This window comes from Candidatus Eisenbacteria bacterium (genome assembly GCA_030017955.1).
In the GTDB taxonomy this organism is placed as follows: Bacteria; Eisenbacteria; RBG-16-71-46; order JASEGR01; family JASEGR01; genus JASEGR01.
Window position 1 is genome coordinate 1 of the sequence record JASEGR010000011.1, and the last position, 48,667, is coordinate 48,667.

Annotated in this window: 43 protein-coding genes; 39 read left to right on the forward strand and 4 right to left on the reverse strand. The window is 53.6% G+C overall.

Annotation, left to right across the window (positions count from 1 at the left end; genetic code table 11):
- Nucleotides 1-48: 48 nt before the first annotated feature.
- Nucleotides 49-2,238 carry a glycine--tRNA ligase subunit beta gene (gene glyS / locus QME66_02660; protein MDI6807869.1) on the forward strand — a complete coding sequence of 730 codons (2,190 nt, stop codon included), beginning with the start codon at nucleotides 49-51 and terminating at the stop codon, nucleotides 2,236-2,238.
- Between the two features lie 123 nt (nucleotides 2,239-2,361).
- On the opposite strand, the gene QME66_02665 is transcribed toward glyS, so the two are convergent.
- Complete coding sequence (locus tag QME66_02665; GenBank protein MDI6807870.1) at nucleotides 2,362-3,165, reverse strand: hypothetical protein; 804 nt, start codon at nucleotides 3,163-3,165, stop codon at nucleotides 2,362-2,364.
- A gap of 489 nt (nucleotides 3,166-3,654) precedes the next feature.
- Here QME66_02665 and tgt point away from each other — a divergent pair, with 489 nt between their 5' ends.
- From tgt to QME66_02780, 23 genes are all read left to right on the forward strand, one after another.
- The gene (gene tgt / locus QME66_02670) at nucleotides 3,655-4,842 is read left to right on the forward strand and encodes a tRNA guanosine(34) transglycosylase Tgt (GenBank protein MDI6807871.1); all 1,188 of its coding nucleotides are present in this window, start codon (nucleotides 3,655-3,657) and stop codon (nucleotides 4,840-4,842) included.
- 52 nt (nucleotides 4,843-4,894) lie between these two features.
- Nucleotides 4,895-5,233: a preprotein translocase subunit YajC gene (yajC, locus tag QME66_02675; GenBank protein ID MDI6807872.1), complete on the forward strand. Its 339-nt coding sequence runs from the start codon at nucleotides 4,895-4,897 to the stop codon at nucleotides 5,231-5,233.
- Between the two features lie 154 nt (nucleotides 5,234-5,387).
- Entirely contained in the window at nucleotides 5,388-5,927 is a 540-nt protein-coding gene (def, locus tag QME66_02680; GenBank protein ID MDI6807873.1) for a peptide deformylase, read from the forward strand.
- Between the two features lie 111 nt (nucleotides 5,928-6,038).
- Nucleotides 6,039-6,974, forward strand: coding sequence for a methionyl-tRNA formyltransferase (fmt, locus tag QME66_02685; protein MDI6807874.1), 936 nt, complete (start codon nucleotides 6,039-6,041; stop codon nucleotides 6,972-6,974).
- Between the two features lie 10 nt (nucleotides 6,975-6,984).
- Complete coding sequence (locus QME66_02690) at nucleotides 6,985-7,626, forward strand: DUF116 domain-containing protein (GenBank protein MDI6807875.1); 642 nt, start codon at nucleotides 6,985-6,987, stop codon at nucleotides 7,624-7,626.
- A 15-nt stretch (nucleotides 7,627-7,641) separates the two neighbouring features.
- A complete protein-coding gene (gene rsmB, locus QME66_02695) occupies nucleotides 7,642-8,964 on the forward strand; it encodes a 16S rRNA (cytosine(967)-C(5))-methyltransferase RsmB (protein ID MDI6807876.1) in 1,323 nt (440 codons plus the stop codon).
- A gap of 143 nt (nucleotides 8,965-9,107) precedes the next feature.
- Nucleotides 9,108-9,851, forward strand: coding sequence for a PASTA domain-containing protein (locus QME66_02700; GenBank protein ID MDI6807877.1), 744 nt, complete (start codon nucleotides 9,108-9,110; stop codon nucleotides 9,849-9,851).
- A gap of 4 nt (nucleotides 9,852-9,855) precedes the next feature.
- Nucleotides 9,856-10,545, forward strand: a complete 690-nt coding sequence (rpe, locus tag QME66_02705; GenBank protein MDI6807878.1) for a ribulose-phosphate 3-epimerase — start codon at nucleotides 9,856-9,858, stop codon at nucleotides 10,543-10,545.
- Complete coding sequence (locus QME66_02710; GenBank protein ID MDI6807879.1) at nucleotides 10,542-11,330, forward strand: BtpA/SgcQ family protein; 789 nt, start codon at nucleotides 10,542-10,544, stop codon at nucleotides 11,328-11,330. The genes rpe and QME66_02710 overlap by 4 nt, the downstream gene beginning before the upstream one ends.
- 297 nt (nucleotides 11,331-11,627) lie before the next feature.
- Nucleotides 11,628-12,947: a signal recognition particle protein gene (gene ffh, locus QME66_02715; GenBank protein MDI6807880.1), complete on the forward strand. Its 1,320-nt coding sequence runs from the start codon at nucleotides 11,628-11,630 to the stop codon at nucleotides 12,945-12,947.
- 124 nt (nucleotides 12,948-13,071) lie between these two features.
- On the forward strand, nucleotides 13,072-13,332 hold the full coding sequence (gene rpsP / locus QME66_02720; GenBank protein MDI6807881.1) for a 30S ribosomal protein S16: 261 nt from the start codon (nucleotides 13,072-13,074) through the stop codon (nucleotides 13,330-13,332).
- Nucleotides 13,333-13,407: 75 nt separating this feature from the next.
- A complete protein-coding gene (locus tag QME66_02725; protein MDI6807882.1) occupies nucleotides 13,408-13,641 on the forward strand; it encodes a KH domain-containing protein in 234 nt (77 codons plus the stop codon).
- 27 nt (nucleotides 13,642-13,668) lie between these two features.
- Nucleotides 13,669-14,178 (forward strand): ribosome maturation factor RimM, encoded by a 510-nt coding sequence (rimM, locus tag QME66_02730; GenBank protein MDI6807883.1) that lies wholly within the window; start codon nucleotides 13,669-13,671, stop codon nucleotides 14,176-14,178.
- Nucleotides 14,175-14,918 carry a tRNA (guanosine(37)-N1)-methyltransferase TrmD gene (gene trmD, locus QME66_02735; protein ID MDI6807884.1) on the forward strand — a complete coding sequence of 248 codons (744 nt, stop codon included), beginning with the start codon at nucleotides 14,175-14,177 and terminating at the stop codon, nucleotides 14,916-14,918. The genes rimM and trmD overlap by 4 nt, the downstream gene beginning before the upstream one ends.
- A gap of 210 nt (nucleotides 14,919-15,128) precedes the next feature.
- Nucleotides 15,129-15,515, forward strand: a complete 387-nt coding sequence (gene rplS, locus QME66_02740; GenBank protein ID MDI6807885.1) for a 50S ribosomal protein L19 — start codon at nucleotides 15,129-15,131, stop codon at nucleotides 15,513-15,515.
- Complete coding sequence (locus QME66_02745) at nucleotides 15,496-16,167, forward strand: ribonuclease HII (GenBank protein MDI6807886.1); 672 nt, start codon at nucleotides 15,496-15,498, stop codon at nucleotides 16,165-16,167. The genes rplS and QME66_02745 overlap by 20 nt, the downstream gene beginning before the upstream one ends.
- Nucleotides 16,168-16,212: 45 nt before the next feature.
- A complete protein-coding gene (locus tag QME66_02750) occupies nucleotides 16,213-16,584 on the forward strand; it encodes a YraN family protein (protein MDI6807887.1) in 372 nt (123 codons plus the stop codon).
- A gap of 141 nt (nucleotides 16,585-16,725) precedes the next feature.
- Nucleotides 16,726-17,553: a sulfide-dependent adenosine diphosphate thiazole synthase gene (locus QME66_02755; GenBank protein MDI6807888.1), complete on the forward strand. Its 828-nt coding sequence runs from the start codon at nucleotides 16,726-16,728 to the stop codon at nucleotides 17,551-17,553.
- A 67-nt stretch (nucleotides 17,554-17,620) separates the two neighbouring features.
- Complete coding sequence (locus QME66_02760; GenBank protein MDI6807889.1) at nucleotides 17,621-18,427, forward strand: hypothetical protein; 807 nt, start codon at nucleotides 17,621-17,623, stop codon at nucleotides 18,425-18,427.
- Between the two features lie 464 nt (nucleotides 18,428-18,891).
- Nucleotides 18,892-20,094 (forward strand): formylglycine-generating enzyme family protein, encoded by a 1,203-nt coding sequence (locus QME66_02765; GenBank protein ID MDI6807890.1) that lies wholly within the window; start codon nucleotides 18,892-18,894, stop codon nucleotides 20,092-20,094.
- A 96-nt stretch (nucleotides 20,095-20,190) separates the two neighbouring features.
- Nucleotides 20,191-20,550 carry a diversity-generating retroelement protein Avd gene (gene avd, locus QME66_02770; GenBank protein ID MDI6807891.1) on the forward strand — a complete coding sequence of 120 codons (360 nt, stop codon included), beginning with the start codon at nucleotides 20,191-20,193 and terminating at the stop codon, nucleotides 20,548-20,550.
- 12 nt (nucleotides 20,551-20,562) lie between these two features.
- The gene (locus QME66_02775) at nucleotides 20,563-21,162 is read left to right on the forward strand and encodes a reverse transcriptase domain-containing protein (GenBank protein ID MDI6807892.1); all 600 of its coding nucleotides are present in this window, start codon (nucleotides 20,563-20,565) and stop codon (nucleotides 21,160-21,162) included.
- Between the two features lie 254 nt (nucleotides 21,163-21,416).
- A complete protein-coding gene (locus QME66_02780; GenBank protein ID MDI6807893.1) occupies nucleotides 21,417-26,354 on the forward strand; it encodes a CARDB domain-containing protein in 4,938 nt (1,645 codons plus the stop codon).
- 26 nt (nucleotides 26,355-26,380) lie between these two features.
- Here QME66_02780 and QME66_02785 read toward each other — a convergent pair whose 3' ends face one another.
- From QME66_02785 to QME66_02795, 3 genes are all read right to left on the reverse strand, one after another.
- Nucleotides 26,381-26,824: a hypothetical protein gene (locus QME66_02785; protein MDI6807894.1), complete on the reverse strand. Its 444-nt coding sequence runs from the start codon at nucleotides 26,822-26,824 to the stop codon at nucleotides 26,381-26,383.
- A complete protein-coding gene (locus QME66_02790) occupies nucleotides 26,811-27,389 on the reverse strand; it encodes a nucleotidyltransferase domain-containing protein (GenBank protein ID MDI6807895.1) in 579 nt (192 codons plus the stop codon). Before QME66_02790 ends, QME66_02785 begins: the two co-directional genes overlap by 14 nt.
- A gap of 375 nt (nucleotides 27,390-27,764) precedes the next feature.
- Complete coding sequence (locus QME66_02795; GenBank protein MDI6807896.1) at nucleotides 27,765-27,989, reverse strand: DUF433 domain-containing protein; 225 nt, start codon at nucleotides 27,987-27,989, stop codon at nucleotides 27,765-27,767.
- A gap of 222 nt (nucleotides 27,990-28,211) precedes the next feature.
- Between QME66_02795 and QME66_02800 the strand changes: the two genes are divergently transcribed.
- The 15 genes from QME66_02800 (at nucleotide 28,212) to QME66_02870 (ending at nucleotide 48,536) form a co-directional block, all read left to right on the forward strand.
- On the forward strand, nucleotides 28,212-29,672 hold the full coding sequence (locus QME66_02800) for an alpha/beta fold hydrolase (protein MDI6807897.1): 1,461 nt from the start codon (nucleotides 28,212-28,214) through the stop codon (nucleotides 29,670-29,672).
- A gap of 24 nt (nucleotides 29,673-29,696) precedes the next feature.
- Nucleotides 29,697-30,221, forward strand: a complete 525-nt coding sequence (gene cobO, locus QME66_02805; GenBank protein ID MDI6807898.1) for a cob(I)yrinic acid a,c-diamide adenosyltransferase — start codon at nucleotides 29,697-29,699, stop codon at nucleotides 30,219-30,221.
- A 123-nt stretch (nucleotides 30,222-30,344) separates the two neighbouring features.
- Nucleotides 30,345-31,310 carry a methylmalonyl Co-A mutase-associated GTPase MeaB gene (meaB, locus tag QME66_02810; GenBank protein MDI6807899.1) on the forward strand — a complete coding sequence of 322 codons (966 nt, stop codon included), beginning with the start codon at nucleotides 30,345-30,347 and terminating at the stop codon, nucleotides 31,308-31,310.
- Nucleotides 31,311-31,432: 122 nt separating this feature from the next.
- Nucleotides 31,433-31,837 carry a cobalamin B12-binding domain-containing protein gene (locus tag QME66_02815; GenBank protein ID MDI6807900.1) on the forward strand — a complete coding sequence of 135 codons (405 nt, stop codon included), beginning with the start codon at nucleotides 31,433-31,435 and terminating at the stop codon, nucleotides 31,835-31,837.
- Nucleotides 31,838-31,864: 27 nt separating this feature from the next.
- Entirely contained in the window at nucleotides 31,865-32,524 is a 660-nt protein-coding gene (locus QME66_02820; protein ID MDI6807901.1) for a hypothetical protein, read from the forward strand.
- Nucleotides 32,525-32,852: 328 nt separating this feature from the next.
- Complete coding sequence (locus QME66_02825; protein MDI6807902.1) at nucleotides 32,853-34,346, forward strand: hypothetical protein; 1,494 nt, start codon at nucleotides 32,853-32,855, stop codon at nucleotides 34,344-34,346.
- Nucleotides 34,347-34,430: 84 nt separating this feature from the next.
- Nucleotides 34,431-39,548, forward strand: coding sequence for a carboxypeptidase regulatory-like domain-containing protein (locus QME66_02830; protein ID MDI6807903.1), 5,118 nt, complete (start codon nucleotides 34,431-34,433; stop codon nucleotides 39,546-39,548).
- A 194-nt stretch (nucleotides 39,549-39,742) separates the two neighbouring features.
- The gene (locus tag QME66_02835) at nucleotides 39,743-40,669 is read left to right on the forward strand and encodes a hypothetical protein (GenBank protein MDI6807904.1); all 927 of its coding nucleotides are present in this window, start codon (nucleotides 39,743-39,745) and stop codon (nucleotides 40,667-40,669) included.
- Nucleotides 40,670-40,688: 19 nt separating this feature from the next.
- The gene (locus QME66_02840; GenBank protein MDI6807905.1) at nucleotides 40,689-41,807 is read left to right on the forward strand and encodes a DUF362 domain-containing protein; all 1,119 of its coding nucleotides are present in this window, start codon (nucleotides 40,689-40,691) and stop codon (nucleotides 41,805-41,807) included.
- Nucleotides 41,808-42,040: 233 nt separating this feature from the next.
- Nucleotides 42,041-43,636, forward strand: coding sequence for a lipid II flippase MurJ (locus tag QME66_02845; GenBank protein MDI6807906.1), 1,596 nt, complete (start codon nucleotides 42,041-42,043; stop codon nucleotides 43,634-43,636).
- The gene (locus QME66_02850) at nucleotides 43,633-44,781 is read left to right on the forward strand and encodes a glycosyltransferase family 4 protein (protein MDI6807907.1); all 1,149 of its coding nucleotides are present in this window, start codon (nucleotides 43,633-43,635) and stop codon (nucleotides 44,779-44,781) included. Before QME66_02845 ends, QME66_02850 begins: the two co-directional genes overlap by 4 nt.
- A 10-nt stretch (nucleotides 44,782-44,791) precedes the next feature.
- Complete coding sequence (locus QME66_02855) at nucleotides 44,792-45,847, forward strand: glycosyltransferase (protein MDI6807908.1); 1,056 nt, start codon at nucleotides 44,792-44,794, stop codon at nucleotides 45,845-45,847.
- Complete coding sequence (locus QME66_02860) at nucleotides 45,844-46,803, forward strand: GDP-mannose 4,6-dehydratase (protein MDI6807909.1); 960 nt, start codon at nucleotides 45,844-45,846, stop codon at nucleotides 46,801-46,803. Before QME66_02855 ends, QME66_02860 begins: the two co-directional genes overlap by 4 nt.
- Nucleotides 46,804-46,901: 98 nt before the next feature.
- Nucleotides 46,902-47,864, forward strand: a complete 963-nt coding sequence (locus QME66_02865) for a GDP-mannose 4,6-dehydratase (protein MDI6807910.1) — start codon at nucleotides 46,902-46,904, stop codon at nucleotides 47,862-47,864.
- 93 nt (nucleotides 47,865-47,957) lie between these two features.
- Nucleotides 47,958-48,536, forward strand: a complete 579-nt coding sequence (locus QME66_02870) for a rubrerythrin family protein (GenBank protein MDI6807911.1) — start codon at nucleotides 47,958-47,960, stop codon at nucleotides 48,534-48,536.
- Nucleotides 48,537-48,667 lie beyond the last annotated feature (131 nt).

Below are 48,667 nucleotides of genomic sequence, written 5' to 3' on the forward strand. Positions count from 1 at the left end.
CTCTCCCCGTTGGGGAGAGGGTAGGGTGAGGGGGACTAGAGGAAGAACATGGCGAAGACTCTTGTAATTGAAGTAGGAACCGAAGAGATCCCATCTTCATACATACTCCCAGCTCTTGTCCAGCTTGAGCATCTGGTGAAAGATACGCTCAACTCCAATAGGATTGGGTTTGCGAAGCTACGGACGTTCGGAACACCCAGAAGGCTGGTCATCTACTCCGAGGGTGTGGAAGAGATGCAGAAGGACTCTTCTTTGACTGTCTCGGGCCCACCCAGGAGTGGTGCTTATGACCGCGAAGGGAATCCGACCAAAGCTGCCATAGGTTTTGCAAAGAGCCAGGGAGTCCCGGTTGAGAGTCTGACAATCCGGAAAACTGAGAAAGGTGAATACATTTTCGCTGAAGTGCTCGCAAAAGGGAAGCCGACAAAAGAGATTCTTGCTTCTATCGTGCCGGGACTCTTCACATCGCTTTCGTTTCCGAAGCTGATGCGATGGAAGGGGAAATTTCTTTTCCCGAGACCGATAAGGTGGACCCTGGCGCTTCTTGGAAATGAGGTTGTTGAGTTCGAGCTTGCCGGCGTGAAATCAGGAAGGCTCACTACCGGGCACAGGTTCTTGAGTCCACAGTGGACCGAAGTCGGTGATGCAAGTGATTATTTTACCACTCTCAGGGAGAAGTACGTAGTCCTCGACCAAGAAGAAAGAAAGCGCATCTTAGAAGAAGAGATTGCAGTCTGCGCGCAGAATGCAGGCGGAATTCCTATTTGGGATGATGAGCTTGAAGGAATCGTTTCTTTTCTAGTCGAATATCCGAAAACCGTGCTCGGGTCTTTTGAACCTTCATTTCTCAAACTTCCGCGGGAAGTCGTTGTGACTGCGATGAGAGAACATCAGAGATATTTCGCAGTCGAGGATCGAGCCCGCAAACTCCTCCCATTCTTCGTGGCGGTTACGAATGGTGCCAACAACGAAGAGGTGAAAGAGGGAAACGAACGAGTCTTGAAAGCGCGACTGGATGATGCGCGTTTCTACTGGGAAAAAGACACTCGGGAAAAGATGGAAAAGAGAGTGTCACTTCTCAAGAACGTTGTCTGGCAGGAAGGACTTGGGAGTTTCTATGAAAAGGCTCAGAGACTTGTAAAACTCTGCGGCCGTCTTGCGGCCCTCTGGGAACCCAAGGCCGGTGAGAACGCGGAAAGGGCGGCTTTGCTCAGCAAGGTCGACCTCATCAGCGAGATGGTCCGCGACGGAAAGGAGTTTACTTCTCTCGAAGGCGTGATCGGGGGAAGGTATGCCGAATTCTGGGGTGAGAAGCCCCCGGTCTGTCAGGCCATAGCAGAGCAATACCTGCCGCGCGGGCTTGGGGACAAAGTGCCGGAATCAATCGAAGGGACGATGCTGAGCGTGGCTGACAAGAGCGATACAATAACGGGTTCCTTCATACTAGGAAAGATCCCGACCGGCTCGGAAGATCCTTATGGCCTGAGAAGAAATGCAAGCTCGATCCTCAGGATTCTCCTGGAGAAGGGACTTTCTCTGTCTCTTGGAAATTTCTTTGGGTTTTCCATCGAAGCCTATGATGCAAGAATAGCCAAAGGGAAAAAAGATGACGTGTTTTCAAGTCTCCGGGATTTCTTCAGGCAGAGGATGGAAAGCCTTTTGAAGGAGGAGGCGTTCTCATACGACATTGTTGATGCCGTACTTTCCGCTTCATTTGATGATCCGAGGGATGTGTGGGAAAGAAGCGCAGTTCTGCGGGAATTCAGGAAAGATGAACGGTTTGAAGGTCTGGTGGTCGTGAACAAGAGACTCAGCAATATTCTCAAGGGGACTGAATCTTCGAGAAAGCGACCCCCTCTTCCCGGCCGGGAGAAGAAGCATCTGCTGTCTCCTCTCCCCCCTGGGGAGAGGACTAAGGTGAGGGGGATTGCTCCACCCAAACGTTCGTTATTCTCCGAAGACGCCGAAATTAAACTCCTTGATGCAGCGGTCGCGACACAAAAGTCTGTGTCCGATGCTCTTGGTGCACGGGACTACAGAGTGCTTTTCCTCAGTCTTCTCATGCTTGAGAAACCGATTCACGAATTCTTTGAGAACGTAATGGTGATGGTCGAAGACAAGAAAAAGAAGAATGCAAGAATCGAGCTCCTCACATTCGTCCGCTCTCTCTTCCTTTCCGCATGGGATTTGTCAAAGATTGTGCTTGAAGGGGAGGTTTCTAACCCCCGCTCCGTGTGATCTGCTGAAAACCAAGAAGGGGCTCTATTCAAGCCCCCTCTGGCAACTGACTCTCCAGTCTCCCGAGCGTGATTCTGACGAATCTCTTGTCTCAGTCGCCCTGTTTTTCGGACAAGGACTGGTCTATCTGAACATGCTCTTCAGTTTCCCCCATGTGACAGGCACTGCAGGCGTCGGAAGTTCTGTTGCTATGAAGAAGTTGTCTGCTCTAGCGGGTCCACCCGCCGATTGACCATACAGGCAGAACTTCATCCCGTTATAGTCCGGGTCGATCGTGGCTGTTGTAGTTGCCCACAGACGGATACCATTGTTGTAGAACTCAACCTTCTGGTCCGGGCGTATGACTATTTTCGCAGTATTCCATGCGTTATTCGTATAGGCGCCGGTTTTGGGGGGCAACCCCTGGTTGTGCTCAGTCTCATCAGAATAGATCGCACCCGAAATGTACCTCTGGTTGGCAGAGCCTTTTTGGTAGCACATCAGCACAGAAAACTCCAGTGGATGAACCATGCACCCCCACGGACTCGTTGGGCTCGTTGGGTCGTCCACCCTCAAGAGGCCAAAATAGATCTCCGTGTACTGATAGCCAGTGCTAACGAGATAGACATCAGCCTGGATCGTCAATCCGCCCGAAACGTAGTCGAAGCCGTAAGTGGCAAAGATGACGCCCGCAGCTTTCCCACTTCCAGCTCCACCGGGGTCCAGACAGCAGCCCGGAGTATAGGTATGTGAGCAGTCAATCACCGGCCAGGCACCCGAGCCGCATTGAGAATAGACGTTCCAGCGCGCGTTCGGAAGCGTCCCACCCGCTTCCCAATTTTCCTCCATAAACACGGTCCCCTGCACACTGCTGGCTACAATAAGAGTTGCCGCGACGAGCAGAACGTAAAACACTGCTGCCGGTCCAAACACGTTGGCCTTTCTCATGGCACTTTCCTCCCTCCATGCCTTTTCTGGATTACGAGGGTTCACTGGAACTGCGACAGCATTGCTGCAGCATTTTTTAGCGGGTGTCTGGAAGCCACCACCTCCTTCCAGTTGATCTGCACGCGCTTCCCCGCCAGTTGGGCTTAGGCGCAGTCGGCATTGGGGGGCCTACTGGCTCCCTTGGACGGGGAAACACCGTCGAAAGTTTGAATCATGAAACCTAACCGAAATTTAGCGAATGTTTTTCAAGGAGTCAATAGGCATTTTACTACTCTTGGATTCCAAAACCGGGAATTGGCTTGAGGGAAACCAATTTCAACCGCTTACATTGGCTGTGGCATTCCTCTGTCGGGCAAAAACCCTTGACACTATGGATGCCTTCCCCAAAGCTATCGGAAAGGAGAAGAGATGCTTGAGGCTCCTAAGCAGCAAAAGATGTCCCGTCCATCGTTTTCCCTTCCGAAGATGCCAAGGAGTTGACGCAAGTTAGTGGGGAGACGACTCTACAAGGTAGAAGCTGAGTGCCCTCAGTCGAAAGCCAGATCGGGGGTGATCGAAACAACTCACGGCCCGGTCAAGACTCCTGTCTTCATGCCGGTCGGGACCCAGGCATCTGTCAAGACTCTCTCGCCGAGAGATCTTGAAGAGTGTGGGGCAGAGATCGTGCTTGCCAATACTTACCATCTGTACTTAAGGCCGGGCACAGAGGTGGTGAGGGATTTGGGCGGGCTTCACGATTTCATGAGTTGGAAAAGAGCCATACTCACTGATAGCGGCGGCTTTCAGGTCTTCAGTCTATCCGACCTGAGGACTGTGCGAAAAGAAGGTGTGGTGTTCAGATCTCATATTGACGGGAGCGAGCATTTCATCTCGCCGGAAAAGGCAATCGAGGCGCAGCTTGACCTCGGAGCAGACATAATAATGGCCTTTGACGAATGCCTTCCATATCCGTCGGATTATCCGACTGCAAAAAGGGGAACGCTTCTCACGATTGACTGGGCAAAGAGGTCGCTGGATACGTGGAAGAAGCATTCTCCCCCTCACCCTACCCTCTCCCCGGAGGGAGAGGGGAATTGTGGTGGAAACCTGGTCCAGCTTTTTGGGATTGTGCAGGGAAGCACTTACAGAGATTTGCGGAAAATGTGTGCCGAAGAGCTTGTGAAGCTTGATTTTGATGGATATGCGATCGGCGGTCTAGCGGTGGGTGAACCAAAAGCGCTTATGTGGGAAATGGTTGAGCTTACCGAGGAGATTCTCCCCAAAGATAAGCCCAGGTATCTCATGGGGGTAGGGTTCCCTGAAGACCTTGTCGAGGCGGTGAGGAGGGGTGTCGATATGTTCGATTGTGTGATGCCGACAAGGAATGCCAGGAACGGAACGGTGTTTACCTCTAGAGGGAAGCTGGTCGTAAAGAATGCCCCCTATCTCAGGGACACCCGGCCGCTGGATGAGGATTGCGACTGCTATACGTGCAAGAATTTCTCTCGCGCATACCTGCGCCACCTTTTTCAGACCGGTGAGATGCTGGGGCCGAGACTTGCTACGCTTCACAGTCTCCACTTTTTCCTCAGTACTATGCGGCAGATGAGGGAGAGTATTGCCGGGGGACGTTTCCCGGCATGGTCGAAGGAGTTCCTTGATAAATACAGTGAGTTGGGGGAGAATGCAGGGAGTTGAGGACTCTGGCAGAGGGACCGACAGCCTTTAAACCTTCAAAGAAAGGGGCGTTATGATCACAGATGCATTTGCGATGGCCGGAGGAGGAGCAGGAGGAGGAGGGGGGCAAGGGGCTGCGAATCCAATTGTTTCATTTCTTCCGTTCTTGCTCATTATTCTCATATTCTACTTCCTTCTAATCAGACCCCAGATGAAGAAACAAAAGGAGCACCAGAAGATGGTCGGGTCAATAAAGAGGGGAGACAGAGTGATTACGTCGGGAGGAATTCACGGCACCGTGACAAACGTAAAAGACGATGTCTTCGTTGTAAAGATATCGAAAGAAACAGAGGTTGAGGTTTCGAAGAGCGCGGTTGCCGGCGTGAAAGAGAGAGGGGCAGGCGTGTCGTGAGGCCCTCACCTCAGTCCTCTCCCGTGAACGGGAGAGGAAGACTTAAGGAAGAGGTTCTTGCTAGCCTCGCCTCAGTCCTATCCCGCAGGCGGGAGAGGAATACTAAGGTGGAGATTGTCGCTAGCCTCACCTCAATCCCATCAGAGGTCAATGAATGGCTAAGTTCGGGATAAGAACATTCGGAGACCCGGTTCTGAGGAAAAGAGCGAAGGAGATACCTCAGATCAACGATGCCATAAGGCAGCTTGCAGAGGATATGTTTGAAACTCTTGAGGAAGCTGAAGGAGTAGGGTTGGCGGCGCCTCAGATAGGGATTTCGCTCAGGCTCATAGTCCTAAGTGTTCCTGAGGGTGAGCTGAGACGGAAGATGGCTTTTGTCAACCCCGAGAAGGTACGCGAAGAGGGAGAAACCACCTGCGATGAAGGTTGTCTCAGTATTCCGGGGGTGACCGAGCAGATGAAGAGGGCCGAGGAAGTCGAGATCAGAGCGAAAGATCTGGAAGGCAAGGTGGTCACTGTAAAGGCGAACGGGATTCTCTCGAGGACACTTCAGCATGAGGTCGACCATCTCGACGGCGTACTCTTCGTTGACAGGTTGAGCATCGTCAGAAGGCAGCTCCTCAGGAAGCAGCTTGAAGAGCTTGTGGCCAGGACGAAGGAGGCGATGTCGCCGGATGGTGAAGAGGAACTTTAGCGAGGCGGATCCCCCTCACCCGGCCTCTCCCCCAAGGGGAGAGGTGATCCATTTTGACATCAATTCACGGCTGGAAGGGGAAGATGACTCTCCCGGCAAGGCGATGGGAACATGCGATTAGTATTCCTTGGCACGCCTGAATTCTCTATTCCAAGTCTTCGCGAACTTATCCACAAGGGCCATGAGATAGCCGCCGTCATCACCCAACCAGACAGGCCCAAGGGAAGAGGGCAGAAAGTGACCAGCTCGCCTGTTGCGATGATGTCACAGGAGCTGGGGCTTCGAGTCCTCAAACCCATCGATGTAAACAGCGCTGAATCTATTGATACTCTTTCTGCGCTCAGCCCAGATCTAATAGTTGTTGTTGCCTATGGCCTCATACTTGGGACAACCCTTCTCGGGCTTCCCCGTCTCGGATGCATAAATCTCCATGCGTCTTACCTCCCGAAGTACAGAGGTGTTGCCCCTGCAAATCGGGCAATAATGAACGGAGAGACCTGGACGGGGACTACCACGATATTTATGGATGAGGGAATAGATACAGGCGACATCATCCTCCAACGAAAGACCGAGATTAGTCCGGAGGAGACTGCCGGTGAGCTTCTTCAGAGACTTGCCAAGGAAGGGGCTTCCCTTCTTGCAGAAACCGTTTTGCTTGTAGGTGATGGCAAGGCGCCGCGAGTAAAACAGGATTCCTCGCTGGCAAGCTACGCCAGGAAGCTCAAGAAATCAGATGGCGAGATAAAGTGGGACAAGGATGCAATTCAGGTCTTTAACCTGATCAGGGGAGTTACGCCATGGCCGGGTGCTTTCACTTTTCTCAGGGAATCTCTGTTGAAGATTCTGAAGGCACAGATGGTTGACTTTCCCTCGACCGGGAGAGTGCCCGGTGAGATTCTCCAAATAGGACAGGAGGGGATTCTTGTAAGGGCAGGCACGGGGGCTCTGAGTCTCCTCACACTTCAACCTGAAGGGAAGAGGCCGATGCGGTTTGATGAATTTGCGAGGGGGAGGAAACTTCAGCCGGGAGAAGTATTCAAGTCGTGAGGGTCCTCGGGTGATTGGACAAGCGATCCAGAAAAACGATCCCGGCACGAGAAAGGAAAACGGCTCTGGTGCTGGAGGGAGAAGTCAAGTTCTCGCCGGACTTGCGATAATTTCCCTCCCAACGATAGCTTTCTTTTTCCCATTGATTAAGTTGGTGGGGCGGGTTTTCCAGATTCCGAACGAGAAGCTTGAGAAGTCCTTCATTGAGCTCCATAACAGGATTGAAAGGCAGCGGATAAGAACTCACCGGCCATCTGAGCTTCTTCTGCTTCTGCCGAGATGCCTTCAAGATCTTGAATGCCCGGAAAGGGTCGTGCTCGACTACAAAAACTGCAAGGCCTGCGGTAATTGTGAAATAGGCGGCATAGTGAAGATGTGCGAGTCAAAAGGAGTGAGGCTCTCGATTGCAACCGGGGGCGAATTTGCAAGAAAGCTCGTGATGGAAACTCACCCTCACGCCATTGTCGCAGTTGGATGCGAAAGAGAGCTTGTAAATGGAATCTTGGAGACTGCTTCAACCCCCTCGTATGCGGTCATAAACGAAAGACCAGAGGGGCCCTGCAGGAACACGAAGGTTGACATGAAGCTGCTCGAAGAAGCCGTATCCCTTTTCTTGGATGAGCAGTGCGCCGGTTCTCGCCCGGCATCCTAGAGTGCTCCTCGACCAATGACTGCACGGGAAACTGCCCTCAAGATACTCTTCTCAGTTGAAACCAGGAAGTCCTTTAGTGACATTCTTCTTTCGAAAACGCTGGAAAGAAGCGGGTTTGAAAAAAGAGAGAAAGATTTCGTCACTAATATTGTCCGTGGGACCCTAATCTGGAAGGGAAAGATAGACTACTTCTTGAACGAGATCAGGAAGGAAGGCATTGACGGACTTCCCGGGTGGATAAGGACGATTCTGCGAATGGGAACCTATGAAATTCTCTTTCTGGATGGGGTGCCCGCAAGGGCCACAGTTGACGAGGCAGTGAAACTTGCAAAGAAATTCGGGCATCCCGGCACCGCTGGGCTCGTAAACGCGGTCTTAAGGAAGGTTGCCGCCGGAAAAGATGACATCCGTCTTCCGGAAAAGGAGAAATCACCAACGAAATACCTTGCTATATGCTATTCTCACCCCGAATGGATTGTCGAAAGATGGCTCAAGAGATTCGGATTCGATGAGACCGAGGGACTTCTCAAAGCGAATAACGAGAGAACTGGTTTATCAATACGGGTGAATCGTGTAAAATCCGGAGTTGATGAAATCAGGAGCACGCTTCTGGGCCGCGGGGTGATTGTCGAAGAGGCGAAGTACTCGAGATCGAATCTCACTGTGTCCGGATCATTTTCACCGGTTGAGTGTCCTGAGTTCCAGGGGGGTCTTTTCACTATTCAGGATGAGAGCGAATCTCTGGTTGCTTTCCTCCTGGATCCGCATGAGAATGAGGTGATCGTTGACCTGTGTGCTGCGCCGGGCGGCAAGTGCACACATATCGCCGAGAATGCTAACGACAAGTGTATCATTGCGGCAGTAGAGCTTTATCCGCACAGGGTCAAGAAACTTGTTTCAAATGTCAGACGGCTTGGCCTTAGTTCTGTGAGGCCAGTTGTAGCGGATGGGAGGGCCCCTGGCATAAGGAGCGCCGATAGGGTGCTGGTGGATGCGCCGTGCTCAGGGCTGGGGGTGCTTGGCAAGAGACCGGATGCGCGATGGAGAAAGAAGGAATCTTCGATCGCAAAGATGTCCGAGCTTCAACTTGAACTTCTTTTCTCCGCCTCATCGATCGTAAGGAAAGGCGGGGTGCTCGTCTATAGCGTCTGCAGCTTTGAGCCTGAAGAGACTTCGTCTATTATTGAGAGATTCATCCGCGAGAAAAAAGAGTTTTCCCTCGAGAGCGGCGAGGGTTTTCTCCCTGGCGAGGTGCTTGATGAGAGAGGGATCATGAAGACATTTCCGCACCTGCATGGAACGGACGGCGCTTTCGCCGCGAGGTTCGTGAGGAACTAGTTGAGAAATGTGGAACGCATGGACGTTAGAAAGAGCTCCCCTCACCTTGATCCTCTCCCCATTGGGGAGAGGAAGACTAAGGTCTGCGTTTCATCACAGCCTCTCCCCTCGGGGGAGAGGTTGGTGAGGGGGTCGGGGGCAGTATGACCAGGAAGAAGAAGAGGACGAGCGTGAGATCTTTTCTTCCCTGGCTTATTGGCACTGCCAGCGCTGCATTCCTTGTCGGAGTCATACTTTTCAACTTCATAGTCATGCCTGCTTTTGTGCACAAGGGTAAAGAAGTTACCGTTCCTGACCTCGTGGGACACAGCCTTCAGGAAGCAGAGAACGCTCTCTTTGAACGAGGCCTGGCTCTCGGCAAACAGACGACGGCTCACAGTCCCAGCGTGCCGAAAGGATTCGTGATTTCCCAGAATCCGCAGTCCAAAACACTGGTGAAGCGGGGCAGGAAAGTCAACGTAGTTGCGAGTCTTGGCGAGCAATGGGCGAGCGTGCCGGAGCTTTCCAACGAGAATCTGAGGCGGGCAGAGATTCTGATCCGCAAAGCGGGCTTGAAGATGGGAAGCATATCCTACACGCACTCGGACAGCATCGCGAAGGACCTGATTGTCGCTTCCGAACCCGCTGCAGGACGGACTGTTCCCCTCGACAGCGAGGTGAATCTTCTTCTGAGCATGGGGCCGTACCAGGCAGCAACATCAGTGCCTGATCTCAGGGGCCTTCCTGTCTCTGAGGCCGAAAGCAAGGCGAATGGTCTTGGGTTTGTTGTCGTTGTGAAATCACCGGCAGGCAAATCAAGCGGAAAAAGCAAGGTTTACGATCAGAGGCCCAGGCCTGGATTCGAGGCCTCGGCCGGGGACACTGTGGAATTGATTGTCGGAAAGTAGGCATATGATAAGGATCGCGCCCTCTTTGCTGTCTTGTGACTTCAGCAGGCTCAAGGAAGAGATAGAGAAGGTTGAGAGTGGAGGAGCCGACCTTCTTCACATTGATGTCATGGACGGGCATTTTGTGGAGAACATGACATTTGGGCCGATCATTGTTGAGGCAATAAGGAAACTTACGGAGCTGGAGCTTGATGTTCACCTGATGATAGAGAATCCGGAAAAGTACATCGAGCGGTTCATGCGCGCCGGATCCGATTACCTTACGATTCACGAGGAGACTGCTGACAATGCGCTGGAGCTTCTTTCGAGCATAAAGAAACTTGGTGGAAAACCGGGGCTTGCTCTAAATCCCGACACGAAACTCGATGCAATCAGGCAACTCTATCCCTCCTGTGATCTTGTTCTCCTCATGACAGTATATCCCGGATTTGGCGGGCAGGGTTTCATATCCGACGTTCTGCCAAAGATAGAGGCCGTGCGCAAGGCGAAGAGAGAGGGCGGCTTCAAATTCGAGATAGAGGTTGATGGTGGGATCAACGAGCACACAGCCGCTCTCGCTTCCAGGGCGGGCGCTGAGATTCTGGTTGCAGGAAACGCGATATTCAAATCCCCTGATCCCGCAGCGTCTGTGAGAAAGATAATGGCCGCAGGGGAAAAAGGGCTTGTCGCTCCCCGAGGTGATTCGCAGGCATGAAAGTATTCGGAAAAGAGAAGCCCCTCATCGGGATGGTTCATCTTCTTCCACTTCCCGGAAGCCCTCGCTCGAAGACTTCCGTGGATGAGGTGGCCCGAAGAGCGATGCTTGATTCAAAGGCTCTCATCAAGGCTGATTTTGATGGACTCCTCATTGAAAATTTCGGAGATGCTCCGTTTTTTCCCGATCAGGTTGAGCCAATGACCATCTCTTCCATGACGCTTGTAGGCGAGCGGCTCAGGGAGACTTTCCCCAGGGTGCCGATAGGGATAAATGTTCTGCGGAATGACTGTCTTTCCTCGCTTTCAATCGCGCACGCAATCGGTGCACAATTCATAAGAGTAAACCTCCTGTGCGGTGTTGCCGTGACAGACCAGGGAATGATCGAGGGAAAGACACATCTTCTCATGCGACTCAAGAAAGCCCTTGGTGCTCAAGTCATGGTTTTTGCAGACGTGTTCGTGAAGCACGCCAGATTTCTAGGAGTCGATGAAATCGGCCAGGTTGGCCGCGAGACAGTTGAAAGAGGCCTTGCTGACGGCCTCATAGTGACCGGACCTGAAACGGGACAGGAAGCAGATCTTTCGGATGTGAGACTACTCAGGACTCTTCTTCCGGGAATCCCGCTCATAGTGGGCAGCGGTCTCAATCCCCGAAATGCAAGGAAAGCTGCGCTTGCCTCAGACGGCGCAATAGTAGGGACCTACATTAAGAAAAACGCGCTCGTCGGGAACCCAGTTGACCCCGTGAGAGCAAGGAAGATTGTCCTCGCCTGGAGAAAGTGAATTCGAGACACAACACTTAATTCTTTCCGGTGAATTATGTGATATGTCCGCTGATTCTCACCGTTCTTCTCAGAAAAACGGTGCCTCTCTTATTATCGCCCAACTGCCAGGCACACGGCGCATCTGGCCTCAAACCTCTCCCTTTTTGGTTGCATTGGATTCTGCCCTTTGGTAACATAGTCAGGCCGTTTTCTTGGGGATTCTGTTCTAACCTCCCGCCTAGTATGGTAACGGTTCCCGGTCTTTCAGCTTCCCAGGTTCTCGTCCGGAGGAAGAAGCCTTAAGGAGGCTAATTTTATGTTTGAGGAACTGACAGGAAAGCTCGAGAAGATATTCTCAAAGCTGAGAAACAGGGGGAAGCTCACCCCCGAGAACATAAGGGAGAGCATCCGCGAAATAAGACGTGCGCTCCTTGAAGCAGACGTGAACTATAAGGTTGCCAAGGAGTTATGCACAAGGGTTGAGGAAAAGGCAATCGGTCAGGAAGTCCTCAAGAGCCTCACGCCAGGGCAGGTTGTAGTCAAGATTGTTCACGATGAGCTTACATCGATTCTTGGGGGGAGCCATGCATCCCTTGGTCTTTCGCAGCGCCTTCCGACAACCGTAATGGCAGTTGGTCTTCAGGGTTCCGGAAAAACGACTTTTGTTGCAAAGCTCGGGCTTAAGCTAAAGAAGAAAGGAAAGAGAGTCTTGCTTCTTCCGACCGATACAAGAAGGCCGGCGGCGATTGAGCAGCTCAAGGTGCTTGGTGAGAGTGCATCTCTGGATGTCTTCTTGCCGCGGGAATCAGAGACTCCACTTGAGATATGGCAGAGAGGGATTGCGGATGCCAGGCAGAGGGGCTTCGACTTCTTATTGGTGGATACGGGCGGAAGACTTCACATAGATGATGAGCTCATGGAAGAGCTCAGCGCAATGAGACGACTTCTTTTCCCCCATGAGATACTGCTTGTTCTCGATGGAATGACGGGTCAGGATGCCCTCACCGTGAGCGAGACATTTCTTTCAAAACTGGGCTTCGACGGGATCGTCCTCACGAAAATGGACGGTGATTCACGCGGTGGAGCGGCTCTCTCTGCACGATATGTAACGGGAAAGCCAATTAAGTTCCTGAGTGTTGGCGAAAAGCTGGATTCACTTGATGAATTCTATCCCGAAAGGATGGCCTCGCGAATCCTGGGAATGGGGGATGTTGTTTCGCTCGTGGAGAAGGTGACAAAGGATGTCGAAGAGGAAAAAGCAAGAGAGCTCGAGGAGAAACTCAGGAAGCATAAGTTTGATCTTGAGGATTTCCTTTTTCAACTCAAAGAAGTGAAGAAGATGGGTCCCCTGGATGAATTGTTGAAGCTCATCCCGGGGGTCGCCGGAAAAATGCAGGGGATCAAGTTTGACGAGAAGGCACTCTCACGGGTTGAGGCGATCGTGAGCTCTATGACACCGCGGGAGAGAAAGCACCCGGAGATTATAGACGGCTCAAGGAGAAAAAGAATATCCGGTGGGAGTGGGACAACTGTTCAGGATGTGAACAGGCTCCTCAAGCAATTCGAAGACATGAAGAAGATGATCTTGAGAATGGGGAAAGTCGGGAAGTTTGGAAAAATCCCATTTCCCCTGTGACAAGAGGACGGACGCGGGTCCGCCTGACCTGGATTCTTTTCGCGAAACACGGCACCTGTTCCAAGTGAATTAGGTTATGGGTGTCCCCGAAATGGGAATCTGACCTGAGAGGAGGGAAGATCTTTTGAGCGTCGTACTGAGATTAAAGAGAGCAGGAGCAAAGAGGAAACCATGCTACAGACTCGTTGCGGCAGATTCGAGGATGCCGAGGGACGGAAGGTTTTTGGAATCGCTCGGATATTACAACCCACTGACGGACCCGGCCACAATCAAACTGGATCTCGACAAGGTCAAGAAGTGGCTCGACAAGGGAGCGCTTCCTTCGCCGACTGCAAAGTCTCTGCTTAAGAAGGCAGGATTCGGACGGCCTAGCGCGCAGGCATAGACGCTGCGACAAGTTCTGAGTCTTCTGAACGATCTGAAACTCGGGTTTCTCTTTGAGACCGGGTTGGAGAAATTGATGAAGGGACTCATTGAGTTCATTGCCAAGTCTCTTGTTGATAGGCCGGATGAGGTAGCCGTAACCGAAGTCCCGGGCGAGAGGGCCACGGTCTATGAACTGCGGGTCGCTCCTGACGACCTCGGCAAGATAATTGGCAAGAATGGACGTACGGCAAGATCAATGAGAATAGCCCTGAGTGCGGCCTCGACAAAGGCCGGTGGAAAGAGGGCTGTCCTCGAAATCAAGTCGTGATAGAAAGAAATTCACCAAGATTGCCGGATGGAAGCACAATACATATCGATAGGACGAATTGCGAAATCATTTGGGGTGAATGGCGAGGTAGTTGTTGATTCCCTGAGCGATTCCGAGACAAGGTTCGAATCTCTGAAAGACGTATATCTTCTCGCGCATGGCACGAGAACGAAGCTCTCCGTTGAGAATGTAAGACCGTTTGGCAAAAGGTTCATAGTGAGATTCAGGGATATCGCGGACAGGGACAGGGCTGAGAAACTTCCGGGGAGCTACATTCAGATCGAAAAGAAGGACGTTGCCCCTCTTCCCGACGGCAGGCACTACATCTTTGAGCTCATCGGGCTTGACGTGCTGACTGAAGACGGTGTGAACCTCGGAAAGGTGCAAGGGATCATTCCAACCGGCGAGAACGACGTTTACGAAGTTCACGGTCCTGGAGGCGAGATTCTCATCCCTGCGACAAAGGAAGTAGTGAAACACATAGATATTCCCGGTGCGAAAATTGTTGTGAAGCTTATCCCGGGGCTTCTGGATTGAAGTTCTTTGTTCTGACTGTATTTCCGAAGATTCTTGCGCCTTTTTTCGATGAAGGCGTCATGAGAATAGCGCGCGAAAACGGCGCTGCAGAGTTTGATGTGATAGATATAAGGAATTTCACTGAGGACAACTACAGGAGCGTTGACGACTATCCGTACGGCGGCGGCCCGGGGATGGTCATGAAGGCAGAGCCCATCCTGAAAGCTTTCTCCTCAATTGCAGGGAAAGACAGGAAGGTTGCCAGAACAATCGTTCTCTCTCCGCAAGGTAGAAGGTTTGACCAGACTCTTGCGGGCGAGCTTTCGAAGGAGACCGCTCTCATTTTAATATGTGGAAGATACAAGGGAATTGATGAAAGAGTGATGAGCCTTATCCCGTGCGAAGAGATTTCGATTGGTGATTTCGTGCTTTCCGGCGGAGAGATTCCGGCTCTTGCGCTCATTGAGTCAATTGTCAGGCTTCTTCACGGTGTGGCCGGAAACTTCGAGTCCGTTTCCTCCGACTCCTTCATATCCGGATTTCTCGATGCCCCACAGTACACAAGGCCGGATGAAGTCAAAGGGTTGAGGGTCCCCGATGTTCTTCTTTCCGGAGACCATGAGAAGATAAGAAGATGGTTGAAGAAGGAATCTCTGAGAAAGACCAAGGATAGAAGGCCTGACTTGCTGAAAGAGGAATTCTTGAGCAAGGAGGAAAAGGCGCTCCTCAGAGAACTCGAAATCGAAAAGGCAGACGGATAATATTGAAACAAGGCGCTGATGAAAGTTCCCTCTCCCCTCAGGGGAGGTTATGGCGAACAGAAGTTGCCTCTCCCCTTGCGGAAGAGCGCACGGTGAATGAAAATTACCTCTCCTCTCAGGGGAGGTTATGGTGAACAGAAGTGACCTCTCCCCTCAGGGGAGAGGGTAGGGTGAGGGGTCAATGTCTTGGGAAGAAAGGAGGGATGACTTGTGACAGGATTCATTGATGCGGTGGAGTCGACTCAGATGAAGCAAACCACGACTGATGCCAAACCCGGTGACACAGTCCGGGTTCAGGTCAAGGTGGTCGAAGCGGAGAAGGAAAGGCTTCAGATATTCGAGGGGACTGTGATCTCACGAAGGGGGACGGGGATTAGAGAGACCATGACCGTCCGCAAGGTAAGCGGAGGTGTGGGCGTTGAGAGGACTTTTCCTATTCACTCGCCTGGAGTATCAGGCATAGAAGTCGTGAAGAGAGGAAAAGTAAGACGGGCAAAACTCTTCTACCTCAGAGGTAAGAAAGGCAAGCATGCGCGAATAACCGAGAAAACCCTTGAGAGAGGCGAGGGTCCATCCGTTGAAGAGAAAAAGGATTGAACGGGCGAGATTCGCGGAACTCCTGCGATTTGAGAAAAGACTCAGTGGGAAGTTTTGGAGAGAAGCTGCCGGAGTAGATGAGGCTGGAAGAGGACCTCTTGCTGGGCCTGTTGTCGCAGCTTCGGTTGTGCTGGGAAAAGACTTCTACCTGCCCGGGCTTGACGATTCGAAAAGGTTGAGTGAGAAAACGCGCGAGAGATGTTTTGATGAGATAATAAGACAGGCCGTTTCGGTGTCATGGGCCGTGATTGATAATGGTGTCATTGACAGAGTAAACATTCTGAGAGCGACCTGGATGGCAATGGAGGAAGCGCTTCTTGGTCTCAGCATCGTTCCTTCGCTTGCTCTCATTGACGGAAGGGAAGTCCCCGGACTCCGGTTCAAACAGAAGGCAGTGATCCAGGGCGACCGGAAAAGTGTATCGATCGCCGCAGCTTCGGTTGTTGCGAAGGTTGTCCGGGATAGACTAATGACCCGGTATCACGAGAAGTTCCCTCTGTATGGATTCGACAGAAACAAAGGTTATGGCACAAAGGAACACGTGTCTGCACTCGGGATTCATGGACCGTGCGAGATACACAGGATGAGCTTTGCTCCCGTCAGACACGCTGAGGTTGTTCTCCCTCTCCCCCTGGGGAGAGGGTCGGGGTGAGGGGGAGTCCAGTGAGTTTTCTGTAGCTGTTGGGAGGTGGTGGGGATGATGGAAAAGATGGAGAAGGGGAGATGCGCTGAAGAAATTGCAGCGCTTTTTCTTTTGTTGAAGGGTTATTCGATTCTGGCAAGGAACGTGAGGCCAGGGGGTGTAGAAATTGATATTGTGGCGCTGGATGCCACGACGCTTGCGTTTGTTGAAGTCAAATTCAGGGAGACCTCCTACTTTGGAAGCCCTGCCAACGCGGTTGACTGGAAAAAGAGAAAGAGGCTTCTAAAGGCAGGGCTCGCCTTTCTGAAAGAGAGAAAGGTCGAGGCGGAGAACCTGAGGTTTGATGTCGTATCGGTAGTTCTCGAAGATGAAGGGCTTGCCCTCGAGCACATAAGTAACGCCTTCGGAGGAGGAAACTGGGCTTGATATCCGGGCGTTCACTCCGGCAGGACTCCCGTGGGTAGCTGGACACAGAGAGTCTGGGATGATATTGTTCCTGGCATGTTATTGCCTGGCAAGGGTGTGTCAATCGTTCGGATCAGGTTTTCCTCGTGAAAGGAGAGAGAAATGCCGCTTTTCAAGCCAGTGAGTGAAAAAGATGTCACAAGAGCGATTATTGATGGATTCTTGAAACAGTTTAGAGAATATGCTGAGTCCGATGTCATAATAGTGGGCGCAGGTCCGAGCGGGCTGATTGCCGGAAGGGACCTCGCTTCGAAGGGATACAAGGTCTTGATTTCAGAGAGGAACAACTACCTTGGAGGTGGATTCTGGATCGGCGGCTATCTGATGAACAAACTTACCGTACGTGCGCCGGGCGAGAAGGTCCTGGATGAGCTTGGAGTTCCGTACGAAGAGGCAAAGCCGGGACTCTTTATGGCCGACGGCCCGCACGCGTGCTCAAAGCTCATTGCTGCGGCCTGTGACGCAGGCGTCAAGTTTGCAAGCCTGACAATGTGCGATGATGTACTTCTTCGTGAGGGCAACAGGGTTGCCGGTGTCGTCGTGAACTGGACCCCGGTATCAGCAATGCCCAGAGAAATCACCTGCGTTGATCCGGTAGGTCTTGAGGCCAAAGTCGTGATAGATGCAACCGGTCATGATGCGTGTGTCCTCAAGAGGCTCGAGGACAGAGGTCTTCTCAAGACGATCGGCTTCGGCGCGATGTGGGTTGAGGCATCTGAAGACCTTATCGTCGAGCATACGGGCGAAATCCATCCGGGTCTCGTGGTCTGTGGAATGGCAGTTTCGACAGCGTACGGTCTTCCCAGGATGGGACCTACTTTCGGCGGAATGCTTCTTTCCGGCAAGCGCGCGGCTGAAGTCGTAACAAAGATTCTTGAGAAGGAGCCCGGCGAGAAAAAGAAGACGCCGCTCAAGGCCGAGCTTGTGTAATAGAAATCGCAGTTGCGATTTTCGATAGGGCGGCAGCTCCGAGGTGAGCAATTCGCGCAGGCGGCAGATGACTGTCTTCATCTATCCAGACACTGACGTCACCCCTCTTTGCCCTGAAGCACTTGAGACATATCTTAGGACCCTGTTTCCAAACGCCAGAATTGAGCTGCGTGAGTATTTTGTCCGCTTTCATTCGGTTTCTCTCCCTCCCAAAGAAGGGGAGGAAGTCCTTCTCCAAACCGCAAAGGAGCTGGCTCTCGCGAGGGTAAGGGACCCGGTCGGACCGCTTGTCCGGAGGGAGCCGCTTTTTGGCGAGATTGAAGTTGAAAAGCGCGCTCTGATTGAGGGGAGGAGCTACCGCGGAATTCTTTACGATGGATACAAGCTCTCCGCCACATTCAGAAAACTGATCCCGGCTCAAGAAAGACGCCTCTCATCCGCACACATCGTTCTTACTTCGCGGCTAATCGGAACACGGGATAAATCGGACAGGAGATATCACGCCAGAGTCTCAGTTTACAGCGTACCCTCCATAATCTCGACGACCGGAGTTGTGGAAGCCCCGGCGAAGGCAAGAGAATACTATCTCATAAAGAGCAGGGCGGCCGCCCTTGGAGAGAGTGCCGAGCTTGACGAGATTCTAGAGGAACTCAAGGGCGAACACATAAGCTACGGAGATGAGAGACTCACTGATACGGCGAAGGGATACGTTCTTCAGGCGATTTTCTATCAGTTCAGCGGGAATCCATTTTGCGAGCATAGATTCTGCAGGCTCTTCAATGCTCATTGGCAGAAGGAAATGCTCGAGGCACAGTTTGGCGGTCCCTACGAATTGTGTCCTAGGCATGCTGAGATGCTCAAGAGTTTCGGCTAGAACGTGTTTTTCCTCTCCCCTTCGGGGGAGAGAGTAGAGTGAGGGGCGTGCATCTTCTCCTCTTATCAAGAGCGCGTGGGTTGAGGCTCACACGCAATTCGGCCAAATTGAGATGTTACTTTTCCCTTGCATTATGGCATCCTGAGTGATAACATTCGGATGTTGTGTCATTGCAAGCTTATTGTTCCATGGCCTGAACGAGAGTACCGCGCAGGGACGGCCTCATGGTCGGAGGGGAATTCCGATTGACGAAGGCGTAATGGCGTTAGCAACCGCCGAGCGCCTTTTTGCGTTCTCTGGGGGGGCGCCTCATCGTGAAGAGAACGATTAAGGCAAACTGATGATTCTTGACGACCAACACGTGCAGAGATAGATCGCCCTCGTAACGGCATTGTTGCCCAACATGACGCTTGGGTTTTTTTTCGCCTGGCGGCGATTGACCGCCAAAACACTTGAGGTGACTCATGAAGAAGCAGACGCTCGTTTTCAGCAAAGGTACCTGGCTGCCATTGTTGATTTTGTTCCTTGGGACCCTGTGTGCGGCACCTGGTGAAGCGGCAGCGCCTGTTGTCACAAACGTCGTCGCTCAACAGATATCGGGCACGGGATTTGTGCGGATCACCTATGATGTGAGTGATGCGGATGGAGACTCGGTCACGGCAAACATTGTCTGCTCGTCAAATGGCGGTACGACTTTTGACCTGATACCCGTGTCCGTCTCCGGCGATGTCCACCATACAATGCAAGCCGGGGCGGGAAAGCAGATTCTCTGGAATGCGGCCCTGGACTACCCGGGCAGATACTGGTCCCAGGTCGTTGCCATGGTTTTTGTCAGCGACGGTCCGGCCATCGGCGGCGAGATGGTTTTTGTTCCGGCGGGCAATTTCACAATGGGGAGCACGAGCGGAAGTTTTGACGAGCAGCCCCAGCACACCGTCTATCTGAACGCCTTTTACATTGACAAGTACGAGGTGACGAATGCCGATTTCGAAGCCTTCATTAATGCCGGCGGCTATACAGTGGTGGGTTTCTGGAGTCCCGAGGGGTGGAGCGCCAAGGTGTCCGGCGGCTGGACGCAGCCGGTATATTGGGGGCAGAGCGCGTATCGCTCGGGTTCCGGGTACCCGGGCTTTCCTGTAATCGGGGTTTCGTGGTACGAGGCTGAGGCATACGCCAATTTCGTGGGCAAGCGCCTTCCCACTGAAGCTGAATGGGAAAAGGCCGCAAGAGGGACCGACGCGAGGACATATCCCTGGGGAGAAGGGATAGACGGCACGCGGGCGAATTACTCCGCGAGCGGCGATCCCTACGAAAGCGGTTCAGCCAAGATCACACCGGTTGGTTTCTATGATGGGAGGCTCAATCCCAGTCCTCCGTTCCAGACAACGAATTCTCCTGGTCCTTATGGCGCCTATGACCAGGCCGGAAATGTGTGGGAGTGGGTGAGGGACTGGTATAGCTCAACATACTACAGTGTGAGTCCTTCCTCCAATCCATTAGGACCGACGACCGGCTCCTACCGGGTGTTCCGTGGCGGCGGCTGGCTCAATAATACGCCGGACCTTCGCTGCGCGCGGCGCAACAACTACTACCCTTCGGCCCGGAACCAGCACGTCGGCGGCGGCTACTACGACACCTTCGGGTTTCGTTGCGCAAGGACTCAATGATACTTGTTTCTTTAACTCTTTTTCCCTTTTCCGGGGTGGGGTGCGGGGTAGCCTTTTGAGCATTTCGCGCGATTTTGCGAGAGAGGGTTTGACGGTATGTCTGCGCTGGTGACAGTGGTGCCCAAGGCCTACGACTTGGCCCTGTGGCTTATCCTTCGGGTGAATGAATTTCCTCCCTCGCAGCGTTTCGCGTTGGGTCAACGCATGGACAACACAGCGCTGGACCTCCTTGACCTTCTGGTCGAGGCACAATTCGAGCGGGACAAGCAAGACCTATTGAGACGGGCGAATCTCACACTCGTGCGTCTCCGGCACCTGGTCCGGTTGGCGAACGACCTTCATGTCTTGGGGGCGCGGCGCTATGAGTTTGCGTCAGAACACCTGGAAGAGCTTGGCCGAATGGTAGGCGGGTGGGCAAAGCACGAAAAGACACGGCCGAGGGATGGCGAGCGGTAGGGAAACACTCTGGTGAGAACTTACGGCAATCTTTTTGAGCGCATGGTGTCGTTCGACAATCTTTACGCGGCCTATCGCGCAGCCCGGCGGGGAAAGCGAGGCAGGCCGGATGTAGCCGCTTTCGAGATGGATTGCGAGGGGAACCTGCTGGCCATGAGGCAGGAACTTCTCACAGGCACTTACCGCTTTGGCCCTTACCGGGACTTCATCGTAAAGGAGCCCAGGGAACGGCTGGTTTCAGCGGCGCCTTTCCGGGATCGAATCATGCACCACGCGTTGGTCCGTGTGCTTGAGCCAATTTGGGAGCCGCGCTTCATTCACGACTCTTACGCTTGCCGAAAGGGCCGGGGGACGCATCGCGCGATTCTCAAATGCCAGCAGTTCGTTCGCGACTATCCCTTGGCGCTTAAGATTGACATCTGGAAGTTCTATCCCACCGTGGACCATGCGATCCTCCTTGAGATCCTCGGTCGTCGTGTGCGGGACTCGCGTATCTTGTCCATAGCAAAAAATTTGCTCGCTGTGCGGTCTTGTCGCGGCTGGTCTGCCGCGCAGGGGGGACGGGTTGATTATGTCCAACCGGGTGTTACGTGGCGGTTCCTGGAACAATAATACAACGAACCTCCGCTGCGCTCAGCGCAACAACAACAATCCGACGAACCGGAACAACAACAACGGGTTCCGTTGCGCAAAGACATTTATTGCCGGAGCTCGGTCTCTTGAGGGAGACCGGGGCGGGCGTCAAATGTCCACGACCCGTTCCCGGCCCTTCGTGGCCGAAGAGAGAAGCACGGGTCGCCTTGTGGTAGGCGGTATGCCGAAGCCCGGCGACCCGATATGCCTGCTTGCAAGAAGGAGGAACGACTATGTGCCGTGAGACCTCTCGAATAAGCCACTTGTTCGTCCTTGCTGTTCTCTTGCCGGTGCTGGCTTCGGGAGGCCTCATCACGAGCGCAGAAACTTCTACGAATGGTCTGATTGGTGAGGGAACAAGCCCCCCGTTCAGCCTTTACCTCGGGCCCGGCTTCGCGGGTCCACCGGCAGTTTTGATTGGAGAAGGGACAAGCGCCGCCTTTTCGCTCTGGCTTGGACCGATGAATCAGAGCTGGGGTTTGAGCCCGGCATTTGCTATTGATACACGTTCGACAATTCCTGCCAGCTTTAGCGGCGTCGTCCGGGCGGTCGGCTCAGGGAGCGTCGTCCCCGGCGCACTTGTTCAGTTGTTTCTGGGATCCCAGGTGTTGTACACGACAACATCCGACGTGGAAGGAAAGTACGAATTCCTGGCCATCCCGTTCGGTGACTATGTGGTACAGGCCTCAAAGTCCGGATACGGCGCGGCAGCTAGCGATCTTGTGCATTGGACGGGGCAGTCCTCGGTTCATGCAGACCTGAGTCTTCCGGGGCTGCCCGGCCCTGGGTTACCCGACCTCGCTTTGGGGGCGACCGATCTCACCTATACGGTTCTGGAAACAGGGACGCTCACGTTGACGGCAATGGTTCATAACAACGGCGGGACGAGCGCGTCCGGTGTCCGCGTTCGTTTTTACGATGCAAGCACAGGGAGTGGAATAAACGAGTACGTGAAAATTGATCCGGATGTAGTGCTGCAATCCGTCGGGCCTGGCGAAGTGAAAGCTGCAAGCGTGAGCTGGACTCCCTCAAGCGCCTACCAGAAGTTCTACGTCTTTGTAGATCCGTTGAATTCGATCAAGGAATCCTCGGAAATCAACAACTCTGCCTCGCGGGAACTTGGCGTTCTCGGGAGAGTAGCGCCCCGAGTGAATGGAGTTACGGCCCAGTACGATGGACTGTCGGACCCCAAATTAATTGGACGGTTCCTCAGTGGAATCGAAGGGGCAGAAAATCGGTTCACTGCCACAGTTTCAGACGCCGACAATGATTTGGTCCGCGTCAGATTCGATTTCAACGGGACTGTGTTGGAGGACACGAACCCGGCAGATGGTTGGTCGGTGTCCTTTGATGTCGGCACATTGCCGGCAGGGAACCTGGCTTTGACCGTCACGGCTTTCGATGCCTCCGGCCTGCAATCCGAACCCTATGTTGTAACACTGGTCGTCGGAGACTGGCCGTGGTGGATGACAGGCCGTCTTCAGCTCGAGAAAGTGCTGCCGGTCGGGTTTGGCCGTGAGCCCGGGTATCTGACCTTCACGCTCAGACTCAAGAATGAAGAGACCACCGACATAGCGCTCCTGGTCTTTCAGGACCTCATAGATCCTGACGTGCTTATTGTCGGCTTGACCAGTATAGAATTTAAAGAGAATATCTACCTGACATTCTACTATCCCGTTGACTCGCGGCTAGCGTGGAAAGTCGAAGGCAAGGTGAAGATTAAGACAGAGGTCTTTGGCCAAGGGGAACGCGAGTGGGAATTGATATTGACGTGTTCAGTCTCGCCCGATGGCAGCCAACTTGAGAGCATTGCTGTCGAAGGATCGCTGGAACTGGCAATCCCTGCCTTGCCGGAAGTGTACTCGCCATCGCTTTGCGTTGCTTACGGCGTGGTGTGCTTTGATGTTGGTCTGAGCATGGACGTGCTCGTGAAGGCGATGGCCTCGGGTACTCTCCAGGTCAACCTCGGGCAAATTGATGTGAGTCTGGGAGGTCAGGTTGGCGCACGAGTAAACGGCATCCTCAGGGTGTCCGACCCGATCAAGTTTGGCAGGCTTGAACTTGTCCTCTCGCCACAAGCCCTGTGGGGTCCGGAACTTCGCTATGTGTATCCTCCTCCCAATTTCAGCGTGAGTGGCCAATATTCATTCCTTATCGGAGGCAGAGTGACCGGTTCAATTATCTGGGGCCGCGCAAGCAAAGACCTTCTCACATGGACGTGGGGGCCATGGGAAGGAACATACCCGAAGTTGACCGGGCCGCCCTCCATGCCCCTCGCATTTGCAACGCTCCCCGATTCGGTGTATCTGCCCGCGGTTTTTCCGTATCCGGCTTCAGCATCCGGGAAACAAGGGCAAGTTGGCGTTGTCTGGATAGCGGATGTGGATGCCGACCCGCTACGAGTTGACCCCGAAGTGTTCTTCGCTATCAGGGACTCAATTGGCACCTGGCATGATCCCGAGCGGGTGACAACAAACGACCGCTTTGAAAGCGTTCCTGCGGTTTCTTTCTTGTCCGACGGTAGAGCAGTCGCAGCGTGGGTGCAGAGCTCTCTTCTTGAACCCGAAGCGAACCAGCCGCTTAGTCTGTCCAACATTCTGGATCGTCAGGACATCTGGTATGCAGTGCGTGGAGAGTCGGGATGGAGTCAGCCTTCGCCGGTGATTGAGGATACTCAGCCGCCGTACCGTGCGGACGGACTTCCCAGCCTCGCAGGTCTTGAGTCGGAAGGCGCCATGCTTACATGGGCGCGTTCCGTCGGCGACAGCGCCCTTGCCCCGGGCTCGGGCGAAATTTACTTTTCGAAATTCTCGGGGGTTGATTGGTCCGCGCCCGCGTCAATCACGAATGACTCGGCAGATGACTTGTCTCCATTCGTCTGCGCTCTGAGAGGAGACTCTGCGCTTGTGGTTTGGGTGAGAGAAGATCCTCCGGGCTCGGGGAATCAGGAAGTAATGTGGTCCACATGGAACGGGAGCGCATGGAGCGCACATGAGATACTTCGAGATGTGGGCAACAAGAGAACTTCGCCTTCTGTGGTGATGGCGCCAGGCGGAGATGTGCTTGCCACATGGGTTGAGGTCGAGACTTTGCCAGATTCCACCCTGCGCTATCACGTTATGGCCAAAAGGAAACCGAACGGACAGGCTACCTGGGGTGGGGCTGAAGAGGTTGCGCTGGACTCTTTGTTCATTGAAACGCCAGTTCCTCTGGTGGATCAACGCAATATCGCCGCAGTTTTGTGGCGCGGCTACGACGGCTATGACGGCGACCTGAAGGTGGCGCTGAAGGACCTCGATGAACCGGCTTCGGCCTGGACGTTACCTCGGTCGGTGACTGCCGACACCCTTACCGACTGGATGGTTACTGCCGCACTGGATCGCCAGAACAACCTGCATGTCATTGACTTGAAGAGCGACTTGAAGAATCCGCCGGGCGCGAGTATGCGGAATAACTTCTTCGATGGTTTGAGCATCGCCTCCCGCGGAATATCGAACGATTTGAGTTTAACTGACCAGCTCAATTTTGGCTATCGGCCGCTTTCGGCGGACCTGCGTCTTGCGGCAGGGTCAGTGTGGCTTGGTGGATTTTACCCTGCAGTAGGTGACACCGCGCATGTCAATGCCCGGGTCGAGAACATAGGCGATGTCCGCTCTATGCCAAGCACTGTGCGCTTCTACGACGGACATCCCGATTCGGGAGGCGTTGTGATTGCAGATGTGTCGCTCCCGGCAGTCAGCCCCGATTCAACATTCACTGCGACAGCCGCGTGGATTGTGAGTTCAGGGATGCACAAGCTCCACGGAGTGGCAGACCCGATGGGTAACGTCCCCGAGCAGAATGAGGCCAACAACATCGCTTACGTTAAGGTCAGCGTCTTGCCGGACCTGACTGTCTGCTCCGTAACGGTCTCCAAGCCCAATCCTTCGCCCGGAGACTCTGTTGATGTTGCGGCAATGGTCGCTAACACCGGCGGCGTAGGGGCCAATGACTTCTCTGTTCGATTTGCCAGGCGAACTGGAACTCTGGCTACAGTGTCGAGTCTTTCAGCAGCACCGGCGGAGACCATCACAGTCACGAGTCACCTTATTGCCGAGGCCGGGGTCGATACTCTGACGGCAACCGCAGATCCCGACAGTGTTCTGCCCGATCCTGATCGAAGTCGAAATCGGGCGTCCTTTGAATTCCTTGTTCTTCCAGACCTGGTTGTGCCGTCTGACTCGATCAGCTATGCGGGGTCCGACTCTGTTGGCGTGCTCTCGGCTGTGGTTGAAAACCAGGGAGGTGTCGCAAGTCCGTCCTTCCTCGTGTCCTTCTACCGGGGGAATCCAATTGCGGGGGGAACATCCATTGACAGCGTCAGAGTGAGCAGCGTGGCAGCGCGTTCAAGTGTTCGGGTTTCGGTGCCGTGGTTTGCGCCGCTAGGCCGAAGTACCATTTACCTAATTGCAGACTCCCTCGAAGAGGTGGCGGAACGAAGTGAGGGGAACAACGAATCCTTTGGCGATGTTATCCGTGGCGCTCTCGCCGACTTGGTCGTGGTGCCCGGCTCCTTCACGGCCTGTTGGGGAGTTGGCGATACTCTGATAATCGAAGCGGCTTTCGCAAACACGGGCATGGCCAATGCACTCGGAGTCGGGGTTGAATTTTTCCTAAGTCACCCGGACTCGGGCGGGATGCTTATCGGCGACCGCTTGCTGATTGCGCTGGAATTAGGCGACACCACCATCGTGTCAATTCCATGGGCGGAGCCTGACTATGTTGGCAATGCGGTCTACGCAATTGTTGACCGGGCGAACGCTATCCCTGAGCTTGACGAGGGAAACAATTATTCGCGGGTCGAATGTGCGACTACCGTGGCCGTGCCCGACAAGAAACTCCCGGTTCTGCCGACCGTGCTCGCGCTTCACCAGTCGCATCCGAATCCATTCAGCTCTCAAACGACAATACGGTTCGACTTGCCGACCAGCGTCCAGACAAGTCTTATCGTCTACGACGTGATGGGACGCGTCGTGAGAAAGCTCATCTCGGGTGTCACGCCGGCAGGGTTCCACGCAATCCAGTGGGATGGGGTTGATGAGAGAGGCCACAAGGTTTCTTCCGGCGTCTATGTTTATCGGCTTGAGGCACATGGGAAAGCTCTTTCAAGGAAACTTGTAGTCCTGAGGTAAGCAGTTCCCGGGACGCTTTCCGTATCTTAGCTTGATTGGCGAGGTTTTACCCCGATATGTTCTTCGATTCTTTTGATCAGCTCTGCGGCTTCATCTATGCTTTTCAGAACCTCAGTTTCTGACTCAACGAAGCTGGCTTCGTACTGAAGCGGGTGGCGCTTTCTTCTCATCCTCTTGAATCTGCCTACAAGTGCACCATATTCCTTGCCCAAAATCCGGTCGGTGCATTCAGTTATCGTGGCGTGGGTGAATCTGTCAGTTGGACGATATCCATAGTGTCTGATAAGTGCATTTCCTGCGTGGATTAAGGCATCGTAGGCAGACTTGTAGGCGACAGCCCTGTATTTCGGGAAGAGATATCGGGCCGCTTCCACTTCAGTCTTGGCGAATTGAAGGAATTCGGCAATTTTGTCTTTGCCGGTTTCGTCTTTTCTAAGTCGTCCGGAATCCGCCAGATCATCGAAGGTCATCTTCTGAACCTTCGAGCATGATCTTGGGCTTGGTCAACACTTTCCGGATAAAGGAATCATTTTTCCGCTTGCGCTTCTTGTATTCCATTTTCGAGTAGATAGTGTAGTTAATCTCACGCCTGAGATCTCTTTCCAGCTTGTCTATCCCGGCCATGAGATATTCCTCATTTGGTTCGCCAATGATTAGAAGATCAATGTCACTTTTTCCGGTTTCCTCACCGGCAGCGAATGACCCGTAAATCATAGCCACTTCGACTCCCTCAGTGGCATTGACTATCTTCTTCAGACTACCTTCTACTCCAATGGTCTTGAAGACTATGCTTTTCAGTTCATTGCAAAGGGGATAATCCTTGTTCAGGCTGTAGAAAACCAAGTTGCCGACCGCTCTTGTCTTGAAGAGTCCAGTTTCTTTGAGCTTCAGAAGATCACGGCGGATATTGGCGGCCGAGAAACCAAGAAGTCGTTCAAGCTGTCGCAAATAGTACTCCTCGTCGACATTGGTAAAGTAAAGCCGCAAGAGGTCGCGCCGTACCTTTGACCTGGTTATTTCGAGCAGTGTTTGCATCGTCGTAGTCCCGAATGACTACAAATGTAGTCTCTTCAGACTACAACTGTCAAGGTCTTAGTTTGCTGCACAAGCCAGGGATCATGCAACAGAAAGCGTGACGTCAGCGGGCGGACTCGTCCATTGGTATTACCCGCCGCGATGGATTGATTTCGCCGCAATACTCCCGGACGTTGAAGATGGTGGTTATCAAGTAGAGCGTATCTTGCACATGAGAAGCAGCAATGATTCACTGTGAGGCGTTTGCCATCCACCAAGCCTTGAAGGACCGGGGCAGTGTGCCGGCGAACGGCACTTCTGGCCACGATATGGCTCCTCTGGCCTAGCGACCGAGAGTTTCTCTCTTCCTTATCCTCACCTACAAACTTTGGCATGTCAACCGGTCATCCTGAGCCTTTCATCGGCTAGCGTCTTTCCTGCATAGTCGAGAGCCGCAAGAATGTCCTCATGAGTGATTCCATACTCCGTTGCGACCTCCTCGTAAGTCATTCCTCCAGCCAGTTTGCCAATGACAAGCTCGACAGGTACGCGGGTCTTCGCAATCACCGGTTTCCCAAAACGGATCTTCGGATCGACGCTAATTCTAGGAGCTATCTCCATACTTGACCTCCAGCTAAGGTTTACAGCATATAGTCTCGTTCATGCGGGAGACTAAGTAAAGTATCATTTTAGTCATATTGCTGCTGTGCACACGAGGTCTGGCCGCCTCCTCTCCGCTTTCCCAGGACTTTTCCCGTTGTGGACACGTGTGTCAACACAGGTATAGAATAGGTCCTGAGAGAATTCTACCTCTCACTTCATGTGCAGTCAAAGGGGGATAGAATGAAAAGACTGCTGGTTTCTCTGTCTCGAATCGTGATTTCGGCCCTGACGCTATTCGCTATTTCTGGGACTGCCGGGGTTTCTGCACAGTCGCCGGGGAACACCGGGTCAAACATTGAAGGTACCTGGCAGGGAGTTGTGAAATTCGGTGGAGTCGAGCTCAGAGTCGTCTTCAACATTTCCAGGGAACCAAGCGGTGCGCTCAAGGCCACGCTTGACAGCCCTGACCAGGGCGCCACAGGAATAGTGGTTGATGACGTGATTTTCGATGGCAGCAATGTCCGCCTGGGAATCCAGTCTGTCGCGGGGTCCTTCGAAGGCAAGTTCAGGGGGGACGGCTCGGCGATCGAAGGAAATTGGAGTCAAGGCGGAGTGACGATTCCTCTTACTCTTGAACGAAGCGAGAAAAAACCTGAGGTCAAGCGGCCGCAGGAACCCAAGAAACCATATCCGTATCGTGAGGAAGAAGTCTCTTACAAGAATGAGAACGCAGGGATAACACTAGCCGGCACATTGACGCTGCCCGAAGGCAAAGGCCCGTTTCCTGCGGTGATTCTCATCACGGGCTCAGGTCCTCAAGACCGGGATGAAACAGTCTTTGGACACCGCCCATTCCTTGTGCTCGCGGATTATCTGACACGCCACGGGATCGCAGTGCTCAGGGTAGATGACCGGGGTGTGGGCAGCTCGACCGGCAGCTTCAGCCAGGCCACGAGTGAATCGTCTGCAAGCGATGTTCTTGCCGGCATCAAGTACCTGAAGAGCAGGAATGAAGTAAACCAGAAGAAGATTGGTCTAATCGGACACAGTGAAGGCGGCATCATAGCTCCGATGGTGGCAGTCCAGTCAAAGGATATCGCCTTCATAGTATTGATGGCAGGAACCGGCTTGACCGGGGAGCAGATTCTCTATCTGCAGGGCGCGCTCATTGCCAAGGCAAACGGGGCGAGCGATGAGGAAATTGCCGAGAACCGAGCTCTTCAGGAGCGGATGTTCACTGTGCTGAAACAGGAAAAGGATGATGCAGTCGCATCAAAGAAACTCCGCGAAATCATGCTGGAGGCGCTGAAGACGATGACCGACGATGAGAAAAAGGCCTTTGGGCATTCCGAGGCAGCCATCGACCCTCAGCTGCGGCAGCTCATGTCTCCCTGGTTTCGTACCTTTCTTACTTACGATCCAAAACCGGCTTTGATGAAAGTGAAATGCCCGGTTCTTGCGATAAATGGTGAAAAAGATCTGCAGGTGCCTCCGGATGAAAACCTTGCTGCAATAAAGGACGCCCTTGTGGCGGGGCGCAACAAGCACTATTCGATCAGAGAACTGGAAGGTCTGAATCACCTCTTCCAGCCCTCCCAAACCGGAACGCCGTTGGAGTACGGAAAAATCGAAGAAACCATGTCACCGACTGCCTTGAAGATGATTGCAGACTGGATTCAGGAAAAAACCCAGAGGAAGTGAGCTGGGCACTCGACCCAACCGATGATGCCAGAACAAAAAGGCTTGGTTCAGGTCTACACAGGTGATGGGAAAGGGAAGACCACCGCCGCTATCGGCTGCGGCCTCAGGGCAAGCGGCCACGGACTTGGGGTGCTCATTATTCAGTTCATGAAAGGAAGAGAGTACGGAGAGCTCAACGCGCTGAGACAGATTCCTTCCTTCACGATCATACAGTCGGGTCGGGACAGCTTCGTTTCGCGAGAGAATCCGTCTCCCGAGGACAGGAAGCTCGCACGTGACGGCTTCGAGAAGGCAAGAAATGCTGTGCTTTCCGGCGACTACGACCTGGTTATTCTCGACGAGATAAATGTTGCAGTGGATTTCGGCCTGATCGGCGTCGATGAGGTGATATCCCTCATCGAGAAAAAACCGGAACGGCTTGAGCTCATCTTAACGGGGAGAAACGCTCACGCCAGGATTGTTGAGCTTGCGGACCTCGTGAGCGAAATGAAAGAGGTGAAGCATCACTACAGAAAAGGAATCCCTGCCAGAAAAGGGATTGAGTTCTAGCGGTTCCAGGCGAGTGGGAATCACGTGCATTCCGCGTGCGCAGAGTGATTGTTGTGCTTATGAGCATTTCTTGAATGTCAGCCAATCCGGGCACAGACCAAGAAAGGCAGCATTCTTTACCTGATGTTCAACCCATCGGATTTTGCAAGAAGGATTGTTGAGGGCGACAGACTTGCGCTCGGCAGGGCGATCTCGGTAATCGAAGACGGGGAAGCTGCCGCCCTGGAGCTTATTGATCTGCTTTCCTCGCATGCAGGGAAGGCGCTCAGGATTGGCATCACCGGCCCACCAGGCGCCGGCAAGAGCACGCTTTTGTCAAAGCTTGCCCTTGAGATGAGAAAAAATGGGAAGAGAGTCGGGATAATTGCTGCGGATCCGACCAGTCCCTTCACCGGAGGCGCGCTTCTTGGAGACAGAGTGCGGATGGGCGAGCTTGCGGGAGATGAGGGAATTTTCATCCGGAGCATGGCAACAAGGGGAAGTCTGGGTGGGCTCCCGAGTGCTGCTCTGGATGTGTGTCAGGCGCTTGATGCTTCCGGCGTTGAAAGGATCTTTCTTGAGACTGTCGGAGTGGGACAATCAGAGCTCGATATCGTGGATACGGCAGACACTGTTATAGTCGTTCTTGTGCCCGAATCAGGCGATGGAATTCAGGCGATGAAGGCCGGGCTCATGGAAATAGGGGATATTTTTGTCGTAAACAAGGCGGACAGGGAAGGGGCGGAGGGGACTTCCGCCGAGGTAAAGAGCATTCTGGAACTCAGGAATGCCGATTCAGTCTGGTCTCCACCCGTCTTACTCACTGCGGCAACGAAAGGAGATGGAGTTCAGGAGCTTTCTGAAAAGATTGAAGAGCACCTCGGCTTTCTCTCGGGAAGCAACGGACTGAAAAGGAAAAGGGAGGATGCCATAAGATTCAAGATACATGAGTTGGTGAAGGAGCGGCTTTTGGCAGATGCCTGGGAGAAGTCCGGGATTGATGGAAGAATAGAGAGTGCTGTCGCGAGAGTCCTTGATGGAAAGGGCACTCCGCTGAGAGAGGCGGGAGCAATAATTTCTGTGATTGAGAATGAGAGGGGGAAGAACTGATTTGGGAAAGAGACCTTCCGCTGAGGCAGTTCTCTTTTCAACCGTGGTTCCGGAACAAAGAGATGTCTGTATCGCTGCCCATGATATGTGATATGAGTGACGTGTACCCGAATACCTGAACTATGAAAAAGAAGATACGAGTTCTCGTTGCTAAGCCCGGACTTGATGGGCACGACAGAGGCGCGAAGGTTGTCGCGAGCGCTCTTCGGGATGCGGGCATGGAGGTCGTCTACACAGGACTCCACCAGACCCCGGAGATGATCGTTGAGGCGGCCATTCAGGAAGACGCTGATGTTGTCGCATTGAGCATTCTTTCGGGTGCACACATGACCATCTTCCCGAAAGTGCTCTCGATTCTCAGAGAGAAAGGTGCCGGGCACATGCTTCTGACCGGCGGAGGGATAATCCCGAAGGAAGATGCAGACAAACTTGCAAAAATGGGAGTAGGGGAGCTTTTTGGACCTGGAACACCAACGGCCGAGATAATTGATTACATAAGGAAAGAAGTAGGAAACAGAAAGGACTGACGGGTCAGCCTTGCGAAGGGACGAAACTTGAAGAAGGTTCAGATTGAAGTATTTCTCATTCTTGCGTTTTTCTGGTTGGTTTTCACGTTGAACTGCGATAAGAAAACGACCGGTCCTGATGAGGACAATCTTCCCGGGGACTATTTTCCATTGGAAGTTGGGAGGAGCTGGACATTCTCCTGTGTCATACCTCCGGCCGGAATCGCCCAGTCGCCGCCTGACACTCTCTACGCCGTTGAGACATGGACAGTGGTGGATACGGCGATACTTCCGCCCGGCGGGACCAACGCGTTCGCTGTGAGAAGAGATTATAGCTGGGGATATCAAAAGACCTTCTATGTCGCCAAGAAGAGCAATGCTGTTGTTACCTACGATGTCAAGCGCGACGAAAGTCCCCTTCCAATCCTGCCCCTTCCTGTCCGTGTCGGAGCAAGATTCATATCGGCAGCTCACGACACGGCTGAAATCAAGGCCGTGGAAAACGTGTCGACTATTGCCGGGACTTTCGTTGACTGCGCAGTGGTTAGAATAGGCCTGTCAAGCGGCGCACGTGCGCCCGGGAAAGGAGTCAGGGGCTCGTCTCAAGAGACTGAGTGGACCCTCTGGTTTGCTGCAAACGTCGGGGAAGTGAAGTGGAGGGTTGCCAGTGCAGCCTGGTACGAGCTGCAGTCGTATCAACCACATTGAGCCGAAAGCAGTACGGGTTGCCCGGGTGACGTATGAGGCAATTCAAACCCGCCGGGCGAGTGATCCCCAGGCTCCCTATGAACATCCACAGCTAGAACCCACAAGCCTTCTGAGCTGTCAAGCATCGCAAGCATTCCCGCGTGATTCCATCCGATCGCCGGTCCGTGCATCAGCCCTGCGATGTGCTTGGGCCACTTCGTTTTAGTAAGTCAGAAGGCAGCTCCTGGAACAAAACGGCGTAATTGCTGTTAAGGAAAGGTTGGAGCCCTCCGAAAAATTATTAGATGACATGCTGTTACCGCCAGGTCCCCACTCGAAGGAGACAAATATGTTTTCGTTCTGGAAGACTCGGGAATGGAATAGGCCGATTTTCTTGAAACTCATTCTGATTCTCACTCTTCTTTGGGTTTCATCGGCGATACCGGCCTTTGGCCAGAATCAGGACAGCAAGGACAAGATCACGGTCTTCTCCGGCGGAAAGATGGACATGGATTTCTCGTTCAGTTCGTCCGTGCTCTATGGCATTGGCTCAACCGGCAATACCTTTGGTGGAGGAATAGGAACTCTTTCTCCGGGCAGCGCCCACGCCTCGTTGAATCCCGCCGGGCTCGCGTTCCTGAGACAAGCTGAGGGTTCAGTCGATTGCGCTCCCAGACTTAAACCTAGTCTGAGTATGGTCAGCAGGTTTTTTGACGTTCAAAAGAGGATAAACGAAGGTGTTGACAGTGCTCTGACCGACCTGAGAACGCCGGAAACTGAAGTCTCATACCCCGAAGTCGGGGCAGCTTTCGGGCAGGAAGGCGGAGTCTATTCCGGAAGCGTTGCATTCCCACTCTATGGTTTTGGATTTGGCGCGGCGCTATCAGAGCCGTTCAGCCTCAAGATGAAGTTTATCGAAACCGGCATGGAAGTTCAGTTTGAGACAGAGAAAACAATCGGGGACGAAACGAAGCCGATTGGATTCAAGGCGATGATCGACCTGAACGTACTGGCTGATGTCAGTGTGAATGTCACATCTGTCAGCATCGGGAGGAGTCTCCTGGACAATATCGGGCTCGGAGCCGGTCTTTCAAGATATGACGGCTACGCGTTTTTCGACGGAAAGGCGAGGGTGGACGGACTCATGTCATACAGCGGTCAGGAGTTCATTTTCAATAATCCGAATGACGACTGGCATAATGACTTGAACCAGTCGGCATGGGCGAGTTTCAAGGGAAAGGCATGGGGCAAAAAGCTTGGCGCCTCTTACCGGATGGGGAATCGCCTGAGTTTGGACGCACTCTATGAGGACCTTCCCGATATCCTGCTCACGGGCAGCATGAACGTAGTCGAAAACAAAGTGCCCGCGCTCAACACCGAAGGCGGCGACGATATCCTTGATCCAACCAAACTTGATATTGCAAAGCTTACGCTGACCGAGTTCATTGAAAACCGGACCAGCGACAGCTTGAGCATCCATCTTCCTTCCTCGTTCAAAATCGGAAGCTCAATCAGGTTGGGATTCATCACAACAACAGTCACGTATGCAACATACACAGGGCAGTTCGGATACAGTTTCCTTGGCCAGACCAGGGGAGTGGAACCGAAGAGAAGCGTCGGGCTGGGTCTGGATTTCTCCCTGCTCAAGCTTGGAGCCGTCGTGACCTGGGCGGATGAGGTCAGGCAAGGCACCGATGATGATGCCGGAAGGAAAACCAATCTGCTTCTTCCGTCCGCTTCCATCGGGTTCGGGATGCCGCTTAGAAAAGGCTTGAGGGTTGACTCGACTGTCCTTGCGGTACCTGCGCCACTTGGAAGAGTCTCGTTCTCGATGAGTTTCTAGGAGCGCGCGTTTCAATAACAATTGCGATACGACAAATCAGGAATCCGGGTGCCTCGGGCGAATGCTTCTCTCTGGAGGAGGGAAATGAAACATAGATTTCTTTCGCTGTCCCTTTTTGCTCTGTGTCTTGTCGCATATCTCTTTTCTCCGGCAGATTCGCAGGCTCTGATACAACTGACCCAGGTCCCATTCGAGTTTTTCTCGCCGACTGATACGACTGATATCGTGACCGTCAAATGGCTTGAGCTCCCTGCTGCATTGCCTTGCTCCCTCAAGTACGGGCTCTCGCCCGGCGTTTACAGCATGGGAAGCGTCCCCGAGACAGGGCCTTCTGCCGGCGAACAATCTGTCCAGTTCACGCCGGCGAAGAGAAGCATGAAGGCGGGCCTCTACTACTGTGTCATCAAGAGCGGCGGCGAGAAGTCTCTTGAGTTCCAGCTTGTGATCGAAGCGCAATCCCCGCCTGCTGCCAAGTCGCCTCTTGGGAAAATAGGAACCACAACTCCGCTCTTTGACTGGAATCCCGTTACCGGCGTGCCGTACTATGCGGTGCTTGTTTCTGACACCAAGATAACGCTCACGGAAACAACGGATCCGGTGACTGGCGAGAAGAAAACGAAAATTGAAGGTGCAAACATAATCTGGGAGGTCATCTCGCCGACCCCGGGAGTCGTCTATGGAAGCCCGGATCCTTCCGGATTCTATTCGATGACACCACCGCCTCTCACAAAGAGTGCGACTTATTATTGGGCTGTTCTCAATTGTTACGGACCCAACCCCGCCCTCATTTCCACTGTTCAGGCCGGAGTGAACGAGTTCACCGTCAATCTCCCTCAGCCTGTTCTTCCACCGGTTCCGCTCTCGCCTTCGACCGATGAGACTCTTTCGGTGGGAACGATTACGTTTAGATGGAACAAGTCAGCCGGGGCGATGGGGTACAGACTCTACCTTTACGAGCTCAAGGAAGAGAGCGGAAGCACTGCGAGTCTTCCCGTGTGGGATGGACTTCTTGCAACATCGGATACTCTGTTTGACTTCCAGGCCTCAAATTCACTGAGAAATGCGACCTTCTTGTGGAAAATTGCCGCTGTGGATTCAACGGGAGGTGAATCAGTGAGCTTGGCCACAAGGTTCTTCTACAAGATACGCACCGGGAGCATTGACATAAATTCGAGAAACGACAAAGGTGAGGTCCTTCCCAGAGTCAACGTGAAACTGGAGACACTGGAGGGTTTCTCACAGATTGAACCAATAGTGACCGGAAGCGAAGGTCATTACAATGCAGAAAGAATGCCTCTTGGGACATATATTCTCACGGGCACACGAGAAGGGTATGAGAGCGGCAAAGATACGGTTGTCGTTTCTCTTAACCCGGTGACGGGAGTAGGAACAAACGAGTCCGCCACTCTGAGCATGGCTCCAAGCCCGGGGGCTGTTTCAGGAAGAACAACGGACAAGATTGGCGCACCTGTTTCCGGCGCGACTATCCGGGCACTGCTGTCAGGTGCGGAACGATCTGCCGGCACTGACGGAAGTGGAACGTTCTCCCTCGGCGTCACCGCAGGCACATGGAGTGTCTATGCCTCAAAGAGCGGCTACAGGGACTCAAAGGTCCGGACGATAGCCGTTGGCCCGGGTGAGACAATCGTTCTTCCGGATTCGATGCTGGTGCTTGAGAAAAGCACGGCCACGATTGCCGGAAAGACAGTGAATGAAAAAGGCCTTGCCGTGTCGTCCGCATCGGTCACCCTGACTTTGTCAGGCGGAGCAAAGATACTTACGACACAGACAGACTACTCCGGCCAGTTCAGCTTCACAGTGGATGATGGAAGCTGGGTCGTCGTCGCAAGCAAGACAGGTTTTGTTTCCTCACAGGCGAGGCTCACAACTGTCGGCCCCGGGGAGAGGAAGACTGTCGATCCGGATCTCGTGCTGACGGCACAGGGCGGAACCGTTTTGGGAAGCATAACTGATGGCAAGAAGAACATTGGGAACGCCCTGGTTGAGGCGATTTCGAGAACCTCCGGGGTTTTTTCAGCCAGTTCAGATGTTTTCGGGCAATACAGGATCAACCTTCCTCCAGGGGCGGCGTTTGAAATCATGGTGACAAAAACCGGATATACGTCGCCGGGGTCAAGGCAGGTGATTCTTACGCCCGGTCAGACTCTCTCTGGTACCAATTTTGTTCTCACTCAGAACGCGAGTTCAATCTCCGGAACTGTCAAATCTTCTTCCGGATCAGGAATGAGCGGCATCGCTGTTTCAACCGGAGGCGCATCTACGGTGAGTGCGATGGACGGAACCTACACGCTCAGCGTTGCCGAAGGAACTCAAGTTGTGTCTGCCTCGAAGGAGGGCTACTTGAGCTCAGGTTCCTCAACAATAACAGTTTCTCCTGGTCAAAACATAACGGGTGTCGATTTCACCATGACACCGAACGCGAGCGTCATCAAGGGAACAGTAACGTCCGGCGGGTCAGCAAGCTATCTGGCAAATGTCAAAGCCATTAATGCTTCAACTTTTGACTCTGTGAAGACTACTACGGACCTGTTTGGCAACTATTCGATAAGCGTTGAGCCGGGAAATTGGAAGCTGGTGTCCAGTAAACCCCTTTATCTATCCTCTCCCGATACGATTTCACTTGTTGTGGCACCTGCTCAGACAGTCCTCGGGAAAAATTTCGTGCTCACCCTCAATGTGGCGAGATTCACCGGCACTGTCATCGATAGCTCATCCAGGGCGGCGCTGAGGTCAGTGGACGTAGCTGTGACTCTTGGGCCGGTCTCAACCACCACAGACATAACCGGCAAGTACACATTTGAAATACCGCCTGGGAGCGGCTCGTTCACGCTTTCAAAGAGCGGATACATTGCGAGAACCGTCAACATCAATGCAGGTCCGGGAGACATGGCAACGTTTCCAACACTTGCGCTTCATCCTGCCCAGTATTTGGTTTCGGGAACGGTAAGAGACGAGAACGGAAAGGTCCTCTCTGGAGCGCGGATCGAATCCGGGACACTCTTTGCGACGGCTGATGCAAAAGGGAAGTACCAGCTGAACTTCACCGCCCAGAGCCTCAGCCAGGGAATCCTTTCTCTCACAGCATCAAAAACAGGATATCTTCAGAAGAATGAGCAGGTAGCCTACGCATCGCAAGTCTATTCAGCCACAAAAGATATTGTTTTGACATCGGATTTCGTGCTTCTCACGGGAACCGTGACTGACGGGGCAGCTACAATCGCAGGAGCACTTGTGGTTGCAAACTCGTCCAACGGCGGCGGCGCGGTAACGACTGATGCTTCTGGAAACTACCAGTTCAAGGACAGTTCAGGAAGGCCCTACCTGGTGCGAGGAACGTATTCAGTCGCGGCATCAAAGAGCGGCCATACTTCGCAATCAGTGGCGGGACTGGATTTCTCTGTCGGGGCAAATTTTACCCAGGACCTTGTTCTCGCAGCCAACACGGGCTCGATTTCGGGAACAGTGAAAGATGCTGTTGGAACTGCCGTTTCCGGTGCAACTGTACGGGCACAACTAGGGGGGGCGACAAAAGGTTCAGCGGTCAGTGATGCCTCTGGAAATTACCTGATAGGCGGACTTCCTATTTCCCTTGGCAGCTTCACGGTTCTCGTGAGTATGGGCGGGTATGCCAGTCCCCCGGACGTCCAGAATGTTTTGGCAGGCAGCACGGGCGTGGATTTTCAGCTGACATTGAACAACGGTTACATAAGAGGAACAGTCCAGAGTGCAGACAACGCGCCAATCTTCAGAGTGAGTATAGCGGCCGAAGATTCACTGGGACATGCAGGTGTGGCGGAGAGCGATTCCCTCGGACATTATTCAATAGAATCCCTGGCTGTGGTTTCTGCGAACTATAACGTGAAGGCCAGACTCCTGGGATACGCTCAGGAAGAGATTCTTGGCATTCCGGTGAACTCTCAGAGTATCAACTTCACGCTTTCGCGCTTGAGAGGTCCGATATCAGGACGAGTGACCCTTGCCGAAACCGGCGCACGCCTTACCAATGTCTTGATCAAGGCGACGAGTTATTCAAGGGGAGATTTCTTTGGCACTGTGACAGACACGGGGGGAAGATTCATTCTCAGGGTTCCGGTTCCAGACAGCTACGGACTCGCCGCCTCTAAGTCGGGGCATGTCAGCGGCAGGTCAAGCTATGTTGTGACTCTTACCGAAGGTGACAGCTTGAGCGGAAGGGACAAGGACTTCACGATGGAAGCAGTGACACTGGCCTCCGTTGCCGTATCAGGGCCGCAGAGGATAAGCAACAAGAGTTCGTCCGTTTACTCGTTCACCGCGACGAGCACAACAGGGAAGTCACTGGCGCTTGAGCTAAAGTGGTCGCTCATCCCCGAAGAGGCCGGGACAATTGCCGGAGGGGTCCTGGATCCTGTCGACGACTATATCGGAGAAGTTTTGGTGGTGGCTGGTGATTCGGCAAGTGGAATAGAAGGACAACTTACGGTAGGAATCATCCAGCTCCTCACGCCCGCCGACACAGCAGTAGTTTCGGACAAGGAAGGCTTCAGGCTGGAGATTGCGAGGGGCGCAGTTGATGTTTCAACCGAGATATCCATGAGAAAAGTGGACGCCCCGAGCGCAAAACGCACCGGAAGGATGTTCAGCATACCCGGCCAAATCTATGAGCTCGGGCCTTCGGGTCTCACGTTCACGTCCGATGGTCTGGCCGTTATCACGCTTCCCGTGCTCTCCGGGGCAGATCCCAATCACGCATCCATAGGAAAATGGAATGCCACGAGGCTCAGGTGGGAATCACTCGGAGGAACACCGGATGCGCAAGGCGGAATCTCCGTGGCTATTTCTTCGTTCTCTCAGTACGCGGTTCTTATCCAAGCCGAGCCGCTTGCATTGAAAGATGTGCGTCTCTATCCAAATCCGTTTTCCCCGCACGTCGGAAACGGCCTGAACATTGAATATCGAATCTCTTCAACGGAGACACCGACACCATTTGTGACAATAAAGATCTACAACATGCTTGGCGAGCTTGTCAGGGTCATTGCCGAGAACAATCCCCGTGATAAGAGCGTGGTTCAGACTGACAATTGGGATGGTAGGGGAGACAGCGCTGGGATTGAGCTCAATGGAAGGTACGTTCTTGAGCTCAAAGTCAAAGATGCGAGCGGGGAGAAGAGAGCCGTAAAGACAGTCGTACTGATAAAGTAGAGGGAACGCCTGTCGGACCTATCAGAATCCCTCTCCCAACGGGAGAGGATAGTGTGGGGGCAGGAGGGAACGGTATCCATCTCTTTGCTCCTCTCCCCTCGGGGGAGAGAATTGGGGCGGGACTTCTGGACCATGTGATCTAACTATTTCGTTCCTCTCCCCTCGGGGGAGAGGACTAAGGTGAGGGGGAATTGATGAAAGTGTCACTCATACCTGGAATAATAGCTGTGATGGTTTTACTGTCACCATCTTACTCTGTAACCAACGCATTTGCCGCTCAGACTCCTGCAGCTTTCCTTGAGGTTGGGATGGGCGGAAGGGCCATGGCAATGGGCGGGGCATATGTTGCCCTGGTTGATGATGCCAGCGCCGTGATCTGGAACCCTGCCGGATTGGCAAATTCGACGGCGCACCAGGCGGTGTTTGCCTACACTAATCAATTAGGGCTCATACCCTACAGGTTCGCCGCTTACTCTCAACCCTTATTGTCCGGTCTCGCCGTCGCCGGCGGAATAACCAGCTCGGGAGACGATGCGCTCAAGGAAAACACGCTATATGCTTCTGCTGCCCGAACGCTCAGTTCCGAGTTGACTTCATTTCTTAACGACGTGCGTGTTGGAGGGACTCTCAAGATACGAAGTGCAAGCTTTGGCAAGAATGCCGACGGCGGAGTTGATCGAGTCACGGGTGACGCATTTGGATACGGTCTTGACCTTGGAGGTCTCCTCCGGGTCGCTCCGGGCGTGCGAATTGGCGTCATGTTGAGAGACCTTATGGCGCCTGTGGAGTGGAACTCTTCAACCAGCGGAAAATACAGCGAAGACGTTCCTTCAACCTTTGTGGTTGGCGCAGGACTTGAAAAAAGGGGACTCTTCAGCTGCTCCGTAGATGTTGAAAACAGCGAAAGAGTGAGGGCGGGCATGGAGGTCATGGTCCTTGGATTCGTCGGCCTGCGCGGAGGGTATTTTCAGAAGATGGAAGCAGGTGCAACGAAGAACTACTCGGCCGGTATAGGCATAAACCAAAGACTCAAGAATGGAATGGGATTCAGTCTCGACCTTGCCTATTCATTTCATGAACTGGGGAACAGCCCGAGAGGGTCCTTCACTTTTGGGTTCTAGTTTGATATGCTCTCCGTAGATGCCAAAAGTCGCCGTCCTCAAAACCAACCCTGACTCAGTAATTCAAGACTACGGAAGACTTCTTGAGCTTGCAGAGTTCAAGAAGGCAATCTCTCCGGATAAAACGACCCACCTCAAGATAAATATCTCCTGGCACAAGTTTTATCCTGCCTGTTCGACCACACCCTGGCAGCTTGACGCCGTTATCGGGAAACTTCTTTCCTCCGGATTCGAGAAACAGAAGCTGCTTGCGACGCAAAACGACACAGTTGTTGTCAGCGCAAGAGAGGGGGCTATTGGAAACAGACTTGACCCGGTCGTTAAGAAATACGGGATCGACTATCTCTACCTCAATGACCCGGATTCAGAATGGGTTAAGTTTGAGCCCAAAGAGAAGATGTTGGTGCTTGACAAGATATATCCGGAGGGGATCGAAATTCCCAGAGCTTTCTTTGACACGAATATCATTCATTTTCCCACCATGAAAACCCACGTCTTCACAACAATGACTGGCGCAGTGAAGAACGCATTCGGAGGTCTTCTTCACAAGAAAAGGCACTGGACGCACAGCGTGATTCATGAAGCTCTGGTTGACCTCCTTGCCATACAGAAAGAGATTCATTCCGGAGTTTTCTGTGTGATGGATGCGGCGTTTTCCGGAGACGGCCCCGGCCCGAGGGCAATGAAGCCTCACGTGACAAACCTCATTCTTGCATCATCCGACCCTGTCGCCCTTGATACGGTCGCGGCCAAGATAATGGGATTTGAGCCATCCTCGATTGACTTCATAAGAATTGCCAACGAAAAAGGATTCGGATGCGGGGACTTGAAAAAAATCGAGGTAGTCGGGACTGATATTTCTCAGATGAACCTTCACTTCAAAGGTTCTGAAGAGACGTTTGCTTCAAGGGGACAGAAGCTTATCTACCACGGCGCGCTCAAGCCGCTTGAAAAACTTCTTCTCAGAACACCCATAGTACCCTGGTCCTATCTTGCTTCACGGCTTTACCACGACGTTTATTGGTACAACGTCTTCGGCAGATCCCGCGTTAAGAAGATGCTCAAGACCGACTGGGGCAAGCTGTTCCTGTCGTATCCGGGAACAAGTTCATCGGGAAGAAGCGGCCAAACAAGGTGAACGCCCTCTGCCCACGAGCAATACCCTGCGAGCAGGGTCTCAAGTTTCCGGAGCAGCTGCAGACCTAGCCTCATGCGCTCCGTCACGAAACAACTGTCGGGCTTGCGCGAGTACCGCTCCTTCTTGCCGCTCGACCCGGTATCTTTCCGCTCAGTGACTCTTAACATCACGAATGCCGAAGAATCAAGATGTGAAGACGATTCTTTTGAAAGTGACGGGAGACTTGAACAGGTATGAGCGACGCATCAACTTCTGACGCCGTCGGCACCAAAGTGGCAGGAGCAGTCGGGGTCATTACTCTTGGTTTGGTCTTTGGCTACCTGCTCTCCCTGGTGAAGGCGGCGCTTGTGGCAGCCTACTTAGGTACCGGCTGGCAGATGGACGTTTTTCTGTGGTCGTCTGCCCTGGTCTCCTTGTTTGCCGCACTGGCCTCTGGTCCCTTGCTCGCCGTCCTGGTGCCGCTCTATCTCTCGCAGAGTGTCAAGGATATTGAAAAGGCGCGAAATCTGCTTAATGCGGTGCTGGGGCTGCTCTTTGTTTCCTTTGCGATTCTGAGCATCGTGCTGGTCGTGGGGGCGCCAATGGCGGCGCGACTGCTGGGTACGGGTATGGGACCTGCCGGAGCCGAGGGACGCGGGTTAGCCATCCAACTGGTGTGGATGATGCTTCCCGTCGTGCTCTTCAGCGGTGTGTGGACTGCCTGTCAGGCCATCTTGAATGCGGAGAAATCTTTTTTCGCGGCTGCACTGTCTGTCTCTTTTTCGGCCCTCGGGGTGATCTTGGCTTTGTTAGTTCTTGGACGGGCACGGGCTGTGTACGCTCAGGCCATTGGTCTATCTCTGGGCTCTGTCGCCCAATGGGCCCTCTTGATGGCATTGCTTCGGCGGAGAGGCCTGGGCAGGCGGTGGACGCTGAACCTGCGCGCGGAAGGCATGGGGCAATTCTTCAGATTGCTGTGGCCTTTGGTGACCAGCCAGGCATTCATTCTGTGTCTGCCCGTAGTGGACCGCACCATAGCGGCGCACTTCTCGCCGGGCAGTATCAGTGCTCTGGGGTATGCGCAAACCTTGATGGCTATGTCGGCCACAATGTTTCTGACGGCATCGCATACCGCCATCCTGCCCTTTCTTTCACAACAGGTTGCCGAGAGTGGACTTGTTTCATTCAAGAGGACTTTTGTTCCAACTATCCGCGTGATGGTTACGCTGCTGACCCCTTTGTGTGTTGTGATGATCACGCTTCAGAGGCCGGTGATTCAATTCATATTCGAGCGGGGGCTTTTCGATTCTCGCGCCACGGCGCTCACCGCCCCTGCATTTGCAGCTTATGTGGCAGGCGTCGTCCCGATGGCCATCACCTTCATTTGCGCACGGGGTTTCAATGCCCTCCAGGACAGCAAGACCAATGCATTAGTGGGTGTCTTGCTTCTCGTGACAGTGAAGCTCGGTATGAATGTGCTTCTGACGCGTTGGTGCGGCTATCTTGGTCTGGCCTGGGCAACCTCGGCATCTTATGTGGTCACGGCTACAGTGATGCTCTGGGTGATGCGCCGCAGGTTGGGAGACATCGGAGAAAAACAATTGCTTAAGAATGGCGGCAAGACCTTGATTGCTTCATGTCTGGGAGGCCTGCTGGCGTGGTGGGGGATCAGGATCGGCGGGAGCAGCTCTTTCCTGCAGTTGGCCCTGGGCGGGACATTGGCAGTGCTGGGATACGGGACGGCGGCCTATCTCCTGCGGCTTGAAGATGTCAAGCGTTTGAGTCTCCTGGCCGTTCAATTCATGTGGAACCGGATGCGTACGATTACGCGGGGGCTGCCGGGGCAATGAGTGGACTGAGGGTCCTTATCGTGAGTCCTTACCCTTTTCAGATGGACAGGGTGAAAGGGGGAGTTGAGGCAGTTGCACAGGTTCTGGTTCCTGCCCTGGTTTCCCGGGAAGAGATTGAGGCGGTCAGGGTCGTTACTTTTGGCAGCGGCGCCGCTGGATGTGAAGAGGCAAAAATAGATTCCAAGCTGACCGTGCACCTACTGCCCGCACAGAGGCGCTACGCACTGCTGACCGGCGGCAGGTCAAGCGTTCTCCTTGCAAGGCAGATTGTGAATGAGTTCCGTCCCGATATTGTTCATGCTCAGGGAGTGGGAGTGTATGGGGAGGTCGGCACATGCCTGGGAGTGCCGGCCGTGGTAACAGTCCATGGTATGGTGCACGTTGAAGTTCGCCTGGGCGAGAAAAGCATTCTCAAACGAACGGCGCGCACGTGGCTCTTGGACCGGATGGTGCGCCGCGTGCTCGGGCGCGCAAGAGTAGTCATTTCGACATCGGAACATGGGGGACAGATGTTGGGAAAGTGGATGCGGAACCATCATGTGGTGATATCGAATCCGGTTCGTCCGGCATTCTTTGATTACCGGAGAGAACCGGATCCGGGTAGAATTCTTTTTGCCGGAAGCATGATTCCACTCAAGAATGTGCTGGGAATCGTGCGTGCATTTGCTCTGGTGAAGGCGAAGGTGCGTGATGCCCGGCTCGATTTGGCGGGTCCGGCAAGTGATGCGGACTACTCGGCCCAGGTGAGGCAGCTGGTCAGCCGGCTCGGCCTGGGATCTGCTGTTGCGTTTCATGGCTTTGTGGAGGATAATATATTGCTCGAATTAATGGGGCGCTGTTCGGTATTGACTCTCTTCTCGATCCAGGAAGCAGCGCCGACGGTGGTCTCGCAGGCGATGGCCATGGGAAGGCCGGTTGTTGCTTCGCGGGTAGGCGGCGTCCCCGAGATCGTCATAGATGGTGATAATGGTTTTATAGTAGAGGCGGGTGATGAAGCGGCCCTGGCCGACCGCCTGGTCGCGCTGCTGAAGTCACAAGAGCTTTGTCAATCAATGGGGGCACGCGGTCGTGAGATTGCCCGACAGCGATTCGAGCCCTCGATAGTGGCACATCAAACACTGGGGGCATACAAACTAGCCATATAAGGTAAGTGACATGACCGAAAAACTGCGCGTGGTCATGGGTACTGTTTACCCTTACGACGAGTCCAGGATTCGGGGTGGCGTTGAGGCCGTGGCTTTTTACCTCACCCAGGCTTTAGCCAAGCGGGATGACCTTGAACTCCACGTGGTTTCATGCAACCGGACTCTCCATCCTCATGTTGTGCATGCTCAAGGTTTCAGTGAGTATGCATTGGCTGCCTCTTCGCGAGATTGTTTGTTGCTTGCGGTCCACGGTGTAGAAGCGATGGTGCCTCACATGCGCAATATCGCCCATTATCAGGGTGCAACCGGCGCCTACCGCAGATGGATCGCCCCCTGGATTGCGGCGCAGAGCATACGGAATGCCCGCGGAATTATTTCCAATGCGGGTGGGTACATTACTGATCTACTGGCAGGCCAACTGGCCGGCAAGGCTGTTTATTCAGTCTTCAATCCAGTTGCCGATGACTTCTTTGAGCTCGGGAATGGTCAAGCCGACCCGAGCCCGATTATTCTCTGGGTCGGCAACATCTCTGAGCGGAAAGATGTCGTTGGATTGATTCAGGCGTTCGCCTCGGTTTCCCGGCATGTTCCCCAGGCCCGCTTACGAATCGTGGGCGGGAATTCAGAGCCGATGTATTTTGAACGCGTGAAGAGAGAGATTGTCAACTGCGGCTTGGAGGCGGTTGTTGACCTTGTTGGTCGAATTGAACAGACGTCACTGCTGAAGGAATACTCTGCCGCAATGGTGGTAGCGCTGTCCTCCATCGAGGAAACCGCCCCCATGGCAGTTGCTCAGGCGATGGCTGCAGGTAAAGCAGTAGTGTCCACCCGGGTGGGCGGTACTCCATGGATGGTAGAGGATGGAGTGACCGGCTGCCTTGTAGATGTGGGGGATATCAGCGGGATGACTGACCGTATGTTGGAGTTGCTGCAGAACAAGGACAAACGCGAGCGCATGGGACGGGCGGCGAGACAAACAGCCCTGGAGCGATTCTCCGCCGATGGCGTGGCCGAAAAAACTGCGCAGGCCTATCGCGATCTCTTCGAAAGAAGGAGGCAGGGTTGATAGAGAAACAACAATGGGCTTTGCGACACGTGCTGGTCACAGGCGGAGCCGGCTTCATTGGTTCACATCTGGTGGAACAACTGACAAAGAGAGGCACTGTGGTTACCGTCGTCGATGACCTCAGCGCGGGCAGACGGGAGAACCTGGTGGGTGCGGGCGGCAGGGCGCACCTGAAGCAAGCGGATATTCGGCAACTGCGATGGGAAGAATTGCTCGGCGAGCAATCTTATGATGTAATTTTCCATCTTGCGGCCAACGCCTATGTCCCGCCCTCTGTGGAACGGCCGGCGTGGGACTACGGGATTAATCTGGCGGGTACGTTTCAATTGCTTGAAGCCCTGCGGCAAATGCGGTGGCCCGGAGCGCTTATCTACGCTTCATCGGCAGCCGTGTACGGCGAGCCGGTCCGGATGCCCATACAGGAGGAGGATGCCACAGTTCCGATATCTCCGTACGGCGTTGCCAAGCTGGCAGCAGAGCGGTACATTGCCGTGTACAGTCAACTCTATGGCCTGAGGGCCGCGTCCATGCGTTTCTTTTCGGTCTATGGACCGCGTCAGCGCAAACAGGTAGTGTATGATCTTATCCAAAAGGTCGTTCGGAATCCGACGGAATTGCCGATCTACGGTGATGGAACTCAGACGCGCGATTTCAACTATGTGGATGACACAGCGCGTGCCATGATACTGGCTGCCGAATGTGCCTCACTGCAAGGTGAAACCTATAACGTAGCTTCTGGCCGTGAATGCTCCATCCGGGAACTGGCAGAGATTATCTGCGGGATTCTGCGTGCACAGCCTCGATTCATTTACAGTGGTTCGATCCGGCCCGGAGATCCAGAAAAATGGAAAGTGAACCTCGACCGTTTGACAACGTTGGGCTACCGGCCGCAGGTCACAATGGAAGAAGGCGTCAGGCGAACTGCGGATTGGATCCTCGGGAGCTCGGCTCACTGAAACATCACCCAGCAGAATGGCAGGAGAGAGGATTATGTCCGTGCGATTGAAGAGTTCGGACGGAACCGGGCGCTATTCTTGCCGGACGAGGTAAGCTAGTGACGAAAAGCGTGCTAATCACGGGGGCGGCTGGGTTCGTTGGCCAACACCTGGCAGAACAGCTTTGTGAAGATGGGGCCGCACGTGCCGAGGGAGTTGCAGTTCATGGGGTGGATTTACCGGGCATCCCTGCGCCTGCCGACCTTTATGCAGAATGGTTCCAGTGCGACGTCACCGATGCCGCGCATGTGGCTGCAGTTATCGGCCAGGTTCGGCCGGATTACGTCTTTCACCTGGCTGCACTGCTCAAGAGCGAATCGTTGGTAGATCTATTGAGGATCAATGTGGTCGGCACTCAGAATGTGTTGGATGCACTTGTGGAAGTCAAGCCGGAAGCACGCGTGCTGGTCACCGGCTCGTCGGCGGAATATGGGTTGGTGCACCCCGGCGAATTGCCCGTCAGAGAAGAAAACGAACTCCGTCCGCTTAGCCCATATGGAGTCAGCAAGGCGGCACAGAGCCTTCTTGCAGTCCGGTACGCCTATCGCTACAGCATGACCGTGATACGGACCCGGACATTCAATTTAACCGGACCGGGCGAACCTGACTCATTGGTATGCTCTGCCTTTGCAAAGCAGATAGCCGAGATTGAGATGGGAAAGTCTTCGCCGACGCTGAAGGTTGGAAATCTTGGCACAGAGCGGGATTTCACAGACGTGCGTGATGCCGTTCGGGCATATTGGCTTGCGATCCGGCACGGAAAAGCCGGCCAGGTCTATAACGTGAGCTCAGGCGTGGCGACGCCCATCAGGGACATGCTCGACACGCTGCTCGCGATGGCATCAACTTCTACGAGGATTCAGATCCAGGAACTTGCCGAGCGGCGCACTGCCTGGGACGTTCCTTCGCAATTGGGAAATGCAGCCCGGCTCAGCGAGATGACCGGTTGGAAACCGGAGATTCCGCTGAAGCAGAGCCTGAAGGATAATCTGGACAGTTGGCGCAGCTCTCTGGCCAAGTAGGAAGTTTGACCATTCAACAAGGGCATCCCGCGCGGGGAACCCGCTTGTTGTGGAAGACCGGGTGAGAAGATAGGAAATGGAGGGAGAGCTAGGATGAGCGGATCGATCAGGGGAACAAGGACGGAAAAGAATCTTCTGGCATCGTTTGCAGGCGAGTCTCAGGCAAGAAACAGATACACGTATTTCGCGAGCGCAGCCAGAAAGCAAGGTTATGAGCAGATTGCCAACATCTTCCTCGAGACAGCAGAAAATGAGAAAGAACACGCGAAGGTGTTTTTCAAGTACCTGGAGGGCGGAGACGTGGAGATAACCGCATCTTATCCCGCCGGAACGATTAAGGATACGAAGACTAATCTTGAAGCAGCAGCCGCCGGAGAAAACCTGGAATGGACAACCCTCTACTCGGATTTTGCCAAGATTGCCAAGGATGAAGGTTTTCCGGAAGTAGCGCAGTCTTATGAACAGATAGCGAAGGTCGAGAAATTCCATGAGTCGAGATACAGAAAACTGATCAACAACATATCGAATTCCGAGGTCTTCAAGAAAAGATCGATGGTGAAATGGCACTGCATCAATTGCGGCTACATCTTCGAGGGAACCGAAGCGCCAAAAGAATGCCCTGCCTGTAAGCATCCTCAAGCGTTCTACGAAGTCCTCTGCGAGAATTATTAGGGACAAATGCTTTGGAAGACCGGAGAGGAGTGCGAGAGTGTATTTGACAAGGTTTGACTTGTTAGACGTCAGCACCCACTGGTGTCCGATTAGAAGTCCAAGAATAGCTGGAGGTTACGGGGATGTCTTTC

Coding starts and splice junctions, on each gene's coding strand:
- fmt (MDI6807874.1), top strand. CDS start 6,039: ATGCGATTAGTATTCCTTGGCACGCCTGAATTCTCTATTCCAAGTCTT.
- avd (MDI6807891.1), top strand. CDS start 20,191: ATGTCTGCGCTGGTGACAGTGGTGCCCAAGGCCTACGACTTGGCCCTG.
- QME66_02830 (MDI6807903.1), top strand. CDS start 34,431: ATGAAACATAGATTTCTTTCGCTGTCCCTTTTTGCTCTGTGTCTTGTC.
- QME66_02815 (MDI6807900.1), top strand. CDS start 31,433: ATGAAAAAGAAGATACGAGTTCTCGTTGCTAAGCCCGGACTTGATGGG.
- QME66_02800 (MDI6807897.1), top strand. CDS start 28,212: ATGAAAAGACTGCTGGTTTCTCTGTCTCGAATCGTGATTTCGGCCCTG.
- yajC (MDI6807872.1), top strand. CDS start 4,895: ATGATCACAGATGCATTTGCGATGGCCGGAGGAGGAGCAGGAGGAGGA.
- def (MDI6807873.1), top strand. CDS start 5,388: ATGGCTAAGTTCGGGATAAGAACATTCGGAGACCCGGTTCTGAGGAAA.
- glyS (MDI6807869.1), top strand. CDS start 49: ATGGCGAAGACTCTTGTAATTGAAGTAGGAACCGAAGAGATCCCATCT.
- rsmB (MDI6807876.1), top strand. CDS start 7,642: ATGACTGCACGGGAAACTGCCCTCAAGATACTCTTCTCAGTTGAAACC.
- QME66_02845 (MDI6807906.1), top strand. CDS start 42,041: ATGAGCGACGCATCAACTTCTGACGCCGTCGGCACCAAAGTGGCAGGA.
- QME66_02835 (MDI6807904.1), top strand. CDS start 39,743: ATGAAAGTGTCACTCATACCTGGAATAATAGCTGTGATGGTTTTACTG.
- meaB (MDI6807899.1), top strand. CDS start 30,345: ATGTTCAACCCATCGGATTTTGCAAGAAGGATTGTTGAGGGCGACAGA.
- QME66_02855 (MDI6807908.1), top strand. CDS start 44,792: ATGACCGAAAAACTGCGCGTGGTCATGGGTACTGTTTACCCTTACGAC.
- QME66_02700 (MDI6807877.1), top strand. CDS start 9,108: ATGACCAGGAAGAAGAAGAGGACGAGCGTGAGATCTTTTCTTCCCTGG.
- QME66_02760 (MDI6807889.1), top strand. CDS start 17,621: ATGACTGTCTTCATCTATCCAGACACTGACGTCACCCCTCTTTGCCCT.
- rimM (MDI6807883.1), top strand. CDS start 13,669: ATGGAAGCACAATACATATCGATAGGACGAATTGCGAAATCATTTGGG.
- ffh (MDI6807880.1), top strand. CDS start 11,628: ATGTTTGAGGAACTGACAGGAAAGCTCGAGAAGATATTCTCAAAGCTG.
- QME66_02755 (MDI6807888.1), top strand. CDS start 16,726: ATGCCGCTTTTCAAGCCAGTGAGTGAAAAAGATGTCACAAGAGCGATT.
- QME66_02725 (MDI6807882.1), top strand. CDS start 13,408: ATGAAGGGACTCATTGAGTTCATTGCCAAGTCTCTTGTTGATAGGCCG.
- QME66_02785 (MDI6807894.1), bottom strand. CDS start 26,824: ATGACCTTCGATGATCTGGCGGATTCCGGACGACTTAGAAAAGACGAA.
- QME66_02765 (MDI6807890.1), top strand. CDS start 18,892: ATGAAGAAGCAGACGCTCGTTTTCAGCAAAGGTACCTGGCTGCCATTG.
- QME66_02795 (MDI6807896.1), bottom strand. CDS start 27,989: ATGGAGATAGCTCCTAGAATTAGCGTCGATCCGAAGATCCGTTTTGGG.
- QME66_02750 (MDI6807887.1), top strand. CDS start 16,213: ATGATGGAAAAGATGGAGAAGGGGAGATGCGCTGAAGAAATTGCAGCG.
- QME66_02870 (MDI6807911.1), top strand. CDS start 47,958: ATGAGCGGATCGATCAGGGGAACAAGGACGGAAAAGAATCTTCTGGCA.
- QME66_02665 (MDI6807870.1), bottom strand. CDS start 3,165: ATGAGAAAGGCCAACGTGTTTGGACCGGCAGCAGTGTTTTACGTTCTG.
- cobO (MDI6807898.1), top strand. CDS start 29,697: ATGCCAGAACAAAAAGGCTTGGTTCAGGTCTACACAGGTGATGGGAAA.
- QME66_02825 (MDI6807902.1), top strand. CDS start 32,853: ATGTTTTCGTTCTGGAAGACTCGGGAATGGAATAGGCCGATTTTCTTG.
- QME66_02710 (MDI6807879.1), top strand. CDS start 10,542: ATGAAAGTATTCGGAAAAGAGAAGCCCCTCATCGGGATGGTTCATCTT.
- QME66_02790 (MDI6807895.1), bottom strand. CDS start 27,389: ATGCAAACACTGCTCGAAATAACCAGGTCAAAGGTACGGCGCGACCTC.
- QME66_02850 (MDI6807907.1), top strand. CDS start 43,633: ATGAGTGGACTGAGGGTCCTTATCGTGAGTCCTTACCCTTTTCAGATG.
- QME66_02780 (MDI6807893.1), top strand. CDS start 21,417: ATGTGCCGTGAGACCTCTCGAATAAGCCACTTGTTCGTCCTTGCTGTT.
- QME66_02840 (MDI6807905.1), top strand. CDS start 40,689: ATGCCAAAAGTCGCCGTCCTCAAAACCAACCCTGACTCAGTAATTCAA.
- rpe (MDI6807878.1), top strand. CDS start 9,856: ATGATAAGGATCGCGCCCTCTTTGCTGTCTTGTGACTTCAGCAGGCTC.